This is a genomic window from Flavobacterium algicola, assembly GCF_022399565.1.
Taxonomy (GTDB): domain Bacteria; phylum Bacteroidota; class Bacteroidia; order Flavobacteriales; family Flavobacteriaceae; genus Flavobacterium; species Flavobacterium algicola.
In genome coordinates this window covers 980,415-1,038,085 of the sequence record NZ_JAJTUT010000002.1, presented here as the reverse complement: position 1 = coordinate 1,038,085, position 57,671 = coordinate 980,415, and the positions used below count along the sequence as shown (strand labels likewise).

At 33.8% G+C, this 57,671-nt stretch carries 45 protein-coding genes and 1 other RNA gene (1 of these 46 only partly in view); 30 read left to right on the top strand and 16 right to left on the bottom strand.

Features of this window, described 5'->3' with window-relative positions:
* The 12 genes from LXH21_RS10965 to LXH21_RS10910 form a co-directional block, all read left to right on the top strand.
* A protein-coding gene (locus tag LXH21_RS10965; RefSeq protein ID WP_239865696.1) for a glucose-1-phosphate adenylyltransferase crosses the window boundary here: on the top strand, window positions 1–1,157 show its 3' portion. Its footprint begins 124 nt before the window's first position; the window shows 1,157 of its 1,281 coding nt (coding positions 125–1,281); its start codon lies off the left edge, out of view; the stop codon is at window positions 1,155–1,157.
* 59 nt (window positions 1,158–1,216) lie between these two features.
* On the top strand, window positions 1,217–3,151 hold the full coding sequence (locus LXH21_RS10960; RefSeq protein WP_239865694.1) for an alpha-1,4-glucan--maltose-1-phosphate maltosyltransferase: 1,935 nt from the start codon (window positions 1,217–1,219) through the stop codon (window positions 3,149–3,151).
* Between the two features lie 63 nt (window positions 3,152–3,214).
* Window positions 3,215–5,122: a 1,4-alpha-glucan branching protein GlgB gene (gene glgB, locus LXH21_RS10955; protein WP_239865692.1), complete on the top strand. Its 1,908-nt coding sequence runs from the start codon at window positions 3,215–3,217 to the stop codon at window positions 5,120–5,122.
* 262 nt (window positions 5,123–5,384) lie between these two features.
* On the top strand, window positions 5,385–7,784 hold the full coding sequence (locus LXH21_RS10950; protein ID WP_239865690.1) for a glycoside hydrolase family 31 protein: 2,400 nt from the start codon (window positions 5,385–5,387) through the stop codon (window positions 7,782–7,784).
* A 35-nt stretch (window positions 7,785–7,819) separates the two neighbouring features.
* Window positions 7,820–8,635 carry a M48 family metallopeptidase gene (locus tag LXH21_RS10945; protein ID WP_239865686.1) on the top strand — a complete coding sequence of 272 codons (816 nt, stop codon included), beginning with the start codon at window positions 7,820–7,822 and terminating at the stop codon, window positions 8,633–8,635.
* 113 nt (window positions 8,636–8,748) lie between these two features.
* A complete protein-coding gene (locus tag LXH21_RS10940) occupies window positions 8,749–10,068 on the top strand; it encodes an MFS transporter (RefSeq protein ID WP_239865676.1) in 1,320 nt (439 codons plus the stop codon).
* A 185-nt stretch (window positions 10,069–10,253) separates the two neighbouring features.
* Window positions 10,254–12,704, top strand: a complete 2,451-nt coding sequence (gene lon / locus LXH21_RS10935; protein ID WP_239865674.1) for an endopeptidase La — start codon at window positions 10,254–10,256, stop codon at window positions 12,702–12,704.
* Between the two features lie 169 nt (window positions 12,705–12,873).
* The gene (gene porQ, locus LXH21_RS10930) at window positions 12,874–13,893 is read left to right on the top strand and encodes a type IX secretion system protein PorQ (protein ID WP_239865671.1); all 1,020 of its coding nucleotides are present in this window, start codon (window positions 12,874–12,876) and stop codon (window positions 13,891–13,893) included.
* Window positions 13,894–13,899: 6 nt separating this feature from the next.
* The gene (gene cmk / locus LXH21_RS10925) at window positions 13,900–14,589 is read left to right on the top strand and encodes a (d)CMP kinase (protein WP_239865670.1); all 690 of its coding nucleotides are present in this window, start codon (window positions 13,900–13,902) and stop codon (window positions 14,587–14,589) included.
* A gap of 101 nt (window positions 14,590–14,690) precedes the next feature.
* Window positions 14,691–15,311 (top strand): alpha-ketoglutarate-dependent dioxygenase AlkB family protein, encoded by a 621-nt coding sequence (locus LXH21_RS10920; RefSeq protein WP_239865786.1) that lies wholly within the window; start codon window positions 14,691–14,693, stop codon window positions 15,309–15,311.
* 377 nt (window positions 15,312–15,688) lie between these two features.
* Complete coding sequence (gene lpdA / locus LXH21_RS10915; protein ID WP_239865669.1) at window positions 15,689–17,092, top strand: dihydrolipoyl dehydrogenase; 1,404 nt, start codon at window positions 15,689–15,691, stop codon at window positions 17,090–17,092.
* A gap of 144 nt (window positions 17,093–17,236) precedes the next feature.
* Window positions 17,237–17,779 (top strand): lipocalin family protein, encoded by a 543-nt coding sequence (locus LXH21_RS10910; RefSeq protein WP_239865667.1) that lies wholly within the window; start codon window positions 17,237–17,239, stop codon window positions 17,777–17,779.
* Between the two features lie 70 nt (window positions 17,780–17,849).
* Here the strand turns inward: LXH21_RS10910 and LXH21_RS10905 are convergent, their stop codons facing one another.
* Window positions 17,850–18,743, bottom strand: a complete 894-nt coding sequence (locus tag LXH21_RS10905) for a DUF4349 domain-containing protein (RefSeq protein WP_239865664.1) — start codon at window positions 18,741–18,743, stop codon at window positions 17,850–17,852.
* A gap of 177 nt (window positions 18,744–18,920) precedes the next feature.
* Here LXH21_RS10905 and LXH21_RS10900 point away from each other — a divergent pair, with 177 nt between their 5' ends.
* The 3 genes from LXH21_RS10900 to LXH21_RS10890 all read left to right on the top strand — a co-directional run bounded on the left by LXH21_RS10900 (window position 18,921) and on the right by LXH21_RS10890 (window position 23,609).
* On the top strand, window positions 18,921–20,207 hold the full coding sequence (locus LXH21_RS10900; protein ID WP_239865662.1) for an anthranilate synthase component I family protein: 1,287 nt from the start codon (window positions 18,921–18,923) through the stop codon (window positions 20,205–20,207).
* Between the two features lie 70 nt (window positions 20,208–20,277).
* Window positions 20,278–21,591 (top strand): tRNA lysidine(34) synthetase TilS, encoded by a 1,314-nt coding sequence (gene tilS / locus LXH21_RS10895; protein WP_239865660.1) that lies wholly within the window; start codon window positions 20,278–20,280, stop codon window positions 21,589–21,591.
* Complete coding sequence (locus tag LXH21_RS10890) at window positions 21,588–23,609, top strand: protein-disulfide reductase DsbD family protein (RefSeq protein ID WP_239865657.1); 2,022 nt, start codon at window positions 21,588–21,590, stop codon at window positions 23,607–23,609. The genes tilS and LXH21_RS10890 overlap by 4 nt, the downstream gene beginning before the upstream one ends.
* A gap of 134 nt (window positions 23,610–23,743) precedes the next feature.
* Here the strand turns inward: LXH21_RS10890 and LXH21_RS10885 are convergent, their stop codons facing one another.
* The 3 genes from LXH21_RS10885 to LXH21_RS10875 form a co-directional block, all read right to left on the bottom strand.
* On the bottom strand, window positions 23,744–25,483 hold the full coding sequence (locus LXH21_RS10885; RefSeq protein ID WP_239865655.1) for a response regulator: 1,740 nt from the start codon (window positions 25,481–25,483) through the stop codon (window positions 23,744–23,746).
* Window positions 25,484–25,775: 292 nt separating this feature from the next.
* Window positions 25,776–26,333, bottom strand: coding sequence for an acetate uptake transporter (locus tag LXH21_RS10880; RefSeq protein ID WP_239865653.1), 558 nt, complete (start codon window positions 26,331–26,333; stop codon window positions 25,776–25,778).
* Between the two features lie 194 nt (window positions 26,334–26,527).
* Window positions 26,528–27,454: a mechanosensitive ion channel family protein gene (locus LXH21_RS10875; protein WP_239865651.1), complete on the bottom strand. Its 927-nt coding sequence runs from the start codon at window positions 27,452–27,454 to the stop codon at window positions 26,528–26,530.
* A gap of 577 nt (window positions 27,455–28,031) precedes the next feature.
* Here LXH21_RS10875 and bshA point away from each other — a divergent pair.
* Both bshA and LXH21_RS10865 read left to right on the top strand, forming a co-directional pair.
* Window positions 28,032–29,207: an N-acetyl-alpha-D-glucosaminyl L-malate synthase BshA gene (bshA, locus tag LXH21_RS10870; protein ID WP_239865649.1), complete on the top strand. Its 1,176-nt coding sequence runs from the start codon at window positions 28,032–28,034 to the stop codon at window positions 29,205–29,207.
* Between the two features lie 10 nt (window positions 29,208–29,217).
* A complete protein-coding gene (locus tag LXH21_RS10865; protein ID WP_239865647.1) occupies window positions 29,218–29,649 on the top strand; it encodes a protease complex subunit PrcB family protein in 432 nt (143 codons plus the stop codon).
* A 55-nt stretch (window positions 29,650–29,704) separates the two neighbouring features.
* Here the strand turns inward: LXH21_RS10865 and LXH21_RS10860 are convergent, their stop codons facing one another.
* Both LXH21_RS10860 and LXH21_RS10855 read right to left on the bottom strand, forming a co-directional pair.
* Entirely contained in the window at window positions 29,705–30,175 is a 471-nt protein-coding gene (locus LXH21_RS10860) for a hypothetical protein (RefSeq protein ID WP_239865645.1), read from the bottom strand.
* A gap of 134 nt (window positions 30,176–30,309) precedes the next feature.
* A complete protein-coding gene (locus LXH21_RS10855) occupies window positions 30,310–31,134 on the bottom strand; it encodes a UDP-2,3-diacylglucosamine diphosphatase (RefSeq protein WP_239865644.1) in 825 nt (274 codons plus the stop codon).
* A gap of 234 nt (window positions 31,135–31,368) precedes the next feature.
* Here LXH21_RS10855 and aroC point away from each other — a divergent pair, with 234 nt between their 5' ends.
* The 3 genes from aroC (at window position 31,369) to LXH21_RS10840 (ending at window position 36,109) form a co-directional block, all read left to right on the top strand.
* On the top strand, window positions 31,369–32,433 hold the full coding sequence (aroC, locus tag LXH21_RS10850) for a chorismate synthase (RefSeq protein ID WP_239865643.1): 1,065 nt from the start codon (window positions 31,369–31,371) through the stop codon (window positions 32,431–32,433).
* Window positions 32,434–32,569: 136 nt separating this feature from the next.
* Window positions 32,570–33,862, top strand: a complete 1,293-nt coding sequence (locus LXH21_RS10845) for a dicarboxylate/amino acid:cation symporter (protein ID WP_239865642.1) — start codon at window positions 32,570–32,572, stop codon at window positions 33,860–33,862.
* A gap of 51 nt (window positions 33,863–33,913) precedes the next feature.
* A complete protein-coding gene (locus LXH21_RS10840; RefSeq protein ID WP_239865641.1) occupies window positions 33,914–36,109 on the top strand; it encodes a response regulator in 2,196 nt (731 codons plus the stop codon).
* Window positions 36,110–36,179: 70 nt separating this feature from the next.
* Here the strand turns inward: LXH21_RS10840 and LXH21_RS10835 are convergent, their stop codons facing one another.
* Both LXH21_RS10835 and LXH21_RS10830 read right to left on the bottom strand, forming a co-directional pair.
* Window positions 36,180–37,439 carry a DEAD/DEAH box helicase gene (locus LXH21_RS10835; protein WP_239865640.1) on the bottom strand — a complete coding sequence of 420 codons (1,260 nt, stop codon included), beginning with the start codon at window positions 37,437–37,439 and terminating at the stop codon, window positions 36,180–36,182.
* An 87-nt stretch (window positions 37,440–37,526) separates the two neighbouring features.
* Window positions 37,527–38,555 carry a formimidoylglutamase gene (locus LXH21_RS10830; RefSeq protein WP_239865639.1) on the bottom strand — a complete coding sequence of 343 codons (1,029 nt, stop codon included), beginning with the start codon at window positions 38,553–38,555 and terminating at the stop codon, window positions 37,527–37,529.
* Window positions 38,556–38,672: 117 nt separating this feature from the next.
* Between LXH21_RS10830 and LXH21_RS10825 the strand changes: the two genes are divergently transcribed.
* The gene (locus LXH21_RS10825; RefSeq protein ID WP_239865637.1) at window positions 38,673–39,575 is read left to right on the top strand and encodes a hypothetical protein; all 903 of its coding nucleotides are present in this window, start codon (window positions 38,673–38,675) and stop codon (window positions 39,573–39,575) included.
* A gap of 327 nt (window positions 39,576–39,902) precedes the next feature.
* Here LXH21_RS10825 and LXH21_RS10820 read toward each other — a convergent pair whose 3' ends face one another.
* On the bottom strand, window positions 39,903–40,952 hold the full coding sequence (locus LXH21_RS10820) for a glutaminyl-peptide cyclotransferase (RefSeq protein WP_239865635.1): 1,050 nt from the start codon (window positions 40,950–40,952) through the stop codon (window positions 39,903–39,905).
* An 88-nt stretch (window positions 40,953–41,040) separates the two neighbouring features.
* On the opposite strand from LXH21_RS10820, the gene ffs reads away from it, so the two are divergent.
* From ffs to fsa, 3 genes are all read left to right on the top strand, one after another.
* An RNA gene (gene ffs / locus LXH21_RS10815) (signal recognition particle sRNA small type) lies at window positions 41,041–41,138 on the top strand.
* A gap of 107 nt (window positions 41,139–41,245) precedes the next feature.
* The gene (locus tag LXH21_RS10810) at window positions 41,246–42,049 is read left to right on the top strand and encodes an SDR family oxidoreductase (RefSeq protein ID WP_239865634.1); all 804 of its coding nucleotides are present in this window, start codon (window positions 41,246–41,248) and stop codon (window positions 42,047–42,049) included.
* 130 nt (window positions 42,050–42,179) lie between these two features.
* On the top strand, window positions 42,180–42,836 hold the full coding sequence (fsa, locus tag LXH21_RS10805) for a fructose-6-phosphate aldolase (protein WP_239865632.1): 657 nt from the start codon (window positions 42,180–42,182) through the stop codon (window positions 42,834–42,836).
* A gap of 61 nt (window positions 42,837–42,897) precedes the next feature.
* Here fsa and LXH21_RS10800 read toward each other — a convergent pair whose 3' ends face one another.
* From LXH21_RS10800 to LXH21_RS10770, 7 genes are all read right to left on the bottom strand, one after another.
* Window positions 42,898–43,830, bottom strand: a complete 933-nt coding sequence (locus LXH21_RS10800; RefSeq protein WP_239865630.1) for a transglutaminase — start codon at window positions 43,828–43,830, stop codon at window positions 42,898–42,900.
* Between the two features lie 246 nt (window positions 43,831–44,076).
* Window positions 44,077–44,613 carry a GNAT family N-acetyltransferase gene (locus tag LXH21_RS10795; RefSeq protein WP_239865628.1) on the bottom strand — a complete coding sequence of 179 codons (537 nt, stop codon included), beginning with the start codon at window positions 44,611–44,613 and terminating at the stop codon, window positions 44,077–44,079.
* Window positions 44,613–44,990 (bottom strand): VOC family protein, encoded by a 378-nt coding sequence (locus tag LXH21_RS10790; protein WP_239865626.1) that lies wholly within the window; start codon window positions 44,988–44,990, stop codon window positions 44,613–44,615. The genes LXH21_RS10795 and LXH21_RS10790 overlap by 1 nt, the downstream gene beginning before the upstream one ends.
* A 107-nt stretch (window positions 44,991–45,097) precedes the next feature.
* Window positions 45,098–45,958, bottom strand: coding sequence for a nucleoside phosphorylase (locus LXH21_RS10785; protein WP_239865625.1), 861 nt, complete (start codon window positions 45,956–45,958; stop codon window positions 45,098–45,100).
* A gap of 16 nt (window positions 45,959–45,974) precedes the next feature.
* Window positions 45,975–46,307 carry a translation initiation factor gene (locus tag LXH21_RS10780; RefSeq protein WP_239865623.1) on the bottom strand — a complete coding sequence of 111 codons (333 nt, stop codon included), beginning with the start codon at window positions 46,305–46,307 and terminating at the stop codon, window positions 45,975–45,977.
* 287 nt (window positions 46,308–46,594) lie between these two features.
* Window positions 46,595–47,545, bottom strand: a complete 951-nt coding sequence (locus tag LXH21_RS10775) for an isopenicillin N synthase family dioxygenase (protein ID WP_239865621.1) — start codon at window positions 47,543–47,545, stop codon at window positions 46,595–46,597.
* Window positions 47,546–47,569: 24 nt separating this feature from the next.
* Window positions 47,570–49,114, bottom strand: coding sequence for a hypothetical protein (locus tag LXH21_RS10770; protein WP_239865619.1), 1,545 nt, complete (start codon window positions 49,112–49,114; stop codon window positions 47,570–47,572).
* Between the two features lie 154 nt (window positions 49,115–49,268).
* On the opposite strand from LXH21_RS10770, the gene LXH21_RS10765 reads away from it, so the two are divergent.
* The 6 genes from LXH21_RS10765 (at window position 49,269) to ilvC (ending at window position 57,232) form a co-directional block, all read left to right on the top strand.
* Window positions 49,269–50,444, top strand: coding sequence for a 2-isopropylmalate synthase (locus tag LXH21_RS10765; protein WP_239865617.1), 1,176 nt, complete (start codon window positions 49,269–49,271; stop codon window positions 50,442–50,444).
* A gap of 11 nt (window positions 50,445–50,455) precedes the next feature.
* The gene (leuB, locus tag LXH21_RS10760) at window positions 50,456–51,574 is read left to right on the top strand and encodes a 3-isopropylmalate dehydrogenase (RefSeq protein ID WP_239865615.1); all 1,119 of its coding nucleotides are present in this window, start codon (window positions 50,456–50,458) and stop codon (window positions 51,572–51,574) included.
* Window positions 51,575–51,612: 38 nt separating this feature from the next.
* Entirely contained in the window at window positions 51,613–53,289 is a 1,677-nt protein-coding gene (ilvD, locus tag LXH21_RS10755; RefSeq protein WP_239865613.1) for a dihydroxy-acid dehydratase, read from the top strand.
* A 166-nt stretch (window positions 53,290–53,455) separates the two neighbouring features.
* Window positions 53,456–55,144, top strand: coding sequence for a biosynthetic-type acetolactate synthase large subunit (gene ilvB / locus LXH21_RS10750; RefSeq protein ID WP_239865611.1), 1,689 nt, complete (start codon window positions 53,456–53,458; stop codon window positions 55,142–55,144).
* A gap of 78 nt (window positions 55,145–55,222) precedes the next feature.
* Window positions 55,223–55,756, top strand: coding sequence for an acetolactate synthase small subunit (ilvN, locus tag LXH21_RS10745; RefSeq protein WP_239865609.1), 534 nt, complete (start codon window positions 55,223–55,225; stop codon window positions 55,754–55,756).
* A 3-nt stretch (window positions 55,757–55,759) separates the two neighbouring features.
* Window positions 55,760–57,232, top strand: a complete 1,473-nt coding sequence (gene ilvC, locus LXH21_RS10740; RefSeq protein WP_239865607.1) for a ketol-acid reductoisomerase — start codon at window positions 55,760–55,762, stop codon at window positions 57,230–57,232.
* The last annotated feature ends 439 nt before the right edge of the window (window positions 57,233–57,671 follow it).

The window sequence follows — 57,671 nt, the reverse complement described above, 5'->3', positions numbered from 1 at the left end:
TTGATATACCTATCTCTAACTGTATGAATTCTGATATCTACAGAATGTTTGTCCTTACGCAATTTAATTCAGCTTCTTTAAATGCACACATTAAAAACACTTATGTTTTTAGTGCTTTTAGTCAAGCTTTTGTCGATATTCTAGCAGCAGAGCAAACACCAGATAATCCGACTTGGTTTCAAGGTACTGCAGATGCCGTTAGACAGTGTATGCCTCACTTTTGCAATCACGATTTTGATTACGCACTGATTCTTTCTGGAGATCAGTTGTATCAAATGGATTTAAATGAGATGATCGAAGAGCACATTCGTAAAGATGCCGACATTTCGATCGCTACTTTGCCAGTTAATGCCAAAGATGCATCTGATTTTGGAATCTTAAAAACAAATAGTGATAGCTTTATTGAATCGTTTATCGAAAAACCAGTTCAGGACTTGTTACCAGGATGGTCGTCTGAGGTAAGTGATGAGATGAAAGCAGAAGGTAAATTGTATTTGGCATCGATGGGAATCTACATCTTCAACAAGGAGCTGTTGGTCGACTTGATGGAAAATACAGATTTGAAAGATTTCGGGAAAGAAATTATTCCGCAATCGGTAGAAAAAAACAAAGTGTTAAGTTACCAATATGAAGGATACTGGACAGATATTGGTAATATCGATTCGTTTTTTGAAGCCAACATTGGTTTGACGGATGATGTGCCAAAATTTAATTTGTTTGACAACGATAATAAGATTTATACAAGACCAAGATTATTGCCTCCGTCAAAATTTCACAATACACAAGTTGATAGTTCTTTGATCTCAGAGGGATGTATTTTGAATGCAAAGGAAATTACAAAATCTGTAATTGGAGTTCGTTCTCGCATAGGAAAAGATACCGTTATTCAAAATTGTTATGTGATGGGGAATGACCTTTACCAAACTATTGAACAAATGGAAAAGGATTTAGCAACTAATAGAATCCTGGTTGGTATTGGTGAAAGATGTTTTATAAAAAACGCTTTGATCGATAAAAATTGCCGCATTGGTAATGATGTTACAATTATTGGTGGTGATCAACTAGAGAATGTATCCAATAAATTGTACACGGTCAAAGATGGTATCGTAGTGATTAAAAAAGGTGTGGTGATTCCAGATAATTATGTTATCAAATAATTTACTCTCTACACTAACTACCCAATTAATATAAAATTTAGAAAAGATATATTTATAAAATGCAGAATCAAACCCGAATTGTAATAGAAAATGTTTTACCACAGTTAGATGGTGGCGCTTTCGCAATAAAGAGAATTGTTGGTCAAACAGTACATGTTACTGCAAATGTTTTTCCTGACGGTCATGATGTTGTTGCCGTTTGTGTAAAATACAAACATGAGGCTGATGAAAATTGGGGTGAAGTACGAATGATTCCTAAAGTGAATGACGAGTGGTACGCTGATTTTAAGGTCGAAAAACAAGGAAGCTACACTTACTATGTGGAGGGTTGGGTAGATTATGCTTTGAACTGGCAACACGGTACAGAACGTAAAATTCAAGACAATCAGTATGTAAAGTCTGAATTACTAGAAGGAGCTGAGTATGTAGAAGCAATTCTTAACGAAGCTACTCAAGATGAAAAAGGATATTTAGAATATTTAGCTTCAATTTTCAAAACAGAATCAGATTACGATCGAGCAGTATCTGAAGTGAATTCAGATCGTTTAAAGTCTATTTTTACAAAGTACCCTACGCGCTTACTTGCAAATAAATCGCTTGATTTACAAGTGTATGTAGATCGAAAGAAAGCATTGTTTAGTACTTGGTATGAATTTTTCCCACGTTCTGCTTCAGAAGAAGATGGCAAGCATGGTACTTTTAAGGATTGCGAACGCTTACTACCGCGTGTTGCTCAAATGGGGTTTGATACTTTGTATTTTCCTCCCATTCATCCTATTGGAGAAGTTAATCGAAAAGGAAAAAATAATGCAACCAATGCAGAACATGGTGATGTAGGATCACCTTGGGGAATTGGTTCAGCTCAAGGGGGGCATAAATCGACGCATCCTGAACTCGGATCTATTGAAGATTTTAAATCATTGGTCAAAAAAGCACAAGATTGGGGAATTGAGGTAGCTATGGACTACGCATTACAAGCGGCTCCAGATCATCCTTATGTAAAAGATTTTCCACAGTGGTTCAAATGGAGACCAGATGGCACAGTTCAATATGCAGAGAATCCTCCTAAAAAATACCAAGATATACAACCAATTTATTTTGAAAGCTCCGACTGGAAAAATTTATGGAAAGAATTGCTAGACGTTGCTTTGTTTTGGATCGAAGACTGTAATATCAAAATTTTTAGAGTAGATAATCCACATACTAAACCATTCTTTTTTTGGGGATGGCTAATTGGTGAAATCAAGAAAAAGCATCCAGATGTTTTGTTTCTGGCCGAGGCTTTTACAAGACCTAAGATTATGAATGAGCTAGCCAAACAAGGTTTCAGCCAGTCATACACGTACTTCACGTGGAGAAATTCAAAATCTGAATTGACCGAATACGTAACAGAGTTAACGCAGTCGGAGCAAAAAGAGTTTTATCGTCCTAACTTTTGGCCAAATACTCCAGATATAAATCCTTTTGCATTGCAAAATGCAAATGAATCAATGCATTTACAAAAATACTTTCTTGCCGCTACGCTGAGTTCTAGCGTTGGAATTTATGGTCCTGTATTTGAATACCGAGTTAGTGAACCAATGGCACAAGGAAAAGAAGAATATATTAATTCTGAAAAATACCAAGTGTACAAATGGGATTGGTCCATTCAAAATAAAATAACATTATTAATTACAAAAATAAACGGAATACGTAAAGAGCAAGCTTCTCTACAACAAACCAATAACATCGATTTTTGTGAAACCAATAATGATCAAATTATTGCATACTATAAATATGATGATGATTTGCAGAATAAAACCTTGATGATCGTTAATCTGGATCCTCATCATACGCAACAAGGATGGGTGCGTTTGCCTATTGATAAGGTAGGTGTCAATCCTATTCACATTGTAGATTTGATTACAGGAAATAGTTATCTTTGGGATAGGGAGTGGAATTTTGTAGAGATAAGCCCTGATATACCTTTTCACTTATTTAAAATTCAACAATAGAAATACTATTAATAACCACAATATTGTTTAGAGCAATAAATTTTAAGAAAAACAAACCACAAAATGAATAAAGTACAAACGCATACTCTTTTTACCGATTTTGACATTGATTTGTTCAAAGCTGGAAAGCATTTCAAATTATATGAAAAATTAGGTGCTCACCTTATTGAAGTAGATGGCGTTAAGGGAGTATATTTCGCTGTTTGGGCTCCTACCGCACGCACAGTTTCGGTTGTTGGTGATTTTAATTACTGGATTCAAGGAGAGCATCAACTTGAAGTGCGTTGGGATTCTAGTGGAATATGGGAAGGTTTTATTCCTAATATTGAAAAAGGTACCGTTTATAAATATAAAATTCAGTCAGACAATGGTGGCATAATAACAGAAAAAGCAGATCCTTTTGCTTTTTACTGCGAGAAACCGCCACATACTGCCTCTGTAGTTTGGGACTTGGATTATAAATGGGATGATTCCAAATGGATGAAAACCAGAAAAGAACACAATAGCCTAGACAAACCATTTTCTGTTTACGAAGTGCATTTGGGTTCATGGAAGCGTCATGGTGAAGAAAATAGGTTTTTGACCTACCTCGAATTTGCAGAGGACTTAGTCAATTATGTAAAGGAAACTGGATTTACGCATGTTGAGTTCATGCCAGTGATGGAATATCCTTATGATCCATCTTGGGGATATCAGTTGGTAGGTTATTTTGCGCCGACTTCTCGTTTTGGAAACCCGCAAGAATTCATGGTTTTGGTAGACAAATTACACCAAGCCGGAATTGGAGTTATTCTTGATTGGGTTCCTTCTCATTTTCCTGATGATGCACACGGCTTAGGATTCTTTGACGGTTCTAATTTGTACGAGCATCCTGATCGCAGAAAAGGATACCATCCAGATTGGAAAAGTTTGGTCTTTAATTACGGACGTAATGAAGTGCGCTCTTTCTTAATTAGCAATGCCATTTTCTGGTTGCAACATTATCATGTAGATAGTCTGCGTGTCGATGCAGTTGCATCAATGCTATACTTGGACTATTCGAGAGAAGAAGGAGAATGGGAGCCAAATGAATTTGGTGGAAGAGAAAACCTAGACACCATCAGTTTCCTAAAAGAATTTAATGAAGCCGTTTACTCTATGTTTGAAGGTGTTCAAACCATCGCAGAAGAAAGCACTTCTTTCCCAATGGTATCTAGACCAACTTCAATGGGTGGATTAGGATTCGGAATGAAATGGATGATGGGTTGGATGCATGATACACTAGAATACTTTCAAAAAGATACAGTATATAGAAAGTATCATCAAAATGAGATGACATTTTCTATGACCTATGCTTTTACAGAAAACTTTATGTTGCCATTATCTCATGATGAGGTTGTATACGGTAAGCATTCGATTGCAGGTAGAATGCCAGGTGACGAATGGCAAAAATTTGCCAATTTAAGATTGTTGTACGGATATATGTTTACACATCCAGGGACAAAATTACTGTTTATGGGTTGCGAATTTGGACAAAGCGGAGAATGGAATTTTCAAGAAAGTTTAGATTGGCATCTGCTACAATATCCTTTACATGAAGGAATTAAGAAAGTAATTACCGATTTAAACGGCCTTTATAGATCAGAGCCTGCCTTACATGAGAAGCAATTTAGTGCGGATGGTTTTGAATGGATCAATTATTCCGATCATCAAAATGCAGTTATGTCTTTTATTAGAAAAGGTAATGACGCCAAGGACAATGTTATCGTAGTTTGTAATTTTACACAAGTAGTAAGAGAAAATTACCGAATCGGTCTACCGAAAAAAGGGAAATTGAAAGAAATTTTTAATAGTGACGATGTTATTTACGGTGGAAGCGGCGTAATAAGCCCAGACCATATTATTATAGATGGATCTCCTTATGATGGCAGAGATTACTCAGTTGAGTTGACATTACCGCCACTGGGAATAATGGCTTTTAAAATTGTTTAAAAGAGTATACCTTATTTTCAATTGTTTCGAAAGTTACAAGCGAGTTACATAAATAATATATTAATTTTAACGCCAGTTAAGATTGTAATAGTACCAAACTATCATATCACGATTTATTTTCGAAAATAAAAAGTGATATGGTATTTTTGTTTTTAATACTATCAAACGTGTCAGTTACACCGCTATAATATTGTCATAAAGTAGGATGCGTCAAATTTATTGTAAATTTGAACCTTATAAAGTATTTCAAAAAAGTTAAAACATGATTACCAATACAGAACTAGAGTACAAAGGAGATTTATATCCTTCACAAATTATTTCCTATGAACATGAAGTAGATTCTGTTTATTTTTATACTGATAATAATGTTATTCTTAAAATAACGATTTTTAGAGATAGTATGTTACGCTTTAGATATACCACCAAAGGTTATTTTAGTAATGATTTCTCTTATGCAATAGATCAGAATCATTCTCACGGTTACAATTTCTTGGAAGTCAAGGAGGATGCTACTTTTTTTCAAATAAAAACGAATAAAGTTATTTGCAACATTCAAAAAGATGATCTTAGAATATCTATTTTGGATATTGATGAAAAAGTAATTCTAGAAGACGATTTAGGTTTTCACTGGGAAGAAAGTTATGAGTTTGGTGGAAATATAGTCAAAATGAGTAAAGCATCTCGTGACGGAGAAAGTTTTTACGGCTTAGGTGACAAGGCAACTCAAATGAATTTGAAAGGGAAAAGATTGGAGAATTTTGCTACCGATCAATACGCTTTTCAAAAAGACCAAGATCCACTTTACAAAGTAGTTCCATTTTATATTGGATTGCAGAACAAGCAAGCATACGGAATCTTTTTTGACAATACTTTTAAAACGAGTTTCGACTTTTGTCACGACCGTAGAAATGTGGCTAGTTTTTGGGCAGAAGGAGGAGAGATGAATTACTATTTCATCTACGGACCAAAAATGCAAGACGTTGTCGTTTCATATACCGATTTGACGGGTAAACCAGAGTTACCACCATTATGGACATTAGGTTACCACCAATGTAAATGGAGTTACTATCCAGAGAGTAATGTTAAGGAGGTGACGGCCAAATTCAGAGCCTTACAAATACCATGTGACGCTATTTATTTAGATATCGATTATATGGATGGCTTTAGATGTTTTACCTGGGATAAAAATCATTTTCCTGATCCCAAACGAATGGTTGGGGAACTAGCGGCAGACGGTTTTAAAACAATAGTTATTATTGATCCAGGGATAAAAGTAGATAAAGAATATTCTATTTACCAAGAGGCCTTGGCCAAAGATTATTTTTGCAAACGGGCTGATGGTCCTTATATGAAAGGTAAAGTATGGCCTGGAGATTGCAATTTCCCAGATTACACCAATCCGGAAGTAAGAGAATGGTGGGCCGGACTTTTTAAAGAATTAATAGCGGATATAGGGGTTAAAGGAATTTGGAACGATATGAATGAACCTGCCGTAATGCTTGTTCCTAATAAAACTTTTCCAGATGATGTACGCCATGATTACGACGGTAACCCCTGCAGTCACAGAAAAGCACACAATATTTATGGAACGCAAATGGCTAGAGCGACTTATCATGGTGTTAAGAAATTTGCTTATCCCAAAAGGCCTTTTGTAATCACTCGCTCTGCTTACTCGGGAGCGCAACGCTATACATCTTCGTGGACGGGTGATAATGTAGCAAGTTGGGAGCATTTGTGGCTTGCTAATATACAGGTGCAACGCATGAATATTTCAGGAATGGGATTTACTGGTTCAGATATCGGTGGATTTGCAGAACAACCTTCTGGAGAATTGTTCGCACGTTGGATTCAATTAGGTGTCTTTCATCCTTTTTGTAGAACGCACTCATCCGGTGACCACGGACATCAAGAACCTTGGGCTTTTGATGAAGAAGTGCTTGATATTACTCGAAAGTTTATCAACCTTCGATACCAATTACTTCCTTATTTATACACGATGTTCTGGCAATATATTGAAGAGGGAATTCCTATGTTGAAACCTTTAGTGTACTTCGATCAAGATGACATTCAAACCCATTACCGTAACGACGAATTTATATTCGGTAACCAAATTTTGATTTGCCCAATTTTAGAACCCAATTCATTGGGAAGAAGAATGTATATCCCAAGAGGGCAGTGGTACAATTATTGGACAAATAATTTATTAACGGGCGGAAAAGAAAAGTGGGTAGATTCACAATTTGATGAAATTCCGATCTTTATTAAGGCGGGTGCTGTGATTCCGAAATATCCTGTACAACAGTACGTAGGAGAGCTCGATTTTGATGAACTCACTTTGGATTTGTATTATAAGGAAGGCGTGGAGAAGTCAGTAGTTTATGAAGATGCTCAAGACGGATATGATTATAAAAAAGGGAGGTATAGCTTTTTGACCTTTCAAGTGACAGGTAAGAAGAATGATTTAATTATTCAGTTACATAAAGAAGGAAAATACGATACAGATTATTCAAAATATAAAATAAACCTTATCGGTTTGCCGTTTAAAGTAAAAAGCATCGAATACAATAATGAAATCATTGAATTTGATCGGGAAACATTAGAATTAGAAAATTATTTAATAGTAGAAAAGGAATTTAGAGTACTTCATATTATGGGAGTATAGTATAAATTCCTATTTTTGTTAAAAATTAAAGAAAGATGAAAAAAAATATATTAGTAGGAGTAGTCGCGATTGGCATGATGTGTTCATGTGCTACCAATCCGTTAACAGGAAAAAAAACGTTGAATTTTGTATCGAATGATGAGTTGTTTCCAACATCTTTTCAGCAATATGGTACATTCTTGCAAGAGAATAAAGTAATCTCTGGAACTACAGATGCAAAAAAAGTAGAAACAGTTGGGATGAAAATTAAGGCTGCTGCCGAGAAATACCTTGCTTCTGTTGGACAAACAGAATACCTTAAAGGTTATGCTTGGGAATATAAATTGGTAGAGAGCCCAGATGTGAACGCTTGGTGTATGCCAGGAGGGAAAATTGTAGTTTATTCTGGAATTTTGCCGATTACAAAGAATGATCCAGGACTAGCAACAGTTATGGGACATGAAGTATCACATGCTTTAGCCAATCACGGTGCGCAACGTATGAGTGTATCACAAATACAAGAGTATGTAGGTATGGGAGTAGCAGTTGCTACATCTGGTAAAAGTGCTACTACGCAACAAGCTTTTAATACTGCATACGGTTTAGGATCTCAATACGGTGTTACTTTGCCATTTAGCCGTTCTAATGAGACAGAAGCAGATAAAATTGGTTTGACTCTAATGGCTATCGCGGGTTATAACCCAGAAGAAGCTATTGAATTTTGGACTAGAATGTCTGCAAATTCAGGTGGAGCTGCTCAACCAGAATTCATGAGTACGCACCCTTCTGACGCAACTAGAATCGCTAATTTGAAAGCGATGATTCCAGAAGCGAAAGCAACAGCAGCTAAATTTGGAGTTACTTTCAAATAATAAGTTATATATGAAATTTATAGAGAGCCAATTCGAAAGAATTGGCTTTTTATTTTTTAAGTAATTAAGTTGGAAACAAAATAAAAAATAATAAATTCGTCAAAAATAATGGTATGATTAGTTTAAAGAAAGGTGATAAAAAGTTATTGAATGCTTGGGCATTTTACGATTGGGCAAATTCTGTGTACACACTTACAATTGCATCAGCAGTTTTCCCCATTTTTTATGAAGCATTATTTTCAGACGACGATCACTATATAGATGTTTTTGGTTTGCATCTAAAAAATACTGCCTTAATTAGTTTTATTACAGCAACTGCCTTTCTAGTAGTTTCTTTTATATCTCCATTATTATCTGGAATTGCCGATTATGTGGGGAACAAGAAGTCTTTTATGAAGTTTTTTTGTTACCTGGGCGCTTTCTCTTGTATGGGACTGTACTGGTTTGATTTGGAAAACATTTATATAGGACTATGCTTTTATTTTTTGGGATTAATAGGGTATTGGGGGAGTTTAGTTTTCTACAATTCATATCTGCCAGATATTGCTTTTCCTGAACAGCAAGATAAGATTAGTGCAAAAGGGTATTCTTTAGGATACATAGGTAGTGTTATTTTGCTGGTTATCAATTTGGCCATGATAATGAAACCCGCACTTTTTGGTATAACAGGTACCGAAGGAGAGGCAGCAATGAAAGCAATGCGCTATTCATTTGTAATGGTAGGAGTTTGGTGGATTCTATTTAGTCAATACTCCTATTTCTATTTACCAAATGGAAACACTCAAACAAAGCAAAAAGTAACGAAAGCCATCATTTTTAACGGTTTTAATGAACTTAAAAAGGTTTGGTTGTTGTTAGAGCAAAACGTTCGACTAAAAGCATATTTACAAAGTTTTTTTGTGTCCAGTATGGCGGTACAGACAGTGATGCTTGTGGCAACGTATTTTGGAGCACAAGAAATTCAATGGTCTTCTAAAGAGGAAAGTACGATTGGATTGATAATATGTATTTTATTAATTCAAATAGTGGCAGTCTTAGGGGCAATCTTAACCTCTCGAGCTTCTAAAAAATGGGGGAATATCCCCACTTTAATAGCAATCAATAGTGTTTGGATACTGTTTTGTATTATCTCTTATTTTATTACTTTACCTATCCATTTTTATATTATGGCTACCATAGTTGGACTTGTAATGGGCGGAATTCAGTCGTTATCTCGTTCAACTTATTCCAAGTTATTGCCTGAGACGAAAGATACAGCCTCTTTTTTTAGCTTTTATGACGTTGCTGAGAAAATTGGAATTGTAATAGGAATGCTAATTTATGGGCTTATTGATCAAGTTACAGGAAGTCCTAGACTAGCGATTGTATTTTTTGCATTCTTTTTTATTATTGCAGTAATTATGCTCAAAAGAATCCCAAAAAACGACAACTAAACTTACCAATTTAAAATTATGAGCGCAGACAGCACTTTGTTTGTGGCATAATGATTGATTTTATTAGATGAAGTTAATCTTAGTATATTATTACTATTTGATTATCAGCTATATAAAATACAATATCTATTAACTTTGTTTCTGAATATTAATTTATTTGGTGACAAAATGACTTAATTACATATATGTCAAATCATAAAATAAGTACTATTGACAATCTGTCACTTCAAGAACTTGATTCTCAAGCAGAATTAATTCCGTTGTTAACTCCCGAGGACGAGGAGGAAATGATGAATGAAGTATTACCCGAAACGATTCCAATTCTTCCATTGCGCAATATGGTCTTATTTCCAGGTGTTGTAATTCCTATCACGGCTGGTCGTGATAAATCAATTAAATTGATAGACGATGCAAATGCGGTTGGAAAAATTATTGGTGTTGTAGCTCAAATTGATGAAGATGTTGAAGAGCCTACACGAAAAGACATTCATAAAGTAGGAACTGTTGCCCGTATTCTTCGTGTATTAAAAATGCCCGACGGAAATACAACAGTTATCATTCAAGGTAAAAAGCGTTTTGAAATTAAAGAAATTATTTCGGAAGAGCCTTATATGACAGCAACTATTAAGGACGTAATAGAAAAGAAACCAAAAGCAAAGAATTCTGAATTTTTAGCGATTTTAGATTCTATTAAAGAATTGGCAATTCAGATTATAAAAGAGAGTCCTAGTATTCCTAGTGAAGCTACTTTTGCAATTAAGAATATCGAAAGTCAATCGTTCTTAGTCAATTTTGTTACTTCAAACTTAAATTTAACGGTTAAAGAGAAGCAAGATTTATTGGCTATAAATAATTTAAAGGACAGAGCATTAGAAACTTTGAAGTACATGAATATTGAGTTGCAGAAATTGGAACTTAAAAACGATATTCAGTCTAAAGTTCGTTTTGACTTAGACCAACAACAAAGAGAATACTTCTTGCACCAGCAAATGAAAACCATTCAAGAAGAATTGGGTGGCGTTTCGCAAGAGGAGGAGATGGATGAAATGTTGGTAAAGTCAAAAACAAAGAAATGGGATGAGAAATCCAAATTACATTTCGAAAAAGAACTTTCCAAAATGCGCCGTATGAATCCACAAGCGCCCGATTTTGGAATTCAAAGAAACTACCTAGAATTATTACTAGAGTTACCTTGGAATGTATATTCAAAAGATAATTTTGATTTAAAGAAAGCGCAAAAAATATTAGACAGAGATCATTTTGGTTTGGAAGATGTCAAGAAACGTATGATAGAGCATTTAGCTGTATTAAAGTTGCGTAACGATATGAAATCGCCAATTATATGTTTAACAGGACCTCCGGGAGTTGGTAAGACTTCAATTGGACGATCAGTTGCTGAGGCGTTGGGTAGAGAATATGTTCGTATCTCTCTAGGTGGCTTACGTGATGAAGCTGAAATACGCGGACATAGAAAAACCTATGTAGGTGCTATGCCAGGACGTATCATTCAGAGTTTGAAAAAGGCAGGAACTTCTAATCCGGTTTTTGTACTAGATGAGATTGATAAGTTATCCAATAGTAATCAAGGAGATCCTTCTTCAGCTTTGTTAGAGGTTTTAGATCCAGAACAAAACAGTACATTCTATGATAATTTTGTAGAACTAGGTTATGATTTATCAAAAGTGATGTTTATTGCTACGTCAAATAATATGGCAGCCATTCAGCCTGCGTTACGCGACCGTATGGAAATTATTAAAATGTCTGGTTACACTATCGAAGAGAAAGTAGAAATTGCCAAACAACATCTTTTTCCACGTCAGTTGAAAGAGCATGGTATGACGACGAAGGAATTAAGCATTGGAAAAAAACAGCTTGAGAAAATCATCGAAGGATATACTCGTGAGTCTGGTGTACGTGGATTGGAAGCAAAAATAGCACAAGTTATCCGAAATGCCGCAAAATCTGTGGCGATGGAAGAAGAATACAACTTAAAAGTGACGGATGCAGATATTATTTCCGTTTTAGGAGCTTCTCGCATGGATAGAGATAAATATGAATCGAATGATGTTGCAGGGGTTGTAACAGGACTTGCATGGACAAGCGTTGGTGGTGATATATTATTTATAGAATCGTTAATATCTCCAGGTAAAGGAACGATGACCATCACTGGTAATTTAGGTACCGTAATGAAAGAGTCTGCTACAATTGCTTTGGAGTACATTAAAGCGAATGCAGAATTGCTAGGTTTAAATCCAGAGACCGTTACCAAATATAATATCCATCTTCACGTGCCAGAAGGAGCAACGCCAAAAGATGGACCTAGTGCTGGAATTGCGATGTTGACTTCATTGGTATCTTTATTTACGCAGAAACGTGTAAAGAAAAACATAGCAATGACTGGTGAAATTACACTTAGAGGAAAAGTACTTCCAGTAGGTGGAATTAAAGAAAAGATATTGGCAGCAAAGAGAGCTAACATCAAAGAAATAATCTTATGTCACGAAAACAAAAATGACATTGACGAAATTAAGCCAGAATACGTTGCTGGTCTTACTTTTCATTTTGTCAAAGAGATGAGCGAAGTATTAGCCATTGCTATTACAGATCAAGATGTGAAAAATGCAAAGAAGTTATAAATAGATAAGATTCTATTCTATATATAAAAACCAAAGTTAGGAGCTGTTACAGTTCTTAACTTTGGTTTTGCTATTTAATCTCGAATTTATTCGAAAAGTAATTAATTATAGTTTTATAATTTTATCTTCGCAACTGCGTTTAATTTATACCACTAAAGAAAATTTAAGCATGTTAAAAAAGCATCTTATTTACTTTTTTTTGCTTCTATCTGCTACCTCGCATTCACAAATTGGAGGTAAGAGCGTGTATCAGTTTTTGAGTTTGGTAACTTCACCAAGACAAGCTGCACTAGGAGGTAAGACGGTTACAATTTATGATGAGGATGTAAATCAGGGAATTTTTAATCCTGCATCTATTAATCCCGAGATGCACAACCAAATGTCTATTAATTATGGGAGTTATTTTGGAGAAGTAACCTACGGGACTGCCGCTTACGCATATACCTATGACCGTCATGTACAAACCTTTCATGCGGGTGTGAGCTATGTCAATTACGGTAATTTTGATGGGTATGATGAGAATGGCCAAAGTACTGCTTCTTTTTCAGGAAGTGAAATAGCCCTCTCATTTGGATACGCATACAATGTTCCCTATACCAATCTACACCTTGGGGCCAATGCAAAATTAATTTCGTCTAGTCTAGAAACGTATAATTCACTAGGTGGAGCAATCGATTTTGGAGCAATTTATATTGATGAGGCCAATGATGTCAACTGGGGTTTGGCAATACGTAATATAGGAACACAGTTTACAACCTATTCGGGAAACCATGAACAATTACCGCTAGAAATTATATTTGGAGTTTCACAAGAATTAGAGCATGTACCTATCCGTTGGCATTTAAATTTGGAAAATTTACAGCAATGGAATGTGTCGTTTGCAAATCCGTCACGTGCGAGTGCTACGATTGATGGAGATTCTACAGAAGAAAAGGTTTCATTCTTAAATAATGCTTTTAGACATGTTATCTTGGGAGCAGAATTATTTCCTAAAAAAGCCTTTAATTTGCGGTTAAGTTATAATTTTAGACGTGCCCAAGAATTAAAAATCGTAGAACAGCGTAACTTTTCAGGATTCTCCGCGGGTTTAGGGTTGCGCATGAATAAGTTAAAGTTTAATTACTCCTATTCTAGATATACTTTGGCAGGAAACACAAGCCTATTTGGGTTAACTATTAATTTTCAATAATAAATTTTGAGTTCAAAAATCACCATAGCAATTGATGGATTTTCATCTACAGGAAAAAGTACTTTAGCGAAACAACTAGCTAAGCAGTTAGGATATGTTTTTGTTGATACGGGAGCAATGTACCGTGCAATCACTTGGTATGCCATGCAAAATGGTTACATCACTAGCGAGCATTTTGATACTAGTTCTTTAATAAATAGTTTGCCATCCATTGGCTTAAAATTTGTGTTCAAACAAGAAGTAGGATTTGCTGCCATGTTTTTGAATGATGTTGATGTCGAAACTGAGATACGTACTATTGAAGTATCTGGTTTTGTTAGCAAAATAGCCGAATTAGCCGAAGTTCGTGCCAAATTGGTAGAGCAACAGCAAGAAATGGGAAAAGATAAAGGAATTGTGATGGATGGTAGGGATATTGGTACTGTTGTTTTTCCCGATGCAGAATTAAAACTTTACATGACTGCAAATGCACAAACTAGAGCGCAACGTCGCTATGATGAACTTGTAGCAAAGGGCGATGCCATTACATTTAAGGAAATTTATGACAATGTTGTAGAACGCGATTATATTGACACGCACCGTGAAAATTCTCCTCTAGTTAAAGCTGATGATGCTATAGAAATTGACAATTCTGATATGACAAGAGAGTCACAATTAGAACTCGTCTTGGAACTTGTTAATAAACTTATTGCTTAGTTTAATAAGACGTTTATCTTTTTATTTTTCGAAATAAAATACAACTGCTATTGATTTTTTATCATAATTGATTTATTACCATTTGATTTGAAATAAGTATGATTGATTTATTTACACCAGAGCTTAATCCTGATGATAATTTATTACCCAGAGAAGGTACTGTAAATTATTATGGATTTTTATTTTCAGAAGAGGAAGCCAATCACTATTTTGATATTTTGCTAAACGAAATAGAATGGAAAAATGATGAAGCTATCATCTTTGGAAAATTGATCGTAACAAAGCGTAAAGTTGCGTGGTACGGTGAAAAGACTTTTGAATATACGTATTCGAATAAGACGAAAAAAGCGTTACTTTTTACAAACAGCTTATTGCAAATAAAAGAACGGGTGGAAAAAGAAACCAGAGAAACGTACAATTCGTGTTTATTAAATTTATACCACTCGGGAGCAGAAGGAATGTCTTGGCACAGTGATGGCGAAAAAGATTTAAAAAATAATGGTGCAATTGCATCTTTGAGTTTTGGAGCAACACGCAAATTTGCATTCAAACACAAAGTAAGCAAAGAAAACGTATCAATTATCCTTGAGAACGGAAGTCTGCTGGTGATGAAAGGTGAAACTCAAAAACACTGGCTGCATCGATTACCGCCCTCGACAAAAGTTTTAAAACCTCGAATCAACTTGACTTTTCGAACAATTGTAAGTAAGGATGATGAATGATGATGAGTCAGATTAACCTTTTGCCTAAAAACATAATTAACCTTTTACAGTGTTATTTTTAATATATTTAATCTTATTTAAGAAGCAGCTGAAAATCATGATTTTCTAAATAATGTTGATGCTAAACTTCGTTAATTATATAATTATCTCTCCAATTTCCCCTCTTGCATCAGTATATTTAATAAAGTCGTTGTTCTAAATTGCAGTTTTCTTAGCGAATCGGAATTCCCGTTGATGAGTATGTAGTCATATTAGGGAAACATTCGATAAAAAGTCACAAATTCTTAACAAAAAATATTGAAGTTTAAAGTTTAAACAAAACTTAATTCCTTAATTTTGTATTCACAAAAAATTAATTTACACATAAAAAATATACTATGAGTTCATTTGACGTAGTCATCATTGGTTCTGGACCAGGCGGATATGTATCAGCTATTCGTTGTGCACAGTTAGGTTTTAAGACAGCCATAATCGAAAAATATTCAACTTTGGGAGGTACTTGCTTAAATGTTGGATGTATTCCTTCAAAAGCATTATTGGCTTCTTCTCATCATTATGCTGAAATTAAGCATTTTGAAGACCACGGAATCGAACTATCTGGTGAAGTAAAAGTGAACCTTGAAAAAATGATTGCTCGTAAACAAGCAGTTGTAGATCAAACTTCTGGTGGAGTAAAATTTTTAATGGATAAAAACAAAATTACCGTACTTGAAGGTATGGGATCTTTTGTTGATGCTACACATGTTGCAGTTGCAAAAGCAGATGGAACTTCAGAAACTATTGAAGCTAAAAATGTAATTATCGCAACAGGATCTAAACCATCTTCTTTACCATTTATTAAAATAGATAAAGAAAGAATTATTACTTCTACAGAAGCCTTAAAACTTCCTGAAGTGCCTAAGCACTTAATTATTATTGGTGGTGGGGTTATTGGTATAGAATTAGGTCAAGTTTACCTACGTTTAGGAGCACAAGTTTCTGTAGTAGAATATTTGGATAGAATTATTCCAGGAATGGACAGCTCATTGTCAAAAGAATTGACAAAAGTACTGAAAAAACAAGGAATGAAATTCTATGTTTCTCACAAAGTAAAATCGGTAGAGAGAGCAGGTGAAGCGGTAACGGTTCAAGCTGAGAACGCTAAAGGAGAAACAATTACATTAGAAGGTGATTATGCATTAGTTGCAGTTGGTCGTCGTCCTTATACAGATGGTTTAAATGCTGATAAAGCTGGAGTTAAAATATCTGAAAGAGGTCAAATCGAAGTAAATGATCATTTACAAACTTCTGCTTCTAATATTTATGCTATTGGTGATGTAGTTCGTGGAGCAATGTTGGCTCATAAAGCTGAAGAAGAAGGAACTATGGTTGCTGAAATCTTAGCGGGACAAAAACCACATATCGATTATAACTTAATCCCAGGTGTTGTCTATACATGGCCAGAAGTTGCTGCGGTTGGACAAACAGAAGAGCAACTAAAAGCTGCTGGAACAAAATATAAAGTGGGAAGCTTCCCTTTCAAAGCCTTAGGTCGTGCAAGAGCGAGCGGAGATTTAGATGGATTTGTAAAAATCTTAGCCGATGAAAAAACGGATGAGGTTTTAGGAGTTCATATGATTGGAGCTAGAACAGCAGATTTAATTGCTGAAGCAGTTGTGGCAATGGAATACAAAGCATCTGCTGAAGATATTTCTAGAATGTCACATGCACATCCAACTTTCGCAGAAGCAGTAAAAGAAGCAGCATTGGCTGCTACAGATAATAGAGCATTACACGTATAATTTTATAGTGCTAAAATTACTGAAACCGTCAAATTTTATTTGACGGTTTTTTTATGCTCAAAAATAATATTGTAAATCTCATTAATAATTCTGTAAGACAGTAACTTTATGTTTTGCATACTTTTATAAAAAAAATTATACATTATGAAAAAGAGACATATAGTTGGTGCACTAGCATTAGTTGGAGTAGGAGTTATTCTTAGTTCATGTTCTAGTAAAAAAACGATTCCAGAGAAAGCGAAAGCAGTTCAAGATTTTGATAAGAGTAAATACTTAGGTAAATGGTATGAAATTGCCAGACTTGATTTTAAATTTGAAGAAGGCTTAAATAATACTACCGCAGACTACTCTTTAATGAAAAGTGGTAAGATCAAGGTCGTAAACAAAGGGTACGATGTAGAGAAAGATAAATGGAAAAAAAGTACAGGTAAAGCCAAGTTTGTAGGCAATGAGAATGTTGCCATGCTTAAGGTTTCTTTCTTCGGACCATTTTATGCAGGATATAATGTGATTGCAATTGATGAAGATTATAAATATGCGCTAATTGCAGGAGATAGCCTAGATAACTTATGGATATTGTCACGTGAAAAATCAATTCCGTTAGAAATTACTTCAGAGTATATGAAAATTGCAGAGGAAATAGGTTATAATACAGCAGATTTAATTTGGGTACAACACACTAAATAATAGCTTATTTAAAAATCATAAAAAAACCGACTCTTTTAAAGTGTCGGTTTTTTTTTAGGTATGTTTTGGATTAAATATCATCCTTTTTTCGCACTTTTCTATAAACAACAAAGGCGGCACCAATAAGTAGTAACAGCCACCAAATTTTGATTAGAAATACAATCAGATCGAGTAAAACATACCAACCCGCTTTCATGGCATCAACTATTCGTATTCCAATATTCGGCTTATAATATTCGTAATCTTGTAAATTAGCAATCATTTCTTGTTTAATTGATTCATCTTGATACATCGCAATTGTTATCGTGCTAAAATCAATCTTATCTTGAATGGTTAGATTTCGATTTGCTAAACTATCTTTATTAGCTTCTTTGCTAACTAGATGGTCTTCTGCTGTGACAATATCACTTAACTTTTTCCCTTTGGTGGTTATCGCTTTTTTCAATCGATCCTCCGCTTTTGCATTTCTGCTCTGTGATTTTTGATTTGAATTCAACTGCAGAGTAACATCTTCAGCTGTAATAGTACGAAAATGTAAAAAGTTAATTTGTTTTGCAATCGCTTTAAGAACAGTGTCTAACTGTCTATTAGGAACCCGAATGGTAATATTATTTTCCACTACGTAATGAGTGGTCTCTAATGTACTGTCTTGACTTATTTTGGTTTTATAGCTACCTCTATAATTGCTTTGCAAGTTGGTATAGATTACAAATCCGTCAAATTTATTGGCTATATTTTCGATAGCATAAGTCGAATTTAATACATTTTTGACTTTGAACTTTAAATCTGCAGTTCTAATGAATTTTCTGTCGCTTCCAGGCTTATCGACCGCAGCAGAAGATGAAATAGCTTTGCCGTCTGACATCATAATTGCCATCTCCTCACTGTTTTCTTGTTTCTTGCAACCGACGAAAAGACTGAATATTACAGCGATTTGTAAACTATGTCTAAATGTTTTATTCATTGATTTTTAGTTTAATGGTTCAGATATATCTTGCTCAAAAATAATAGTGTAATTTAGTACTTTTTCTATAACTTTTAGTGTTTAGATAGTAATTTGTTAAACAAAGCCTTTTTGTATCGGTTCTTTTTGAGTAGCGCAATTATTTATTGTAATTTTGAGATTTAAACCAAAAATCAATTGAGATTAATAGTAAATAAGACCGTTGCAGACGTAAAATTGTTCAAGAAACAACTTTTGAACTGGTCGCAACAATTTCGTGAAATCACACTTTTAGACAGTAATGACTATCCCCAAGAATATGCTACTTATGACTGCGTACTTGCTGCTGATGCGTTCACTGCTATAAAAACGGATTTTCACAATGCCTTCGAAGATTTAAAACAATACCAGCAAACTACAGGAGATTGGCTTTTCGGTTATCTGACTTATGATTTAAAAAATGATAATGAAGATTTAAAGTCTAAAAATTTCGATGGATTAGAATTTCCTGATTTATTTTTCTATCAACCCAAAAGAATATTTTTTATAAAAGGGAATACTGTTGAAATAAGGTACTTGAATTTTTGCGATGATGAGTTAGAAAGTGATTTTGACGAAATTCAGAATACAACAATTTGGTCAGACATCGATAAAACAGTTTTACATATAGAACAAAGAATCTCGAAATCAGACTATCTGAACAAGGTTGGAACATTGATGCAAAACATTCAGAAAGGGAATATTTATGAAGCCAACTTTTGCATGGAATTTTATGCCAAAAAGGTTCAGATAAATCCATTAGAAACTTTTTCAAAATTAAACGAAATATCACAACCGCCTTTTTCTGTTTTTTTTAAGAATCATAAACAGTATTTGTTATGCGCCTCTCCAGAACGCTATTTAAAAAAAGTAGGGGAAGACATTATTTCGCAACCCATAAAAGGTACAGCCAAAAGATATTCAGATAAGATAGCAGATCAAAAATCTAAGTTTGAACTGGAAAACAACCCCAAGGAACGTGCTGAAAATATCATGATTACAGACTTGGTTCGGAATGATTTGTCACATACTGCACAGCGAGGTTCGGTACAAGTTAAGGCTTTATGCGAAATAAAAAGTTTTATGCAAGTGCATCAAATGATTTCAACTATTACTTCAAAGTTTGATAGCAAACATGCTGTAGTAGATTTGATTAGAAATAGTTTTCCTATGGGGAGTATGACTGGTGCGCCTAAGATTTCGGCTATGAAAATGATCGAAGAGTTAGAAGAAACCAAACGTGGTTTGTACAGTGGTGCTGTTGGATATTTTACTCCCAACGGAGATTTTGATTTTAATGTTGTGATACGAAGTATATTGTACAATCAAGAAAATAAATATGTTTCTTTTTCAGTAGGTAGCGCTATTACGTCATTGTCGGATCCTGAAAATGAATATGAAGAATGTCTACTTAAAGCAAAAGCGATGCGAGAAGTATTAGAGTAGATAAATCTTCATCGCTTATTTCTTATTTGTGACTAATAAATGATTGTAATTTTCGATAATAAATAATAAAATGTTAGAAAATTTTAAAAGACAACTCGCGGATAAATTCCCATTTCTAGAAAATAAAAAATTGCTGCTAGCTACAAGCGGTGGTCTTGATAGTATGGTCATGCTTGATTTGTTTCGAAAAGTAAATAGTGATATTGCAGTAGCACATTGTAATTTTCAGTTGCGAGCTTTGGAGAGTTTTGGAGATCAAAATTTTATTCAAGACTACGCTAGTAAATTTGATGTTCCAATATTTGTAACCCAATTTGATACTACGGCCTTTGCTAGAGATTACAAGCTTTCGACACAAGTGGCTGCTAGAGAATTGCGATACAATTGGTTTTATGAATTACTAGAGATAGAAGAATATGATTATATTTTAACTGCTCATCATGCAGATGATAATTTAGAGACGTTTTTAATAAATTTAAGCCGAGGAACAGGATTAGATGGTCTTACGGGTATACCTGAGCAAAATGGTGCAATTGTGCGCCCTCTACTGGCGTTTAGCCGTGAAGATATTTTAAACTACGCTCAATCAAACGGAATCGAGTGGAGGGAAGACAGTAGTAATGCATGTGATAAGTATCTACGAAATAAAATACGTCACGACTTGGTTCCGATATTGAAAGAACTAAACCCACAATTTATGGCGATTTTTCAGAAAACACAATCGCATTTGCAAGATGCTTCTGCGATGGTAGAAGATGCATCAACTATGGTGTACCAACAAGTAGTAAGTCAGGAGGAAGAGGTGTATTATATTGATCTAGTACAATTATTAAAATTACCCAATTATAAGTCCTATTTATACCATTGGTTAAAGGATTTTGGATTTAATTCTTGGGATGATATTTATGACCTGGTAGATAGTTTGTCAGGAAAGCAAATTTTATCGTCTGATTTTAGATTGTTGAAAGATAGAGAGCGTTTGATTTTAACTCCCATTGACACTACTGACAAGGAAGTAGAATATGTTATAGAGCAAGGAGTGGCAGGTCTTAAGATTCCCTTAAAAATGAATATTGCCAAGGTCAAGGAGATTTTTGATCCTTCGAATAAAAGTATATTTGTTGATGAAGATCGATTAGAATTTCCATTATTATTAAAGAAGTGGAATGAAGGCGCCGTTTTTCAACCCTTAGGTATGGAAGGTAAGACTAAAAAATTAAGTAAGTTTTTTAAAGATGAAAAAATGTCATTAATAGATAAAGAAAACACTTGGATATTATGGTCCGGAGATTCCATTGTTTGGATTGTAGGGAAAAGAGCAGACGAACGTTTTAAAGTTAAAGAATACACAGAAAACATATTAAATATTCAATTGGTACCATGAAAAGAATATACTTTTTATTAATCACTATGTTGGCTTTTGTCAACACAAATGCGCAAATTTTAGATCCAGCCATATGGACAACATCTATAGAGAAAAAAAATGATAACAGTTATGTTTTAAAATTTAAGGCAGTTATTGAGAAGGATTGGCACATGTATTCCCAATTCACACCAGATGGTGGTCCGCTAGCTCTTGAAGTTGAATTTAAAGATCAGAAAGGAAATTATACTCTAATAGGTAAAGCCAAAGAGAGTAAAACTAAGACAGTTTTCAACGATATCTTTGAAGTTAATGAAACATTTTTTGAAGGTAAAGCTGAAATCGAGCAAGAAATCAAACTGGTAAATTCAACTCTAAGCAGAATTGAAGTTATTTTAAACTATCAAGTTTGTAAAGAAGTGTGTATAAATCAAGAGAAAAAATTTAGTTTCTCTATTCCGATTTCAGAAAAGGAAGTAGTTGTTCCGGTAGAAGTAAAAACATTGGGTGATTCTACAACAGCAGAATCTTTAGAGCCAAGTTTAGGAGAAGCTAATGTGATGGATGTAAGTGTTCAAGATTCAGTGACCGAAAGCATAGCTGTAAATAATTCGCATGATAAAAAAGGTCTTTTTTCTATATTTATTATTGCTTTCTTATCGGGGTTTGCGGCTATTTTAACGCCATGTGTGTTTCCACTAATTCCTATGACAGTTAGTTTCTTTACGAAACAAAGTAAATCAAGAGCAGCAGGAATTAGAAATGCTATTTTTTACGGAATTTCAATTATTGTTATTTATGTTGTTTTAGGACTTGTAGTTACGACAATATTCGGTGCTGGAGCATTAAACGCGTTATCAACAAACGTATGGTTTAATTTAATCTTCTTTGCATTGCTAGTGTTTTTTGCTGTTTCTTTTTTAGGAGCATTCGAAATTGTGCTACCGAATTCATGGGCCAACAAGGTAGATTCACAAGCAGACCGTGGTGGTCTTATTGGGATTTTATTTATGGCTCTTGCACTGGCAATTGTTTCTTTCTCTTGTACAGGTCCCATTGTGGGTACCTTGCTAGTTGAGGCAGCATCTAAAGGTGGAATTGCGCCAATAGTAGGCATGTTTGGTTTCTCACTAGCACTTGCTTTACCATTTATGTTCTTCGCTTTATTTCCTGGGTTTTTACAATCCTTACCCAAATCAGGCGGCTGGTTGAATACGGTAAAAGTGGTTTTAGGATTTTTAGAATTAGCTTTAGCTTTTAAATTTTTATCGAATGCCGATTTAGTTTTACAATTGCATTTATTAGAGAGAGAGGTATTCTTAGCAATTTGGATAGCAATATTTGGGGTATTGGCATTTTATCTTTTCGGAAAGATAACAATGCCGCATGACAGCCCCTTGACGTATATTTCTGTCGGTAGAGTGGTTCTAGGTATTATCGTGTTGACATTTACAATTTATATGATTCCAGGTTTGTGGGGTGCTCCATTGAAATTGATCAGTGCTTTCCCTCCACCAGTCGAATATAGTGAGAGTCCACATGGAGTAGGAGGTTCAAATAAGTTAGACACAACTGAATTACCTGAGGGTGCAAAGAGAGGAGTCCATGGATTGACGATTTTTGAAGATTATGAGAAAGGATTAGTTTATGCTAAGGCGGTTAATAAACCTATTCTGTTGGACTTTACGGGCTATGCATGCGTTAACTGTCGTAAAATGGAAAACAATGTTTGGTCTGAGGACGCAATATTAGCGATTTTAAAAAATGATTTGGTTTTAATTTCACTCTATGTAGATGATAAACGTGCATTGCCTAAAAATGAACAAACTATTTCTAAAACTACAGGAAATGAAATAGAAACTGTTGGTGACAAATGGACCGATTTTATGATTTCACGTTATAAGACAAATACACAGCCTCTTTATGTTTTAACAAACTTAGAAGGTGAAATTTTAAATACAGTGCAGCCCACGATTAGCTATGTAGATGCAGCCAGTTATCACAAGTGGTTGACTATTGGTATTGCAAATTTTAAATAATCTTGTTTCACATCATATAAAAAGGCTTCGTTTTAAAATTTTAAAACGAAGCCTTTTTATATGAGCAAGTTCTTGATTGCATTGGTATATTTAAAAGAAATAGTGATAGGAAATTGTCAAATTTAGATATAGTGTTAAACTGCCTTTGCATCAAATTTAATCTTTGAAAAGATAATCTTCAGCAATGCGTTAATTTCAAAAGGTTTGGTAACAAAGTCATTCATGCCTGCATCTTGACAGGAGATGAGTTCTTTTTCGCCCACATTAGCTGTAAGTGCTATAATTGGAATGGTTCTTTTCTGTTTATCTTCCAATTCTCTAACATGTTTAGTTGCGGTAATACCATCCATTACAGGCATGATCACATCCATTAATACAATATCAAATTGCTGTTCTATTATTAAATTGAGAGCTTCTAAGCCATTGTATGCAACAGTAATAGTACAATTTTTTAATTTGTTGGTCAACTGCTTTTGTAACACCAGGATGTTAATTTTGTTATCATCAACTAGTAATATATTTATACGTATCTCATCTAGATTAAGACTATGACTGTCTAAATTATCTGCATTGTTCTTCACCACTGGCAACGGAATAGAAATATGAAAAGTTGTTCCTTGATTTAATATTGATGTGTAAGCAATCTTTCCGTTCATAAGGTCAATTAGACCTTTTGATATTGTTAACCCCAATCCGACACTGTTTTTAGAAGTGTTGGATGTTGCATACTTTTGAAAAAGCTTTTCGCCTAACACCTTATCAATTCCTTTACCAGTATCAGAAACATTGATCTCAAGTAAATATACGCTCTTACTTTTGGTAGCGTATGTACCGCTCACATGCATTTTTACCGACCCAACGGTGGTATATTCTATAGCATTATTTAGCAAGTTGAGAACGATTTGATTAATTCTATTTTTATCGCCATAGACATGACTCGGTAACTGCTTTGAGATATCGATTTCAAATTTTAATCCTTTCTCTAATGCTACTCTTTCATTCATTTTGAATAGTGAATTTAAAGAATTAGTCAGATTAAATTCGGAGTACTGCAGTGAAAATGCACCATCATTCAATTTTGTAAAATCTAAAATATTGTTTACCAATGCTAGTAAATGATTGGCAGAGTAATCCATTAATTCAAATAGATTCTGCTTTTCATCACTTTCTACATTGTTCTTTAAAATATCGGATATTCCTTTAATGGCGTTTAAAGGTGTTCTAATCTCGTGACTCATAATAGCAAAAAAGGACTCCTTATTTACTTGTAATTTTTTAAGTTCGATTCGAGATTCTTCTAGCTCTATATTTTTACTTTTCAAATCATTAATAATATAAGAGACTCCCCTCGTTCTAGCTGTTAATAAGACGATTAGGAACAATGATATCATGAAAAATATAAAGTAAAACAAACGATCATTGACACTACTTTCAAAATGTATTTCGTTACCATAGTCAAATCCAAAGAAGTCATAATAAATGGTGGTGACAATGATTGCAATTATTATAAACAAATAATAATATAATAATTTGGTATGTCGAATCATCGTAAGTAGTACGATTGGTGTCAAATAATTAAGCACTACAAAATTAAGAGACTTACCGTATAGCACATAAGAAAAGGTATAGTAGGTTGTCATAATTACAACTGCCATTATTGATTTTATAGCTAGGTTAAATCGCTTTGAAAAGGAGAAGTATATAAACAAAGAAATTATGGGAATAGTTCCCCAAGCGGCATAGGTAAGATCTAGGTAGAAGAGGTAAATTAAAACTGTTGTATACTGCAGTGTAAATACACCAAAGCTAAGATTGTCAATTTTATTAAATTTATAAATACTCTTGAAGTTATTAAGTGGGGTACTTTTATCCATGAAATTTATTTGTAATATTTAGTAGGTTGCTCTATAAATAGTAGGTTTAGATATAGAATAAAAATAATATGACAGTGAAAAATGTAAGTTTTTAAAGTTATAATTTATTTTGATATATAAATCGTCTGCAATATACAACTTGATATTGAAGATCGAATGATTGGACATTTTATTTAAGTGATTTCTTATGTTAATTATAGAGTTTTTATTGATTACTAAATAGTTCATGCACAATAACAACTAAATTGTGCTTGAACTATGCATTGATTTTACCTTATTTTTTTCGAATAAATTAATAAGGAAGTACTCTTTTATTTTTTACTTCTTCAAGTAATTCCGCCATTGCTAAATAAATAGCACTCGAACCACAAATGATTCCTAATCCTCCAGCAATTACATTTACTGTGTCGTTTCCTGTAGCTTTAGAGATTGTTAATAGAAGAAATAAAAGTGTAAGACTCAAAAATACAAATTGTTGTACTTTGCTACCTCCCCAAGTACCCCACCACATAAATCCAGTAAAAATCCCCCAGATTCCCAAATAACATGCGAAAAAGGATGCGGGAGTTTCTTCTGCAGCTTTAACTCCTAATGCTGGAAGCAGCAAAATGCCGACCAATGAAAGCCAAAAAAATCCATATGAAATGAATGCCGTGCCGGCGAAAGTTTTTTCTCTTTTGAAGGCCAAAATACCAGCAATAATTTGTGCAATTCCGCCATAAAATATTCCCATTGATAAAATAACGGCGCTTATGGGGAATAAACCCAGATTATGAATGTTGAGTAAAATTGTGGTCATCCCAAACCCCATTAATCCTAATGGTGCCGGATTGGCTAATTTGTGTTCCATTTCTATTTTTTTTTGGTTAGTTATTTTCAAAAATAGAATTTTTTTTACAAAAAGCTAAGAAATTAACATTAATATGAGCACAGCTCTAACTTTTTTGATTAATCTCTTTCTATATGTGCTGCAGTCCATTACGAATGGTTATTGCATTAATTTCTATGATACTGCATAAGTTTAGTAAAATAAGCAGTATTCATTTAAATCAGTGAAACGTTGTCCTGCTTTAATGTAATTCTAGTTTTTGGTAAACTATCTGGATAATTGATTTGAATGTATTCAATCATTTTTTCACGAATATACACTCTAAGATCCCAAGCTGTAGGAGAATTTTTTGCACTAACTAAAATTCTTATCTCTACAGAAGTTTCTTTTGAATCTGTGACTTGTAGGACATTTACTTTTTTGTCCCATAGTTCAGTAGTGAGCAGCAATCGGGTAAGCTCAATTCGCAACTCTTCAAACGAGATGGTATAGTCTGTATATAGAAAGATTGTGCCAATGATGTCAGCACTGTTACGGGTCCAATTTTGAAAAGGTTTTTCTAAGAAATAAGTTGAAGGAAGTACCAAGCGTCTTTTGTCCCAAATTCTAATTACAACATAAGTCAGATTTATTTCCTCTATCCAACCCCATTCATTTTCAACAAGCACAGCATCATCAATTCGGAAAGGCTGTGTAATGGCAATTTGTATTCCAGCTAACAAAGCGCCAACTACCTTTTGGGCAGATAGACCAATTATAATACCAGCTACTCCTGCCGAAGCAAAAATACCGATCCCAATTTGTCTTATATTATCAAAGGAAAGCAGGATGAGACCTGTTGTAATAAGAATGATTACAAAAATTACTACCTTCTCTAATATGTTGATTTGAGTATGTAATTTTCTTGAAATTAGATTGTCTTCGGCGGTTATATCGTACCGTTTTAAAATGTTTGTTTTCAATCTACGGAGCAAGATTATAATTAACCATGAGAAACTAGCTATTATCAAGTTGTGCTTCTGCCCAATTAGAAATGACAAATCAATCCCCGTTATATCGGCAATCCAAACAATTACAGGTTCGATTACTATAAAGAAAATTATAAGAAAGATGCTTAGGAAAAGTTGGCAATATTTTTTCATGATGCGAAATAGAATTGTTTAATGTCATAATTGAGAGACAATATTAATTGCAATAATAATTTAAAATAATTAGTAGTCTGCTTCTTTTCGAAAATACAAATAAAAAAGGAAACACTAAAAAAACTGGCAGAATCCAACAACTTTTTCGATTTAAAAAGAGAGTTTAATTGCTGTTTTAAAGAATTGAAATCTGATATTTTTTGCTTTATTATTAAAATCTATCATTCTATATCTTAAATTTTTAAATTCTACTGGCATAGATTATTGATTCTGTAGAAATGCAATTTTTGTATAATATGATTAAATAGTCGTTACAAAACGTATCCTGAGTAGGAGAGTAGCGATATGAAGTAGCTTTACTTTATTTAATATCAATTTGTAGTTGATAATTCAATAATTTGAAGTTTAAAAATCAAATTTTTTAATCAAATAGCTTAGTTAAAGTGCCGCTTATTTCATTTGTTTCATACAGTATGATAGCGTTTTTTAATGCGATTATTACGGCTTTAGTTTTAACTTAATTTTACGCTTTATTGTGGCTTTTTTGTTTAATTTGCGGTATATATTAAATTGAAAGATGAGAATTGCAATTGTTTGTTACCCAACCTTTGGAGGTAGTGGTGTTGTCGCTACAGAATTAGGATTAGAGTTAGGTCGAATGGGCCATGAAGTACACTTTATCACGTATAGTCAACCGGTACGTTTAGCGTTATTAAGTCCAAATGTACACTATCACGAAGTTAATGTTCCCGAATATCCATTATTTCATTACCAGCCATATGAGTTAGCTTTGTCAAGTAAACTAGTAGATATGGTGAAATTATATAATATCGAAATCTTACATGTACATTATGCTATCCCCCACGCCTATGCGGGTTATATGGCGCGACAAATGTTGAAAGATGAAGGAATTCATATTCCAATGGTAACTACTTTGCATGGTACTGATATTACCTTGGTGGGGAATCACCCTTATTACAAGCCTGCTGTAAGTTTCAGTATTAACAAATCTGATGTTGTAACCTCGGTTTCTCAGAGTTTGAAAGAGGATACTTATCGTCTACTAAATATCAAAAGAGATATTCATGTTATTCCAAATTTTATCGAATTAGACAAAAACACTTTAGACCCACACATACCATGCAGGCGTTCTGTAATGGCAGATAAAGGTGAAAAAATTATTACCCACATTAGTAATTTTAGAAAAGTCAAAAGGATTCCAGATATTATTCGAATTTTCGATAAAATACAACAAAAAATCCCAGCCAAATTAATGATGGTAGGAGATGGCCCAGAGAAGGAGAAAGCGGAATTATTATGTCAAGAATTGGGCATATTAGACAAAGTAATTTTCTTTGGTAACAGTAATGAGATTGATAAAATATTAAGTTATTCTGACTTGTTCCTACTACCATCCGAGACAGAAAGTTTTGGTCTTGCTGCTCTTGAGGCTATGGCTTGGGGAGTTCCTGTAATTTCTAGTAATTCAGGAGGTTTGCCGGAGGTAAATTTTGCTGGAGTTTCTGGTTATTTAAGTGATGTTGGTGAAATAGACGAGATGGCAGAAAATGCATTGAAAGTCTTGAGTGATGACGATACTCTATGTGAATTTAAGAAAAACGCATTAGAGGTCGCAAAGAAATTTGATATCAAAAATATTTTGCCACTTTACGTGAATTTGTATGAGGAGGCTTTACAAAAGTATTCTAAAAAATACTCTAAAAATAAAAAACAGAAATCAAAATCAAAGTAAGAAACGGCAAATGAAAAAATTGAGTAGTAGTTTGTTATTCTGTATTTTGATAGCGTCCTGCGGACCCAAAATCACTGATAAAGTTGCAGAACAACCTTTATTTGAGGTATTAACTCAGCAATCGACCGGAGGTGCAAATATAAAATTCTCTGAAATTTTAAGCGAACCTAATGAAATAAAAATGCTGCAGAATGATCCCGTTTTAAAGAAAAAGATTAGTGAGCATGATGTTCAAAATTCTAATTTCTTAATTTTGAACATGGGAGAGCAAATTAGTGGTGGTTACAAAATAGGAATATCGTCAGTTGAAGAAAAAAAAGATTCTATTATTGTTACTGTCAAAGAACAATTTCCTGAGCCTGACGAAATGGTTACACAGGCAATTACTTATCCGTATTGTGTGTTAAAAATAAATTCTAAAAAGCCAATAGCTATAAAATAAAAAAATGCCACTCAAGTTTTGTTGAGTGGCATTTTTATTAAAATCAATCCAGTTTTTAGAATTGGTATCTTAAAGATAACGCAACATCAGAACCGTAGTTGTTTTTGTAGTATCCTGATCCACCAAATTCTGGTCTAAAATCAAGTGAAATTAACAAAGGAATTGGAAAGTTGTATTCGATTCCAACATCTCCTGCAGCATATACAAAAGTGTTGTTGTCATCTTTGTAGCTATACGTTCCAGCACCTGCACCAACACCAGCATACCAGTTAAATCCTTGGTCTATATTCCAAACCCATTGGTAAATACCTGTTAATTTAAATGCATCGTAATCATTACTATCTCTCCAACCTAAATCTAATTCTAATCTATTGTTTGATGACAAACCTCTTTGGTATGAAACTTCACCACCAAAACCATCATTATCTCCAAATCGTAGACCTAAGGCATTTTTTGAGATGTCTTGAGCTTGAGCGCTAAATAGTAATCCCATTAGCATAACAGCAGATAAAATAAGCTTTTTCATAATTTATATAATTTATTTTTTTGACAAATCTACTTCAAATAAAGTTGCTAAATTTTATATAATAATTATATTAAATTATATAATTCACAGTTTGCTATAAATAGTTAATATTTAACTTGTTATAAATCAGTGATTTATTTAGAAAAAAGAATTGAAGCGATTAGCTTATGATTTAGAGCTTCTTCGCCGTCAGTTTCATCAATAATACCATTGTAATAGGATTTATCATATCGCATTAACTTCCATTTTTTCTTGTGATACTCCAAGGCTGTTAAATTTTCTACCCAATCTCCAGAATTTAAATAAAGAGTACTTCCGTTTTTATTGATTTTTTCAATCATTTTTGGTTCATGTATATGTCCACAGATTACGTAGTCATACTTACTCTCAATTGCTAATTCTGCGGCTGTTTCTTCAAAGTCAGAAATATGTTTGACTGCTTTTTTAACACTCGCTTTTATTTTTTTCGAAAAAGAATAAGGTTCTTTCCCGATCTTATTAAGACACCAATTCACAAATCGATTACTTAGAATTAAATAATCATAACCTAGACCGCCAAGTTTTGCGATCCATTTAGCATGATTTACAGAGGCGTCAAACACATCGCCATGAAAAATCCATGCTTTTTTATCATCAAGTTCCAGCACTAATTTATCGACTAGGGAAAAATTGCCCATATCCATGTCACTAAATTTGCGTAACATCTCATCATGATTCCCGGTGATGTAGTATACTTTTGTTCCTTTCGAAGCTAGACCTATTATTTTTTGAATAACTTTTAAATGCGATTTTGGGAAGTATGATTTTCTAAACTGCCAGATATCTATAATATCACCATTCAGTACTAGTGTATCAGGACTTATTGAGTTTAAATATTTAAATAATTCTTTTGCATGACTGCCGTAGGTACCAAGATGGGTATCTGAAATAACGACCAACTCCACTTTTCTTTTTTTCAATGTATTCTAATTTGGATTTTTACAAATTAAAAGCATTGACTGATTACATTTTGAAACTTAAAGTTAAGTTATAGCCGTCTACATTAATTCAAAGTAAAATTTTACTGCATGATTTCAAATTGATTGGATGTTTTTGTGAAATAAAGGTAATCTGCTGTTAAAATGTCTTATTTTTTGAATTAGATTGAATGTATAATCCGTATAAAATAGTATTTTTGTTCAAAACTAATTATAATGGCAGGAAATAGCTTCGGCACACTATTTAGATTAACAACATTTGGAGAATCACACGGAGAAGCCTTAGGCGGAATTATAGATGGATGTCCATCAGGAATAACTTTAGATTTAGCAGCGATTCAGCTTGAAATGTCTAGGAGAAAGCCAGGACAATCAGCTATTGTAACGCAACGAAAAGAACCAGACGATGTACAATTTTTGTCGGGTATATTCGAAGGAAAAACTACAGGAACTCCTATTGGTTTTATCATTCCAAACACCAATCAAAAGTCTGATGATTATTCTCATATAAAAGACAACTATCGACCAAGTCATGCTGATTACGTATATGATCAAAAGTATGGTGCTAGAGACTACCGTGGTGGCGGAAGAAGTTCTGCCAGAGAAACTGCAAGTAGAGTAGTAGGTGGTGCAATTGCAAAACAAATGTTACCAGAGATTAAAATTAATGCCTACGTATCTTCTGTTGGTCCGATTTATTTAGAGAAGCCGTACCAAGATTTAGATTTTTCTAAGATCGAAAGTAATCCTGTACGTTGTCCTGATGAAGCTTTGGCTGCAGAAATGGAAGAATATATACGTGAAATACGTAAAGAAGGAGATACTGTTGGAGGAACGGTAACTTGTGTGCTTCAAAATGTACCGATTGGTTTAGGTGAACCTGTGTTTGATAAATTACATGCTGAATTGGGAAAAGCAATGCTTTCTATTAACGCTGTAAAAGGTTTTGAATTTGGAAGTGGTTTTTGTGGTTCGAAGATGAAAGGTAGCGAGCACAATGATTTATACAATCCAGACGGAACAACAAAAACAAATCTTTCTGGTGGTATACAAGGAGGAATAAGCAACGGAATGGATATTTATTTCAGAGTTGCATTTAAACCTGTTGCTACCATTATGAAGAAGCAAGAGTCTCTAGATAACAAGGGTAATATTACTGAAATGACCGGAAAAGGTCGTCATGATCCATGCGTAGTTCCTAGAGCGGTACCTATTGTTGAAGCTATGGCAGCACTTGTTTTAGCAGATTTTCATTTGATAAACAAAACATATAATAAGTAATAATTAAGTACTTATTCGAAAAAGATTGATCTCGTTTTTAGATCAAATTTAAATTTATAAGAAGGGGAAGCAATAATAAAGTTATTATGCTCCCCTTTTTTTGTATCTTTTAACCAAAATTAAAATTATTACCAGAATGACAAGAAAACTAGAACTGCATTGGAAGATACTAATAGGAATGATTACTGGCTTACTATTTGGCTTGATAATGAAAAATTTGGAGCTAAATGGATTAGTAGTAGATTGGATTAAACCGTTTGGTACCATCTTTATCAATCTACTTAAAATGATAGCTGTACCACTGATTGTAGTTTCATTAATTGTTGGTCTAGCCGACTTAAAAGATATTTCAAAGCTCTCAAAACTAGGAGGTCGTACAGTTTTAATTTATTTAGGAACAACAATTTTTGCAGTAAGTTTAGGTTTGGTTTTGGCAAATATTGTAAAACCAGGAAGGTTTATAAATGGAGCTTCGAGACAAAGTTTATTGGAAAGCTTTTCTGGTGATGCATCACAAAAAATTGAGCTCGCCGAAAGAGCAAAAATGAGTGGACCGCTACAACCAATGATTGATATTGTTCCCGATAATTTCTTTCAAGCACTTTCAGACAACGGAAGCATGTTGCAAGTTATCTTTTTTGTAATCCTTTTAGGTATAGGACTTATATTAATTGAAGAAGAGAAAGCAAAACCAGTTGTAGATTTTTTTAAAGGGCTTAACGAAGTCATCATGAAAATTATAGATATTATCATGCTGTTCTCTCCTTACGGTGTATTTTCTTTAATGGCTGCTTTAATGGTCGAAATACCTGATTTTACAACTTTGGCGGCATTAGGAATTTATGGTCTTACAGTCCTCTTCGGATTGCTTATCATGATTTTTGTTCTTTATCCAACTTTATTAATGGTATTTGCAAAAGTGAATCCGATACGTTTTTTTAAAGCAATCGCGCCGGCTCAATTATTAGCGTTTTCTACTAGTTCTAGCGCTGCGACATTACCAGTAACTATGGAGTGCGTTACAGAACATGTGGGCGTAGACGAAGAAGTCTCTAGTTTTATACTCCCTTTGGGCGCTACCGTAAATATGGATGGTACTAGTATGTACCAAGCAGTTGCCGCTATATTTATTGCACAAGCAATGCTGCCACAAGCTCTAGACTTACAAACGCAATTAATGATTGTAGTTACGGCTACATTGGCATCAATAGGGTCAGCTGCAGTACCTAGTGCAGGTATGGTAATGTTGGTAATAGTCTTAGGTCAGGCAGGAATTCCAGAGGCAGGATTGGCGCTTATTTTTGCAATTGATAGGCCCTTGGATATGTGTAGAACAGTAGTAAATGTAACTAGTGATGCTACAGTAGCAACAATTGTTGCAAAATCTGTCGGTAAATTAAATCAGTTTCCACAAGATAAAAAACTGTAGAGCAATTCAAAGTACTGATTACGATGTATATTTGACTAATTTTAAAAACTCATGTTAAAAATTTATATTGCAATTAATATCCTCATTTCATTCTTTAATCCTGATGTAAATGACGACACTATAAATAAAATACCACCAAAAAAAGAAATAGTAAAGTTGACTAAGGAAGCAATTGATTTGCTTCATGAGTCTAATTTTGAAAAATCGTTTGCCGCTTCTCGCTTAGCACTAAATTACTCTATAGCTAGTAAAAATGATAATTTAGCTGCAAAATCGTATAATATTATCGGTGCCAATTATGAAAAAATGTCTGAGTATGATCTTGCTATACTTAACTACAATAAAGGAATAGTTTATGCTGAAAAGGCAAAAAATGATACAATCAAGAATTATATTTATAATAACTTAGGCAACATATACTGGTTTAATAAGAAAGATACTGAGAAAGGTATTTCATTTTTAAAAGATGCTTTACATTTTGTTGAGACCAATAAAGATTCTACAAAAATTGTTTTGATAAAGCTCAATATCACTTGGGCTTATTTTGCAGTAGGTTCTTATAGTCAAGGTATAGACCATTTAAAATTCTTAAATAAGTACAACAATAAATTTGGTGGAGACTCTAATGCTGTCATTATAAATATGCTTAACGGTATGTATGCGGGGTCATTGGGCAAGAAGTCCGAATCGAAAGCTTTTTTTGAAAAAGGGATAGAGATAGGTAAGCGAACAGATAATATAGAAGATTTATCATATTTGTATCAGCAATATTCCAAATACTTATACAGTAAGAACGATTATAAAAATGCATATCAATATTTAGTTTTATACAGTACACTTACAAAGCAGTTAGAAGATTCAGAAAATCTAAAAAGAGCCAAAAGTGTTGGGATTAATTTTGAAGTTGACGAATACAAGAGAAAAATAGACTCAATTACTGCCTTGAATTTTTTGCAACTAGAAAGCTTAAAAAAGTCTAAAATAATTGTTCTGCTATTTGTTATCGTACTTGTGATTTTATTGTTGCAAATGTTCACGCTCTACAAGAACTTTCTTTTTAAGAAAAAGAGCAATCAAGATCTAATGGAAAGTAATGCTGAATTGGTTGAAGCCAAAGAAATGGCGGACGAATCTTCACGCTTAAAAACACAGTTCGTTTCTACGATTACACACGAATTGAGAACTCCATTATATGGTATAGTTGGTATCACCAATATGTTACTGGATGAGCATAAAGAATTAGAGAACAGCACGCATCTCAATTCATTAAAATTTTCAGCTAGGTATTTACTGTCTCTGATAAATGACGTATTACAAATAAATAAATTTGAGGAGAACAAAATTGTATTGGAAGATTCAATATTTAATATTGCTGATGAAATCGATCTAATAATAAATTCACTATTATTTATTGCCAAAAATAACAATAACAAAGTGACTACAGAATTAGACCCTGAAATTCCTGAACTACTTCTTGGTGACAAACTAAGGTTTTCTCAAATATTGATAAACTTGCTAAGTAACGCTTTAAAGTTCACGCGGAATGGTACTGTGGTGATAAGCGCTAAAATGGTTAGAATTGAAGGGCAGACCTATTTCATTGAATTTCAAATAAAAGATAATGGGATCGGTATTGCGCAAGAGGATCAGATTAAAATATTTGATAAGTTTACGCAAGTAGGTAGAAAAAACTTAGACTATCAAGGAACTGGTTTAGGACTTTCTATAGTTAAAAAATTATTAGAATTGTTTGATAGTACAATTGTAATTGAAAGTGAACTTGGTGTGGGTACTACTTTTGCTTTTACAATAGGTTTCGATTATGATAAAGAAAAGATAGAAAACATTATTAATGATGCAGAATTTGATTCATCTAAAGGTAATGCGTTGTCAGTCTTAGTGGTAGATGATAATGCAATAAACCGCATGGTTACCAAGAAGATTATTGAAAAACTAAACTATAAATGTGTAGTATTAGAATCAGGTAAAGAAGCTATTGAACTTCTCACAACAGATAAATTTGATGTGATTTTAATGGACATCAATATGCCAGAAATGAACGGATTCGAGACTACTAAGATTATTAGGAGTATGGGAATAATGACTCCAATAATTGCCCTGACCGCTTTTAGCAAAGATGAAGTCGTAGAAGAATCAAAGCTGGTAGGTATGAATGATATCATTGTAAAACCATTTGAATCGCCTGAACTTTATAAGATGATCAATATAATTATTGCCAACGAATAATTTTATAACATTCGATTAAGAGCAAAAAAAAACATCTCGACCAATATTTAGGTAGAGATGTTTATTTTTATTAATACCAACGTTTCTTATTTTGTTTCGAAGCTGTTGATTTTCTAGATTTATGCCCTTCTTTTCCTCGATTGGAATTTTTAGGTTTTGTAGATCCTCCAGGTGCCGTTTCAGGATTTCCAGAATGCCATGGGTAGGGGTGATCACTTACCGTTTTTACATCAACTTTAATTAGTTTTTGAATGTCTTTCCAGTAGCCATGTTCATCCTTACTACAGAAAGAAATAGCGATACCTCCATTTCCTGCTCTACCAGTACGACCTATTCGGTGCACATAAGTTTCTGGAATATTAGGTAAGTCAAAGTTTATTACGACTGGTAATTGGTCAATGTCAATACCACGTGCTGCGATATCTGTAGCGACAAGCACACCAACTTCTTTGTTTTTAAATGCCTCTAATACTCTTTGTCTTGCATTTTGAGATTTATCACCGTGAATTGCTTCGGCTGGAATATTATTTTTGCGCAATGCTTTTACAACATTATCAGCACCGTGCTTTGTTCTAGAGAAAACCAATACATCAGTAAGATTTTCATTTTTTATCAATTGGTATAAAAGATTTCTCTTTTCACCCTTTTCAACAAAATAAACACGTTGTTCGACATTTTCAGCTGTAGAGGAAACTGGTGATACAGTTACTGTTTCTGGATTTGTCAAAAACATTTCAGCCAGTTCTCTAATGGCCATTGGCATTGTAGCAGAGAAAAATAATGTTTGACGATTGTTTGGTGTTAATTTGACAATCTTCTTGACATCGTTTACAAATCCCATATCAAGCATTTGATCTGCTTCATCTAATACTAATGTGTGTAAATGATCCAGATCAATAAAACCTTGTTTGTGCAAATCCAGTAATCTTCCTGGAGTTGCGATAAGAATATCAATACCATTTTTTAAAGCATCTACTTGTGGATTTTGAGATACACCTCCAAAAATAGTTAATTGCGTTAGGTTGGTATATTTTGCATAAGTGTCAAAACTTTGTCCAATTTGAACTGCTAACTCCCTAGTAGGAGTCACGACAAGAGCTCTTATTTGTTTTGCTTTTTTACTAGATCCTACTATACGGTGTAATTGATGTATAATAGGTATGGCAAAAGCAGCTGTTTTTCCTGTACCTGTTTGTGCACAACCAATTAAATCATTTCCAGCTAATACAAGCGGAATTGATTTTTCTTGAATAGGAGTAGGGTTAAGGTAGCCTAGTTCATATACGGCTTTTTGAATACTTTTTGAAAGTGATAATTCTTCGAATAACATATTTTTGATATTAAATATCTCGTAATAGTTAAGGAGATACTGCCACAAAGATAGTATTATTTATCCAATCACTATAAGTAGGCAATTTTACTGATGCGCTTTTACAAAGTCAGTAACTAAGTAGCCGATTAAGTTTCCAATTAAATGGTTGTTTTTTTCTTCTCCCAAATCGGGCGCTCCTTCACATATATGTAAATATGCTGCATTTTTATGTTTACCAAAAAAGGTGACAAATTGACGAACTTCCTCTATTGAGAACCCACTTAATGTCATTGCACTACTCGGAATGTTAGGAATAGCATCGAGATCAATTTCGATTCCATAATAATCACTCTTGATAAATTCATGCGCGCTTACAATTTCTTGATGAAATTGTTTTTCGTTTCTAATTTTTATACTGTCATATGTGCTATAGCGTACTCTTTCATCTGTTTTTTTAATAATATCCAAAACACTCTTAGACGTATAGTTTTCATGGAGTCCGAAAACAAAATATTTTTTCAAAAATCCTTCTTCATACGCATATGAAAAGCCATTTCCACTGTGACGTCCTTCAAGAATTCTAAAATCAGAATGTGCATCAAAATTGATTGCATTTATAGGTTTACCTTTTGCTAATGCTGCACCTTTTATATTTCCGTATGAATTGTTGTGTCCGCCACCTATAACAATAGGTACTTTTCCTGCTTTGATTATATTAAAGATAATGTGAGATACTTCTTTGTCAATCTTCTCCACTAGCTTGCTTAACTGCAAACGCTCAGCCATTATTTTATAGTCCAAATTCTTGGCTTCAAGCATTTCCTCGCGCACATCGACTTCGCCCAAGATAATAAATTGGCTTCCTTTACAAAATCGGTTGTGCTGAATGTTAGCAATACTTTTTATAGCTGATTTCCATGCTGAATTAGCACCGGGTCTTCCATAATTCGCTTGAATACCAACATCTTCTGGAATTCCTAATAGAACATATTTCGCCTCAGTAGTACTCATAAAATCAAAAGGATCGGCATTGGGAGGGATGGTGATCATCTTCTCGCCAAACTTTATTTCTCCACTTCTATGATTGGTAATTTTTCCTAGATCCTTAATTGTAAAAGGCAAAAGCTTTTCCATAAAAAAAAAATTTTGATTCAAAAATAATATAATTGTAACAACTTACGTTATAACTTGAATATATATTCATTAAATTTGAAAAAACAAAATTAATAAAAAAGTAATAATATTAAAAAAATGGAAAATCAACAGAATAATTCAAGTCTAAAGGCAGTGATTGCTGTATTAGCAATTTTATTAGTGGGAAGTTTAGTTTATATTTTCAAGGTGTCTTCAGATGTTGAAAATGTACAAACTGAATTAACGACTACAGTTACTGAAAAAGAAACAGTAATGAAAGACTTACAAGATTTGAAATCTACATATGATGCTGCCATAGCAGAAAATACTTCTATGTCTGAAGAGTTAATTAAAGAGAGAGACAAAGTAGTAAGCTTAATGTCAGATTTAAGTAAATCTAAAGGTGATGTTGCTTCACTTGCAAAATATAAAAAACAATTCATTACACTTCAATCAAACATGAAGTCATTAATGGCCGAAAATGAAGGATTGAAAATGGCAAATACTAAATTAACAGTACAGCGTGATAGTACAACTGTAGTATTAGCAGCTTCTCAACGTACTAATGAAACTTTGTTAAGTCAAAATGATGATCTAGCGAAAGTTGTAGAGAAAGGAACAAAATTATCTATCGTTAATCTTAAAACGTCTGCTTACATTGTAAGAAACCCAGGTTTATTAAGAAGTTCTGAAAAACAAATCGAAACAGATAAAGCTAGTAGAGCAGATATGTTGAAAATTAGTTTTACAATCGCAGAAAATCAAATTGCTAAGTCTGGTGATAAAACCTATTACGTACAAATTATTGATGCAAAAAGCAATGTATTAGGTGATAAAAAGACTCAGAATTTTGGAGATAAAACACTTTCATACAGTTTTGCTACAACAATCAAATATGAGAACAAAACAGTACAAGTATCTGAAAACTTACCTGGAAAAGATTTCGTAAAAGGATCTTACTTTGTAAATATTTTTGATAAAGATGTATTAGTTTCAAAATCAAGTTTTGATTTAAAATAATAGCTATTATTTATTAAGTATAAAAAAAAGGAGCAATTTGCTCCTTTTTTTTATGCCTAAATTGTAAATTATTGATTTAAGTTTAGGTCTTCAATAATTTACCATTCGATCTAATACATGCTATGCTCTCAGTTTTATATGTTTGGTTACAATAGCAATTATAATAACAGCTTTTAATCTCCTGCTATCGTTATTAACTTGTTCTATTTAATACTAAGCCCACCAAATATAAATGCTTTTATCGCAATTAATTAAAGTAGTCTTGTTGAATATATCCCATACTATTTACAAATAATATTTTTATGCTACGGGTAAATCTGTATTCAATTACTCAGACACAGTTATTTCAAAAAGCTTATCCCAATTTTTACCAGTTACAAAAATGGTCTTTGTCTTTGGATTGTATGCAATACCATTCAATACGTCGTCTGTTGTAACATTTAATGATTTTCGCAAACCAGATAAATCCAATATTCCTTCTACAGATCCGCTTTCAGGATTTACCACTGCAATTGCATCTTTTTGGAAAACGTTGACATAAAATTTATCGTCTATCCATTCCAATTCATTTATAGCTTTGATTTTCGACGTACCAGAATACACATTGATGTAACTTACCTGTTTTTGATTTTCAGGGTTCGTGGTCCAAATTTTCTCTGTACCGTCAGATTGGTAAATATTTTTACCATCATTAGTCATTCCCCAACCTTCGATATCTTTATCAAAAGTAAATGTTTTCTCAAGCTTCATCGTATTGGCATTGTAAATGAAGCCTGTTTTTTCTTGCCAAGTTATTTGGTAGATTTTATCATTCAGGATAGTTGTTCCTTCTCCAAAATACTGAGCTTCTAGATCTACTTGTTTGTAGACTTTTCCTGTCTTATAATCGTATTTACGTAAAAATGATTTTCCTTTTAAACCAGTACTCTCATATAAGGTATCTTTATAAAATTCCAATCCTTCTGTAAATGCCTCTGCATCGTGTGGGTAGGTATTAATTACTTTATATTTTAGAAGTTTTGGAGTAACATTCGAAACTAATTCAACTCTTGCAGTGGCTTCCGAATTTTCTCCATCAAAATAAACAACAGCTTTAAGATTTTGATAACCCAATTTTTGTTTCGAAAATTCAAATGGTAATTTGCTATTCCCTGCACTACTTCCTGCTTTGACATCATTTACAAAGTAGACGATACTGTCAATTTCTTTGGACGTTGGATTTAAAATACTAAGATTTATCTTGTCTTGAGGCAGATATTGAGCCGAATATTGACTAGAATCGAAAGTAAATATAGAATTTCTACCTTTTTTTGTATCACCACAACTGGAAATTGCCAGTCCTAATAAAATGATAGATAGTAAGTTATGTTTTTTCATTGTTTAAAGTATTAGTTTGACTAATATACAATGTTATTTTTAGAGCACAAAGGCCTTGGAAAAATATAAAAAGATTGTATATTTGCACCGGCAAGTCCTACACGACCAGCTCCTGCAGACTCCCCCAGGATGGGAACATAGCAAGGGTACGTGGTTGAGCGGTGCGATGTAGGTCGCTTGCCATTTTTTATTAATCTGAATTTATTTCAGATTTTTTTTTAAATAATAGATAGATGTAGTCTTCCTTAGGGAAGATTTTTTTATTTTTGGACGTTTTGTAAAAGTAAGATATAATGAGTAAAGTGGTTTTAATTACGGGTGGTTCATCGGGTATCGGGAAATCGATTGGTGAATTCTTGGTTCAAAAAGGTTTTACAGTCTATGGAACAAGTAGAAATCCAGACCGTATTACTAATTCTGCTTTTCCGTTAATTGCTTTAGACGTTCGAAATTCAGAAACTATAAAGACTGCCGTTGCTCAGGTAATTGCACTTTCAGGGAAAATTGATGTCGTTGTTAATAATGCTGGAGTCGGAATTACAGGACCTCTAGAAGAAACACCAATTGAGGAAATCAAAAATAATTTTGACATCAATCTATTTGGCCCAATAGAAGTCATGAAAGCAATATTGCCACAAATGCGAATTCAAAAATCGGGTTTGATAATTAATATTACTTCAATAGCGGGCTACTCTGGACTGCCTTATCGATCGATCTACTCTGCATCAAAAGGAGCTTTAGAATTAATTACTGAGGCATTAAGGATGGAAGTTAAGTCTTTTGGTATCGAAATTACTAATGTAGCACCAGGCGATTTTGCTACAAATATTGCATCGGGTCGTTTTCATTCTCCAGTAATTAAAGGGTCACCTTATGAGAGCGTTTACGAGACAATGTTGAAAACTATGGACGAGCATGTTGATGGCGGGAGCAATCCGGTAGAAATGGCTCAAGCTATTTTTGATATCATTCAAAATCCAAAACCAAAGATTCATTATAAAGTCGGTGCATTTATGCAAAAATTTTCAATAGTGCTCAAGCGCATTTTGCCTGATAAAGTATATGAAAAAATTTTAATGAACCATTATAAGTTGTAAATTTGAGCGGACTTTGCAGTAAGCACATCTTCCAATGTAGTTAAATTGAGAACGACAACTTTAAATACATTGTTCTCCTCACATTTAAGGGGCAATCACAAAGATTATAAAACCAAATAAATATAGTATTATGAAATTTTTTATTGACACGGCTAATTTAGCTCAGATTAAAGAAGCACAAGCTTTAGGTGTTTTAGACGGAGTAACTACAAATCCATCATTGATGGCTAAAGAAGGAATTACGGGTAAAGACAGTATCTTAAAGCATTATGTTGATATCTGTAATCTTGTAGAAGGTGACGTTAGTGCCGAAGTAAATGCTTTGGATTATGATGGAATGGTAAGAGAAGGTGAAGAATTAGCTGATTTACATGAGCAAATTGTTGTTAAATTACCTATGACAAAAGAAGGTGTAATGGCTGCGAAATATTTTTCTGATAAAGGAATTAAAACGAATGTAACTCTTGTTTTCTCTGCAGGACAAGCATTATTGGCTGCAAAAGCAGGTGCTACTTATGTATCTCCTTTTATTGGTCGTTTGGATGATGTTTCTACTGATGGATTGAACTTAATTCAAGAAATTAGAGAAATTTATGACAACTATGGTTATGAAACTCAAATTTTAGCAGCATCAGTACGTCATACAATGCATATTGTAAACTGTGCCAAAATTGGTGCTGACGTTATGACTGGACCATTATCTGCAATTTATGGTTTGTTGAAACACCCATTGACAGATATTGGATTGGCTCAGTTTGTTGCTGATTTCGAAAAAGGAAATAAATAGTTTTTAAAAACTATTACCAATAGAAGAAAGTCTCATTTTAGAAATAAAATGGGACTTTTTTTTAGTTTAAAGTTAATGCTCCAAGAATTTCTTCAAACATAAACGGACCACCAGGATAGGAAGCTGTATAATCTAAGTTAAGCCAAATTTGGTTACGCTCGTCAATATGATAATGTAATTGTTTGCCTGCACTTTCCTTGACAAACAAAACATTTTTAATTAAAAAATTCACCGTTTCTAGGTCATTCATGCTTCCAATTAATATTTCTGGATAAATGTGACCTTTAGTATGTATTAGGCGCGGAGTACCTCCAATTGCTCTTACACAGGCAGCCATGAGAATAGAATGATCATCACAATCACCAGAAAAGTAATTTAGCGATTCACTTGCAGTCGCGATATAATCACCTGATTTAGGATCACTAACATAGTTCCAGCGTTTGTTGATCTCTTTAAAGACAGCAAAGCATTGAATAATGGTTCTGTATTCAGAATAACCACGAATATCTCTAAAATCCTTGGTAGTGGCCATTACGGCAAAATTACGCACTTTAGGATTTTTGTATTCTATTGCATTTAATATCAATGATTTGTTTGGGAATGGCAAAAGCTTAGATACGATGATGTCTTGTGGGAATGGATTGTCAGACATGGTATAGATCATGGAATCGTAATCTTCGTAAATACTTTCAAAACCATAATTACCAATGATCGTTCCGTAAAACAAAACCAAAATATAGGCAAATACACATATGATAATGATAGTTCGTAATAATCGTAGGACTAGCTGTATGACAAGTAACAATGTAATAAACAATAAAATCCTGTCCAGATTAAATGCCCAATTTAGTTCTATTAAATTTTCATGTGCGATGAGGAATAACGGAATAGCAATTAGAACATTAAGCACAAAAATAATAACATCGTCCCAAGGTTTTTTGACCTGCAGACTCTGCTTTATTTTAGTAAAAGTGATGTTCTTAAAATTTATCATAAATAACCTCCAAAAGTAAAAACAGGGATGATTCTACATTTTCCTCAAAAGTACCTATTTTATCAATGATTATAGACTGAAAAGGATGTTTTTGAAGATTGTTTAACAAATTCTAATCTAAATTTAAGTATCGGTAGGATATAAGGCTGATATTTCTTAGCTATTATCGAATTGTCTTTTAAATCTAGGTTTAATTTATTGCTTTAAATTTAATTCTCGTAGTCTAGTTAATGTATATGGTAAATCTTAATCCAATTTAAATTTTACATTTTCTATTTCATACCACATGCATGGGATTCCGTTCCAGACAAACTCATTTATAGGAACCATACCAATTTTTTCCAGAATACGTCGAGAACCTTTATTTTCAATATTTGCCGATGCATATAGCGTTCTAATATTCATTGTATTGAAACCGTAGTCTAACCAAGCTTTAGCCGATTCGTATCCATATCCTTGTTGCCAATAATCTTCTATTAAGCGATATCCTATTTCATAAAAATTATTATGATTATTTTCAGGTAAGGTGATAAATTTTATTCCGCACCAGCCGATAAATTGATTATTTTCTTTTAAAACGACTGCATAACGTCCTATCCCATTTTCAAGGTATTGTTTTTTAATGTTTTCAATATATTCCCTACTTTTTTCGATTGAAAATACTGGATTTTTACCTAAATATTCATGCACACGAGGGTTACTGTCAAGTACAAACATACCTTCTGCATCTAAATTATTTAATTCTCTTAATACCAATCTTTCGGTTTCAATAATGATACTCATTATACAGCTTTTATATTAGAGATTACAATTTTATAACCATCAGGATCTTCAATCACCTTACCATTCTGATTCCAGTACGGATTTTTTGCCGTTAAAAAAGCGATATTATTATTAGTAATAGTATCAATGATTGATTGATATTCAGTTAGGGTTTCAGGATAGAAAACAAGAAGGTCATCATCATTGTAATTAAATTCGGTAGTTTCTGTAGTTTTGGTAAATTCCAAATGCCAATCAAAGCTTGAATTGCCTAAGAACAAACCATCATAATAATCGTGGTTTTTAAAACCACCTAAAACTTCTAAGTTTAGAATGCTTGTGTAAAAAGCACTGATTTTTTCCAAATCATTTGTATGACGCGCTATTCTAAGTTTCATGATTTTGATTTATGAAAAACAAATTTGAGAAATTTAAGAAACTAATTTAAATGGTCCATTTTGGAAAATAATTTAAATTTCTTGGATATTTGTAAGCAGTTTACTGTTTAAAATCTGTCTAATGTATATTCGATTAGTTTTTCGATTGCTGCATTGGGATCTTCGCTAAAAGTACCACTGGCACGATTTGCAATAATAGCATTTAGAGAAAGTGCTTGATGTCCTAATAAGGCTGACAAACCATAAATGGCGGCAGTTTCCATTTCTAGATTAGTAATTTTGTTATTCTCGAAAGTGAAATTATCCATTTTATGATTTAATCCTTCGTCTTGAATTGCTAAACGAAGAATTCGACCTTGCGGCCCATAAAAACCTCCTGCCGTAGCTGTAATTCCTTTAAAGATAGTTGCATTTTCAAACTGTTTTTCCAGTTTTTCAGAACAGCTTACAGCATAAGGTCGGCCCTTAAGTTGATCCCAATTTGTGTGTTTTATAAAAGCATCTTCTACACTGCTATTAGTAACCTTGTTTGCTTCATAGGAGCGGAGCATGCTGTCAAGACCCAATCCCATCTTTGACATAACAAAACTATCTACCGGAATAGCCGCCTGCAAAGAGCCGGATGTTCCTATTCGAACAATATTTAGAGACGTCAATTTGTCTTTTATCGTTCGTGTTTTTAAGTCAATGTTCACCAAAGCGTCTAATTCGTTTATGACAATATCAATATTATCGGCTCCAATTCCTGTAGAAATTACGGTAATTCTTTTTCCGTTATAAGTACCTGTTTCTATTTTAAATTCTCTTTTTTGGGTCGAAAACTCTATAGAATCAAATAATTGTGTGATTTTTTCAACCCGGTCTGGGTCACCCACAAATATAATGTCATGAGCGATATTTTCGGGTTTTAGATTTAAGTGATAAACACTACCGTCAGGGTTTAATATTAATTCTGATGCTGCTATCATAGTTTTTTATTTTGAATTATCCACCAACACGTTTAACTTTAAAACCTTTTGCTTTGAGTAGTTCCATTATTTTATCACGGTAATCACCTTGTAAAATTAAAGAACCATTCTTAAAACTTCCGCCAACGCTTAGCTTGGTTTTTAATTCTTTGGCAAGAATTTTAAAATCTTCTTCGTCGCCTTCATATCCTTCGATAATAGTGGTTGGTTTTCCTTTTCTCTTTTCATATTTACAAATCATAGGTTCTTTTTGAACATATAATTCGTGTGGAGTATTGTCAATTTCTTCCGGTTCATTACTGACTACATGATCAGGAAAGAGATTTTTTAATTGGTCTTCTAGGTTCATTTTACATTTTTTTGGAAAAACAGATTTAAGAAATTATTCTAATTTAAGAAATCTGCTCATTATTTGTTATGCTTTTTGTAGTCTAGCCAAATTCATTAAAAACATCGCAATAAATACCAAATAATCATTTCGTAAATTATTGATGGGGCAAATTTTTAATCTCTACTGTTTGCAAATTGCTTTGTATGGCGTTTATTTAATTTGGAACAATGATTTGAGAATTTAGATGACTTTTTAGATATATCCTATTTCTCAAATCTGCGTTCCATAAATTTTGAATATCAAAACTATTTTTTAATCAATCCCAATTCAACCAAACGTTCGTACAGAAAATCTCCTGCCGTAATGTCTTCAAATTGTTTAGGATTCTCGTCGTCGATACAGTTTTCCAAGCAGTCTAGCTTCATATCGCTTACAGGATGCATGAAGAACGGAATAGAATATCTTGAAGTTCCCCACAATTCTCTTGGTGGATTTACTACCTGATGAATAGTCGATTTTAATTTATTATTGGTATGTCTCGACAACATATCACCTACATTAATCACCAATTCATCTGGTTGTGCGATTGCATCAATCCATTCTCCATTATGGTTTTGAACTTGCAATCCTTTACCTTGAGCACCCATCAATAATGTGATTAAATTGATGTCTCCATGTGCTGCAGCGCGTATCGCATTGTCGGGCTCAGATATGATAGGAGGGTAGTGAATCGGACGTAAAATAGAGTTTCCTTCTTCGGCATATTTGTCAAAATAAAATTCGTCTAATCCTAAACGCAATGCCAAGGCTCTTAAAACATAAATTCCAGTTTTTTCAAGCATTTGGTAAGCCTCTTTTCCTGCTACATTAAAGCGAGGAAGTTCAGTTACTTCAATATTTTTTGGATATTCAGACGCATATTTTGAATTCTCATCAACATATTGACCAAAATGCCAAAATTCTTTTAAATCTCCCTCTTTACGGCCTTTTGCATGCTCTTTTCCAAAGGAAATATAACCTCTCTGTCCACCGATTGTAAGGTCCTCGTATTTTTGTTTTGTTTCTAAGGGCAGGCTGAAAAAATTTCTGATTTCGGCATATAATTCTTCAACTAATTTCTGGTCCAAAAAATGACCTTTTAATGCTACGAAGCCAATATCTTCGAATGCAGCTCCAATTTCGTTTACAAATTTTTCTTTTCGCTTAGGATCATTCGATAAAAAATCTCCTAAATCAACGCTGGGAATGTTTTGCATAATTATATATTTTTAATTTAATTATTATCGGTTGTTTAATTTTGCTTTCTCTTTGATGATATCGCCAATTTTGCGATTTTCAATTTTACTTTCTAACCATGAAATAATGTCAAGGTATAAGAACGCTCTTTTTTCGTAAGGAATCTTTTCTAACTCTATAAATCTTTCTCTCATTTTTACAAATTCCTTTTTGATGTCAGAAGGATAGATGGAGTTCAGGTTTCGCATAAAGCGAATGATCTCTTTTTGAACTTCGTGCAAATCATTCATTTTCAATAAGAACTTATAAGTGTTTTTTATTTGAGTTTCAAGATGCAAATCTTTCCCTAACTCATAATGTACTATCAAATACAGTAATCTAGCAAAGCACATCAAATCCTCTCGCATGGTAAGGTTTTTATTGTTGATGATTTTCTCTAAATAATAGATACATTCTGTAAATTTATCTGAGCCAAAGTAGATACAAGCAAATTTGTAGTAGAACAACATTTCGTGATGTTCGTCTAAGTGATCGCTGTGTATTTTTATTTTATCGATTACAATCGGAATCAAATATTCACCTTCCTCAAATGAGCCTTCTAAGATATGATAATTTAGCTTATTATTATACAGATACAAAAAAGCTAGCGACGAAATATTATCATTTACAGGAAAGCGATGATCTTGAATTGTATTTTCTAGTTGATCTAAATATTTCTTAAATTTAGTTTGGTATTTCAACATGAAAACAGACTCCAAAAAATAATTATTTCCTTTTAAGAAAAAAACGGGATTCAGGTAAATCATATTTGGATTGTCGTAGAATAAAGTCACCCATTTATAGGCAAATTTATAACTAGCGACAAAATCTTGCACCAAAAAACTGCGCCATAAATTGGCATTGTAAAACCAATATTTCTCTCTGAAGCCAAACTTCTTCTCATCAAACTTTGCAATATGTTTTACAAAATAGTCATCAATATATTTGTACTCTTCATCATTCTTGACATAACCTGTTTTAAGCATTGTACCATATAGTTGTAGTGATAAATTTGATAATTTACTTGATATGGTATTGCGGTAATTCAGCTCTTTTGCTTGTACAACTAGTTCGTCTGCGCGTCCTTGTATACTGCGGGTGATGTATTGCGACTCTATTAACTTTTCAAATTCAACGATTTCAAAAGCAATGTACTTTTCGTCATTTTCTAATGCCTGAATTTTGGTTTTATCCAATATTTTTAAGCTCTGTTTGTACAATCCTTTGTTATATAGAATGGTAGCAAAATCAATTTGTTCGCGTAATTGGTAGCGAATATTTTGACTCGGTACATTCAGGCGTATGCTTACCAATATTTGCTTATACAAATAAGATTTAAGATTGGATAATTGCACTTTTTTTATGACACCACTTTTCAGAATTATTTTCTCATCATAAACCTCTGATTTGTCTAAGATGTTGAATAATTCAATGAATTTTGTATTCGTACTTGTCTCCAACCTGCTTGCAAATATTTTAAACTGTCTTTTTTCAGACTTTGAAAGCGATTTTATTAAAACAAATAAAAAATCTTTTTGATGGTTAGCCATTGTAAAATAAATGTACTTAAGTTGTTGTTATTCAGTTGTTTGAAGGGTGTTAAATCCCTTTATAAGTAGTATATTTCAATTATTTGATTTTTGTAATAAACTAATGAAATATATATTTGTTATCAAGTTGTGAAATTACATTAAATAAATTAAAATGAATAGAGAGAAAGTTCAAATTTTTGATACCACTTTAAGAGACGGAGAACAAGTCCCAGGATGTAAATTAGATACCAAACAGAAACTCGTTATAGCAGAACGATTGGATGGGATGGGGGTTGATGTCATCGAAGCTGGATTCCCTGTTTCTAGTCCTGGTGATTTTTTATCTGTTTCTGAGATTAGTAAAATTGTAAAAAATGCAACCGTATGTGGATTAACACGTGCAGTAAAAAATGATATAGATATTGCGGGTCAAGCTTTGCAGTATGCAAAAAGACCTCGTATTCATACAGGAATTGGGACATCTCAATCTCATATCATTCATAAATTAAATACAACACCAGAAGATATAATTGCTAGAGCTAAATTTGCTGTAGCTCACGCTAAGACCTATGTTGAAGATGTAGAATTCTATGCCGAAGACGCAGGAAGAACGGATAACGCTTTCTTGGCACGAGTCTGTGAGGAAGTCATTAAATCGGGTGCTACGGTATTAAACATTCCTGATACAACAGGATATTGCTTGCCCCATGAATACGGTGAAAAAATAAAGTACTTGAAAGAAAACGTAAAAGGAATTGAAAATGTTACGATTTCATGTCATTGTCACAATGATTTAGGAATGGCAACTGCAAACTCAATTGCTGGAGCAATGAACGGTGCTAGACAAATAGAATGTACTATCAATGGTATTGGTGAGCGTGCAGGAAATACAGCTCTTGAAGAAGTAGTGATGATTTTCAAACAACATCCTTATTTAAACCTTTATACTGATATTGATACAAAACAATTGAACGAAATGAGTCGTTTGGTATCAGACAGTATGGGAATGATGGTGCAGCCTAATAAAGCAATTGTTGGATCAAATGCATTTGCTCACAGTTCTGGAATTCACCAAGACGGTGTGATTAAGAACAGAGAAACATACGAAATCATGGATCCGCTAGAAGTGGGCGTAAATGAGTCTTCGATTATCTTAACAGCAAGAAGCGGAAGAGCAGCATTGGCTTACAGAGCTAAAAAAGTAGGTTACGAATTAACAAAGGTTCAATTAGACATTGTTTATGTTGAATTTTTGAAATACGCTGATATCAAGAAAGAAGTTATGGATGATGATATTCATCAAATCATAGAAGCTTCTAATTTGCAAGACGACTTAGTAAGAAATTAATACACCAAGCCATGAATTTAAAAATAGCAGTTCTTGCAGGAGACGGAATAGGTCCTGAAGTAGTTTTGCAGGCCATGAAAGCATTAAACGCTACAGCTTTAATGTTCAACCATGAGTTTATTTTTGAGGAAGCTCTCATTGGAGCTGCGGCTATAGATAAAACAGGAAAACCACTCCCAGATCAAACACTTAACTTGTGTCTTAATACAGATGCTGTTTTGTTTGGTGCAATTGGAGATTTAAAATACGATAATGATCCTGAGGCGAAAATTCGTCCAGAGCAAGGATTGTTTCAGTTAAGAGAAGGATTAGGTTTGTATGCCAACAGTAAGTCTATCAAACCTTACGAGGGCCTGTTGAGCAGTTCTCCTCTTAAAAAAGAAATTATAGAAGGAACTGATTTTTTGATTTACAGAGAGCTTTCTGGCGGAATATATTTCGACGAAAAAACTCTTAGTGAAGACGGAAAAGTTGCTACTGACTTATGTACTTATACTGAAAGTCAAATTCTAAGAATTGCACATTTGGCTTTTAAAGCAGCGCAAAAAAGAAATAAAATAGTAACCTTAATTGACAAGGCAAACGTTTTGGAGACTTCTAGATTGTGGAGAAAAGTAGTTACCGAGGTAAGCAAACAATATCCAGATGTAGAGCTGAATTATCTTTTTGTTGATAATGCAGCAAAACAGATCGTAGCAAAACCAAAACAGTTTGATGTTATTTTGATCGAAAACTTATTTGGAGATATATTGTCAGAAGTGGCGAGTATCATTACTGGATCGATAGGAATGTTGGCTTCTAGCTCGCTAGGAGAATCACATTCATTATTTGAACCTGTGCATGGAACTTACCATCAAGCGAAAGGAAAAAACACAGCCAACCCATTTGCTTCTATATTATCGGCAGCTTTAATGTTGGAACATTTTGGTTTGGATAAAGAGGCTAAAAAGATTCACGAAGCTGTTGAAAAAGCAATTGCATTAAAAGTCGTCACCTCTGACTTGAATCCAGAGTCAAAATTCGGAACGAATGAAGTGGGAGATTTTATTTCCAATTTCATTTTAAACAAGCAAGATTTATTATACTTCAACAATGATAATGTAAGTATAGGACAATCGACAATTTTATAAGAGACAAACAACACAATACAGATACAAACATATATATAATGGAATTAAATAAATACAGTAAGACAATAACGCAAGACGAAACACAACCCGCTTCACAAGCCATGTTGTACGCACTTGGTTTAACTGAAGAAGATTTAAAGAAAGCGCAAGTCGGAATTGTAAGTATGGGTTATGATGGAAATCCATGTAACATGCACTTAAACGATTTGGCAAAAGATATAAAAACAGGTGTCTGGAAAGAAGATTTAGTCGGATTGATTTTTAATACGATTGGTGTTAGTGATGGTATTTCAAACGGAAATGACGGAATGCGTTTTTCATTAGTTTCTCGTGACGTTATTGCTGATTCTATAGAAACAGTTATGGGAGCACAATGGTACGATGGTATGATTGCTGTACCAGGTTGTGATAAAAATATGCCAGGAGCTTTAATGGCGATGGGTAGAGTAAACCGTCCTTCTATTATGGTATATGGTGGATCTATTCACCCAGGTAGATGGAAAGGAGAAGATTTAAATATCGTTTCTGCTTTTGAAGCTTTGGGGAAAAAGATAAAGAATACAATTACACCAGAAGATTTCAAAGGTGTAATTCAAAATGCTTGCCCAGGTGCAGGTGCTTGTGGTGGTATGTACACTGCTAACACAATGTCATCAGCAATTGAGGCATTGGGTATGAGTTTGCCTTATAGTTCTTCTAATCCTGCATTAAGTCAAGAAAAGAAACAAGAGTGTATTGATGCTGGAAAAGCAATCAAAATTTTACTCGAAAAAGATATTAAGCCTAGAGATATCATGACACGTAAAGCATTTGAGAATGCGATTACTATGGTAGCTGTTTTAGGTGGTTCTACAAATGCTGTTATGCACCTAATTGCAATGGCACATGCTGTAGGTATCGAATTAACATTAAAAGATTTTCAAGACATAAGTGACAAAACACCATTATTGGCCGATTTAAAACCTAGTGGTAAATACTTGATGGAAGACTTACACAACGTAGGTGGAGTTCCTGGAGTAATGAAATATTTACTTAAAGTTGGTTTGCTACATGGGGATTGTTTGACTGTTACAGGGAAAACTATTGCCGAGAACTTAGCTTCAGTTGCTGATTTACAAGATGGTCAAGATGTTATTTTCGAAATTCAAAAAGCATTAAAATCGACTGGTAATATTCAGATTTTATATGGTAATATTGCATCAGAAGGTTGCGTTGCTAAAATTAGCGGTAAAGAAGGAGAATTTTTTGAAGGTACAGCTGTAGTTTTTGAAGGTGAAAAACAAGTAATCAAAGGAATTCAAGCAGGTGAAGTGAAGCCAGGAAACGTAGTAATTATTCGTTACTGCGGACCAAAAGGTGGACCAGGAATGTCAGAAATGTTGAAACCAACATCTGCTATAATGGGAGCTGGTTTGGGTAACACAGTTGCTTTGATTACTGACGGACGTTTCTCTGGAGGATCTCACGGCTTTGTAGTAGGTCACGTTACACCAGAAGCTTATGAAGGTGGAGGGATAGCGTTGATTGAAAATGGTGATGTGATTACTATTGATGCTGTAAAAAACACTATCGATGTGAAAATTTCTGATGAAGAATTTGCAAAGCGTAAAGCGGCATGGGTACAACCAGAATCACCAATCAAACAAGGAGTTTTACTTAAATATATGAGATCGGTTTCTAGTGCTTCTGAAGGATGCGTAACCGATAAATTTTAAGCCTAGGCTATTAGCATAAGCATTTGGCTTTTAGTTATACCTCAGAACCTAAAATGAAATAGTATATTAAAATATTAAAATAATAAGCTTAACGCTTAGCGCTAAAATTTGACAACCAAAATTGTCAGCCAAAAGCCAAAGCCAAAAGCCCAAAGCCCAAAATAATATGAGAATAAGCGGAGCAGAAGCCGTTATTAGGTGCTTACTAGAAGAAGGATCAGATTTGGTTTATGGTTATCCAGGTGGAGCCATCATGCCAGTTTACGACGAATTATATAAATTTCAAGATAAATTACACCATGTACTTGTTCGTCACGAGCAAGGAGCAGCACATGCTGCGCAAGGTTTTGCAAGAGCTACTGGTAAAGTAGGGGTTTGTATTGCAACTTCAGGACCTGGAGCTACCAATTTGGTGACAGGTATTGCAGATGCACAAATAGATTCTACACCTTTGGTTTGTATCACCGGTCAAGTGGGGAAACATTTGCTAGGATCAGATGCGTTTCAAGAAACAGACATCATTGGCATTTCGACTCCAGTTACAAAGTGGAATTACCAAATTACAGAAGCGCATGAGATTCCAGAGATTATGGCAAAAGCATTTTATATTGCTAGATCTGGACGTCCGGGACCTGTATTGATTGATATTACCAAAAATGCACAGTTTGATTTGTTAGATTTCAGTTATACAAAATGTACTGATATTCGTAGCTACCATCCAAAACCAATCTTGAATAAAGAAAAAGTGAAAGAAGCTGCTGCTATAATTAACAGTGCCAAAAAACCTTTGATCATTTTTGGTCAGGGAATTGTTTTAAGTGAAGCAGAAGCAGAATTAAAAGAATTAATCGAAAAAGCAGGTATTCCAGCTGCTTGGACTATTTTAGGTTTATCAGCTTTACCAACCGATCATGACTTTAATGTTGGTATGGTAGGAATGCACGGTAACTACGGACCGAATATGTTGACCAACGAATGCGATGTTTTAATTGCATTGGGTATGCGTTTTGATGACCGTGTTACAGGTGATCTTAAAACCTATGCTAAACAAGCCAAAGTACTTCATTTCGAAATTGACGCTGCAGAAGTAGATAAAAATGTAAAGACGGCAGTTGCTGTTTTAGCAGATTTAAAAGATGCTTTAACTGAGTTGTTACCTCAGATCGAAAAGAATTCTCATACAGAATGGCATAATGAATTCAAAAGGCATTATGATATTGAGTTAGAGGCAGTAATCAATGAGGAGTTAGCACCAACCAATGGAAAAGGAATTTCTATGGGGGAAACTATCGAAATGATCAACAAGCACTCTCACGCAGACGCAATCATGGTTTCGGATGTGGGACAACACCAAATGTTTACCTGTCGTTATTCAAAATTCAATCAAACCAAAAGTAATGTTACTTCAGGAGGATTGGGAACAATGGGATTTGCTTTACCAGCAGCTATTGGAGCGAAAATGGGAAGACCAGATCGCGAAGTAGTAGCGGTAATTGGTGATGGTGGTTTTCAAATGAACATTCAAGAATTAGGAACCATCAATCAAACTAAGGTTCCCGTTAAGATCGTAGTATTAAACAACGAATTTTTAGGAATGGTTCGCCAATGGCAAGAATTGTTTTTTGACAATAGATATGCATCAACAGTAATGGTAAATCCAAACTTTTGCGCGATAGCAGAAGGATATTATATCAAAGCTAGAAAAGTAACTAAAAGAGAAGAACTAGACGAAGCTGTGGCAGAAATGATGGCATCCAAAGAAGCTTACTTCCTAGAAGTTATGGTAGAAAAAGAAAATAACGTATTCCCAATGATACCAACAGGAGCTTCGGTTTCAGATATCAGATTATCATAAAATAGTTTAAAGTTTAAGCGTTGAATATCTGCACTTGCAATAAGCAACGCTTGAACACAAAACTTCAAACATTAAAAAATGGAAAATAAAACATTCACCATTTCAGTATATTCAGAGAACAACGTTGGGTTGTTAAACAGAATATCGGGCATATTTTTAAAGAGACACATCAATATATTAAGTTTAAACGTTTCTGAGTCAGAAATCGAAAACGTTTCTAGATTTATCATTGTAGTGGATACTACAGAAAAATGGGTCAAAAATATTGTGGGTCAAATCGAAAAACAAATCGAGGTGATTAAGGCATTTTATCATGAAGATGACGAAACGATTTTTCTTGAAAATGCTTTGTTCAAAATCGAATCAGGTTTGCTTTTTGACGAAAGACAAATTCAGAATATCATCAAAGAGAGCAATTCAGAGATTGTAACCGTTTCTCGCAAATTCTTCGTGATTTCAAAATCAGGTAGACGTTCAGAGATTACCGAATTACACGCAAAATTAAAACCTTTTGGAATCATGCAATTTGTTCGTTCAGGACGAATTTCAGTTTCAAAAGAACCAATGGAAATATCAACATTATTACAAGAATTAAATATAAACAAATATTAAAAAATGGCAAATTACTTCAATTCATTACCACTTAGATTACAGTTAGAACAATTAGGCGTTTGCGAATTCATGGATAAATCTGAATTTGTAGATGGAATCACTGCTTTAAAAGGGAAAAAAGTAGTTATTGTAGGTTGTGGAGCTCAAGGTTTAAACCAAGGTTTGAACATGAGAGATTCAGGATTAGATATCTCTTACGCATTACGTGCAGAGGCTATCGCTCAAAAAAGAGCTTCTTACATGAATGCAGCTGATAATGGTTTCACAGTTGGAACTTATGAAGATCTAATTCCTACTGCTGATTTAGTTTGTAACTTGACTCCAGACAAACAACACACAGCTGTTGTTACTGCAATCATGCCTTTGATGAAACAAGGAGCTACGTTAGCGTATTCTCACGGTTTCAACATTGTTGAAGAAGGAATGCAAATTCGTAAAGACTTAACAGTTATTATGTGTGCACCAAAATGTCCAGGTTCTGAGGTACGTGAAGAGTACAAAAGAGGATTTGGAGTACCTACATTAATCGCAGTTCACCCTGAGAACGATCCAAACGGAAACGGTTTGGCACAAGCAAAAGCATACGCTGTTGCAACAGGAGGAGATAGAGCAGGAGTATTGCGTTCTTCTTTCGTAGCCGAAGTAAAATCAGATTTAATGGGTGAGCAAACAATCCTTTGCGGATTATTGCAAACTGGTTCTATCTTATGTTTTGACAAAATGGTAGCAGAAGGCGTTGATGCTGGATATGCTTCAAAATTGATCCAATACGGATGGGAAACTATTACAGAAGGATTGAAATACGGTGGAATCACCAACATGATGGACAGATTGTCTAATCCAGCTAAAATTGCTGCATTCAAGGCATCTGAAGAATTAAAAGACATCATGCGTCCGTTGTTTCAAAAACACATGGATGATATCATTTCTGGAGAATTCTCTAGTACAATGATGGCAGATTGGAACAATGATGATAAAAACTTATTGGCTTGGAGAGCTGCAACAGGAGATACTAACTTCGAAAAAACTCCAGCTGGTGATGTTGAAATCTCTGAGCAAGAATACTACGATAACGGTACCTTAATGGTAGCAATGGTAAAAGCAGGTGTAGAATTAGCTTTTGAAGCGATGACTGAATCTGGAATCATCGAAGAGTCGGCTTACTACGAGTCATTACACGAAACACCACTTATTGCAAACACAATCGCAAGAAAGAAATTGTTCGAAATGAATCGTGTAATTTCTGACACTGCTGAATACGGATGTTATTTGTTTGATCACGCTGCTAAACCATTAATCGCTGAGTACGTGAAAAACGCACCATCAAACATGGTAGGTCGTGCATTCGGAAACACTTCTAACGGAGTTGACAACAAAGAATTGATCGAAGTAAACGCTATCATCAGAAACCACCCGGTTGAAGAAGTTGGAGCATGGTTGAGAGAGTCAATGACTGCAATGAAAAAAATCGTATAATTTTAGTTGTCAGGCAGAGCTTGTCGAAGCCATAGACTAAAATTAAATTCACGATTCATATCGTTGTCAGACTGTCCCGAAGCATCGGGAGTCGAAGTCCTACAACGATAATAAAACTAAAAAGCGGAGTATTTATTTACTTCGCTTTTTTTTTGTGCCTCTATTTTTTTTCAAGAGCAGAATGATTTCGTTACTTAATAGTGTTTGGTCCCGCTATTCGTTACAATCTCTAGTATTGGCTATCGCCATACAAGAGGATTTTTACTGCTATCGGGGCTAGTGAGAATATTCTTTATTTGCATTGATAATTTTCTTATATTCGAAAAATAAATAATAATATCTATCATACGTATCTACCCGATATTGGTGTGATATGACCTATTTTGTCTGATCTATACGCTAGTTGGCAGTAATTTTCCTCGGAATCAGAAATATAATT

What these genes read in the sequence shown, in the direction of transcription:
- bshA (WP_239865649.1), top strand. Translation starts at nt 28,032, where the DNA reads ATGAGAATTGCAATTGTTTGTTACCCAACCTTTGGAGGTAGTGGTGTT.
- LXH21_RS10785 (WP_239865625.1), bottom strand. Translation starts at nt 45,958, where the DNA reads ATGATAGCAGCATCAGAATTAATATTAAACCCTGACGGTAGTGTTTAT.
- LXH21_RS10835 (WP_239865640.1), bottom strand. Translation starts at nt 37,439, where the DNA reads ATGTTATTCGAAGAATTATCACTTTCAAAAAGTATTCAAAAAGCCGTA.
- LXH21_RS10840 (WP_239865641.1), top strand. Translation starts at nt 33,914, where the DNA reads ATGTTAAAAATTTATATTGCAATTAATATCCTCATTTCATTCTTTAAT.
- LXH21_RS10860 (WP_239865645.1), bottom strand. Translation starts at nt 30,175, where the DNA reads ATGAAAAAGCTTATTTTATCTGCTGTTATGCTAATGGGATTACTATTT.
- LXH21_RS10810 (WP_239865634.1), top strand. Translation starts at nt 41,246, where the DNA reads ATGAGTAAAGTGGTTTTAATTACGGGTGGTTCATCGGGTATCGGGAAA.
- LXH21_RS10905 (WP_239865664.1), bottom strand. Translation starts at nt 18,743, where the DNA reads ATGAATAAAACATTTAGACATAGTTTACAAATCGCTGTAATATTCAGT.
- lon (WP_239865674.1), top strand. Translation starts at nt 10,254, where the DNA reads ATGTCAAATCATAAAATAAGTACTATTGACAATCTGTCACTTCAAGAA.
- LXH21_RS10825 (WP_239865637.1), top strand. Translation starts at nt 38,673, where the DNA reads ATGGAAAATCAACAGAATAATTCAAGTCTAAAGGCAGTGATTGCTGTA.
- LXH21_RS10795 (WP_239865628.1), bottom strand. Translation starts at nt 44,613, where the DNA reads ATGAGTATCATTATTGAAACCGAAAGATTGGTATTAAGAGAATTAAAT.
- LXH21_RS10910 (WP_239865667.1), top strand. Translation starts at nt 17,237, where the DNA reads ATGAAAAAGAGACATATAGTTGGTGCACTAGCATTAGTTGGAGTAGGA.
- LXH21_RS10940 (WP_239865676.1), top strand. Translation starts at nt 8,749, where the DNA reads ATGATTAGTTTAAAGAAAGGTGATAAAAAGTTATTGAATGCTTGGGCA.
- LXH21_RS10800 (WP_239865630.1), bottom strand. Translation starts at nt 43,830, where the DNA reads ATGATAAATTTTAAGAACATCACTTTTACTAAAATAAAGCAGAGTCTG.
- LXH21_RS10820 (WP_239865635.1), bottom strand. Translation starts at nt 40,952, where the DNA reads ATGAAAAAACATAACTTACTATCTATCATTTTATTAGGACTGGCAATT.
- leuB (WP_239865615.1), top strand. Translation starts at nt 50,456, where the DNA reads ATGAATTTAAAAATAGCAGTTCTTGCAGGAGACGGAATAGGTCCTGAA.
- glgB (WP_239865692.1), top strand. Translation starts at nt 3,215, where the DNA reads ATGAATAAAGTACAAACGCATACTCTTTTTACCGATTTTGACATTGAT.
- porQ (WP_239865671.1), top strand. Translation starts at nt 12,874, where the DNA reads ATGTTAAAAAAGCATCTTATTTACTTTTTTTTGCTTCTATCTGCTACC.
- LXH21_RS10780 (WP_239865623.1), bottom strand. Translation starts at nt 46,307, where the DNA reads ATGAACCTAGAAGACCAATTAAAAAATCTCTTTCCTGATCATGTAGTC.
- ilvD (WP_239865613.1), top strand. Translation starts at nt 51,613, where the DNA reads ATGGAATTAAATAAATACAGTAAGACAATAACGCAAGACGAAACACAA.
- fsa (WP_239865632.1), top strand. Translation starts at nt 42,180, where the DNA reads ATGAAATTTTTTATTGACACGGCTAATTTAGCTCAGATTAAAGAAGCA.
- LXH21_RS10790 (WP_239865626.1), bottom strand. Translation starts at nt 44,990, where the DNA reads ATGAAACTTAGAATAGCGCGTCATACAAATGATTTGGAAAAAATCAGT.
- ilvC (WP_239865607.1), top strand. Translation starts at nt 55,760, where the DNA reads ATGGCAAATTACTTCAATTCATTACCACTTAGATTACAGTTAGAACAA.
- LXH21_RS10875 (WP_239865651.1), bottom strand. Translation starts at nt 27,454, where the DNA reads ATGAAAAAATATTGCCAACTTTTCCTAAGCATCTTTCTTATAATTTTC.
- LXH21_RS10945 (WP_239865686.1), top strand. Translation starts at nt 7,820, where the DNA reads ATGAAAAAAAATATATTAGTAGGAGTAGTCGCGATTGGCATGATGTGT.
- ilvB (WP_239865611.1), top strand. Translation starts at nt 53,456, where the DNA reads ATGAGAATAAGCGGAGCAGAAGCCGTTATTAGGTGCTTACTAGAAGAA.
- LXH21_RS10770 (WP_239865619.1), bottom strand. Translation starts at nt 49,114, where the DNA reads ATGGCTAACCATCAAAAAGATTTTTTATTTGTTTTAATAAAATCGCTT.
- LXH21_RS10865 (WP_239865647.1), top strand. Translation starts at nt 29,218, where the DNA reads ATGAAAAAATTGAGTAGTAGTTTGTTATTCTGTATTTTGATAGCGTCC.
- LXH21_RS10775 (WP_239865621.1), bottom strand. Translation starts at nt 47,545, where the DNA reads ATGCAAAACATTCCCAGCGTTGATTTAGGAGATTTTTTATCGAATGAT.
- LXH21_RS10880 (WP_239865653.1), bottom strand. Translation starts at nt 26,333, where the DNA reads ATGGAACACAAATTAGCCAATCCGGCACCATTAGGATTAATGGGGTTT.
- LXH21_RS10845 (WP_239865642.1), top strand. Translation starts at nt 32,570, where the DNA reads ATGACAAGAAAACTAGAACTGCATTGGAAGATACTAATAGGAATGATT.
- lpdA (WP_239865669.1), top strand. Translation starts at nt 15,689, where the DNA reads ATGAGTTCATTTGACGTAGTCATCATTGGTTCTGGACCAGGCGGATAT.
- LXH21_RS10890 (WP_239865657.1), top strand. Translation starts at nt 21,588, where the DNA reads ATGAAAAGAATATACTTTTTATTAATCACTATGTTGGCTTTTGTCAAC.
- tilS (WP_239865660.1), top strand. Translation starts at nt 20,278, where the DNA reads ATGTTAGAAAATTTTAAAAGACAACTCGCGGATAAATTCCCATTTCTA.
- LXH21_RS10950 (WP_239865690.1), top strand. Translation starts at nt 5,385, where the DNA reads ATGATTACCAATACAGAACTAGAGTACAAAGGAGATTTATATCCTTCA.
- aroC (WP_239865643.1), top strand. Translation starts at nt 31,369, where the DNA reads ATGGCAGGAAATAGCTTCGGCACACTATTTAGATTAACAACATTTGGA.
- LXH21_RS10960 (WP_239865694.1), top strand. Translation starts at nt 1,217, where the DNA reads ATGCAGAATCAAACCCGAATTGTAATAGAAAATGTTTTACCACAGTTA.
- LXH21_RS10765 (WP_239865617.1), top strand. Translation starts at nt 49,269, where the DNA reads ATGAATAGAGAGAAAGTTCAAATTTTTGATACCACTTTAAGAGACGGA.
- LXH21_RS10830 (WP_239865639.1), bottom strand. Translation starts at nt 38,555, where the DNA reads ATGGAAAAGCTTTTGCCTTTTACAATTAAGGATCTAGGAAAAATTACC.
- ilvN (WP_239865609.1), top strand. Translation starts at nt 55,223, where the DNA reads ATGGAAAATAAAACATTCACCATTTCAGTATATTCAGAGAACAACGTT.
- LXH21_RS10885 (WP_239865655.1), bottom strand. Translation starts at nt 25,483, where the DNA reads ATGGATAAAAGTACCCCACTTAATAACTTCAAGAGTATTTATAAATTT.